This window comes from Xanthomonas graminis pv. graminis (assembly GCF_030168915.1).
GTDB classification, from domain to species: domain Bacteria; phylum Pseudomonadota; class Gammaproteobacteria; order Xanthomonadales; family Xanthomonadaceae; genus Xanthomonas_A; species Xanthomonas_A translucens.
In genome coordinates this window covers 1,142,561-1,199,107 of sequence record NZ_CP076255.1, presented here as the reverse complement: position 1 = coordinate 1,199,107, position 56,547 = coordinate 1,142,561, and the positions used below count along the sequence as shown (strand labels likewise).

Here is a 56,547-nt window from a genome sequence, read left to right as displayed (position 1 = left end):
GGCGATGGCCAGGGCTTGCTCGAAGGTGATGCCCCATGCGTCCTTCGGCCCAGCGAGCAGGGTCGAGGTCGAATCGGGGCGGTCGATCGCCAGCAACTCGACGCAGTCCTCGCTCAGCTCGCGCCAGACGGTCGTAAAAGGCGTCTCCCAGCCGTGCGCGCGGACATGTTCCAGGCGCATTTCCTCGAACATGGCGCGATGGCGCACGACCGGCATCAGCATCGGCCGCGCCTGTTCCAAGGTCTCGATCTGGTTGTCTTCGCCGCCCTCCTCCACGAACGCCGCGGCATAGCTGCGCATCACCTCGCCACGGCGCTGGCGATCGGCCGTGGTGTAATCGTGGTAGGCGTTGTGCAGATTGATGATGCGCCCGCGTGGCGCGACAAGGCGGAATTCGTCCGGCCGGTACACCAGTTCGTCCCGGCAGCCCTGCGCGCGCAACGCCTCCTCGAACAGCTTGGCGAACGCGTCCGGGCTGGGCTTGCGATTGAACAGCTTGTCGAACAGTGCCGTGAGCATCAGCGGTCTTCCTTGTTGGTTGGCGCGGGTGTCCGCGCCTCGGTTTCATGCATCGCGTGCATAGCCTGCCGCTCGCTGTGCGCGGATCGCCAGCACGACCACCGTGTCGGTCACATCCACATAGCGATACGACGCCACGTCACCGCGCGAACCGCGGCCCATCACCAGTTCGCGGCTGTCGCCATGGACCGGGCGGCCGATCAACGGATTGCCTGCCAGCACGTCGAACGCGCTGACGATCTCCTCGGCTCTCTCTTCTGCATGCGCGCGCTCTTGGTCGCGCAAATACGCGGCGATCCGCTCCAGATCCTCGATCACGCCTGGGCCGAGGCGAATGCGCGCCACTTCAGTCTTCCAGCTTGCGCGCCACCGGACGCTTCGCAGGCTTTCCTGCAACCCGGGCTCTGAAGTAGGTGCGCGCCGCGTCCCACGGGATGGTCTCACCCGTCTCCAGGAACTCGGCCCAGCGCTGATCGGCCTGGGCGTGGAAGTCGGCGCGCCGCTCGGCCAGCTCGGCCTTCTCGGCGATGGCTTCCAGGATGAAGTTGTGCGACGTGGTGCCGGCCGCTTCCGCCGCCTTGGCGATGCGGGCCTTGAGCACGTCCGGCAGGCGGATGGTGGTGGTGCTCATGCGGCGCTCCCGGCGATGGGTTCGAGGCAAGGTAGCACATGTGTGGTACAGGCAGCAGGTAGCCGACCGAGTAGGGTTCAGCTCAGCTGACATGCGCGTTTTGCAGATAGATGCGCATGTCGCTCCACGCAATGGCCTTCCCGGACGCGATGATGCAGGCGTAGCGCCGCTCGGCCACCGCGTCGACGTCAGCGCGAGGTTGGGAGTGTCGTCTTGCGTGAGGCATCTTCGTCATGCGGCGATTTTCACTGTGGCCGCAAAAGGAGCATGGCTTGAAGGCGTTCGCGCACAATCCCTGCCCTTCCGGGTTCGGCTACCAAACCGGGCAGCGCATTCGCGAACGCGGGATCGTCCATCAGCGCCGCAAACGCGCTGGCGACCATGTGCCTCAGGTCTTCCGGCGCCATGGCAATTTCATCCACCAGCTCTGCCCGACCGTCGACGACATTGAGCACGTCCTCCAGATCGTGTCTGGAAAGAAAGTCGCCCTGACCCCGCGTAGCGAAGGCATCGAGCTTCGTCGCAACCAACGCAACCGCTGTCACCATCCGTATGGATAAACGCTCATCCAATTCAACTGACTGAGCGGTTTCCACGGCGTAGGCGTACCAACGATTCGAGAAGCCGAGGACCTCGGAATCCACCGGCATCAGATCGAACACCACGCCAGACTCACGATGCACCCAACGACAGACCACGCCGCTTTCCATCTCGCGGGCGAAGCCTTACGTCTGTACGCGCTCTTCGATACGACGGAACCGGGACCAGTCCAGATCCACCACCGCATCGACGTCGTAGGTAGAGCGAACGCTCTCGGCCAATGGATCGGACAGCAACAGGCCAACGACTGCGCCACCGAGGAAGACGACCTGCTCGCGCAATTCGCCTAGCGCATCGGCGATCGCACGTAGATGCGGCAGATTGGGATCGTCAGCTCGCATTACCGAGGCCCAACCGTTGCTTGAGGTGCTTGGCAGCCAATGTGCGCTCGCGCGCACGGCCGATGCGCAAAGCGTCCTGAAGCGCCAACAATTCGTACAAGCCAGGATCGGCCAGCGCAGCGTGCGGCGCATTGGCGGACAACGGCGACACGCCCGGCCCCTTTGCCGTGCCCTCTGCGCTCGGCCACACCGGCGCCTCGCCGGGCGCGCTGGCGATATCCACGGACAGCGGCGGCGCGCCGAACGCCGTGGGGATCCCTCGTCGCACAGGCCCCAAGGTGGCGGGGAACGCATAGCGCACGCCATGTACTGCGAATTCATGCAGCGCCGTACGCACCGCCTCCCATTCGCCGCGCCCTTTCTCAAGCGCCAAGCCGGACGCCGTGCATCGCCTCACGCTACGGTGCACTTGCGAGGCGCTCATCTGCAGCGCTTCGCCCAAGGACGCATACGTCCAGGATCGCCCTGCTTGAGCGACCTGCTTGTACAGCACCACGAGGTCCTGGGGCTTGAGCTCCACAGCGCACCCTTATTCCATATTCCGGAATATGGAATATCTGCCGCATGGCATTGCTTTGCAAGTCTTTTGACCAAAAAAGAAGGCCCCTTGCGGGACCTTCCTGCGGCACTGGTCCCGGCATGCGCCGGGACGCCGGATCACGCGAACGGATCCTGCAGCACCATCGTGTGGTCGCGGTCCGGGCCGGTGGAGACGATCGAGATCGGGCAGCCGGCCAGTTCCTCCAGCGCGCGCAGGTAGGCGCGGGCGGCGGCGGGCAGCTTGTCCCACTCGGTGATGCCGTGGGTGTTCTCGGTCCAGCCAGGGAACTCCAGGTACACGGGCGTGCACTCTTCCCAGCCCTGCGCGTCCAGCGGCGCGTATTCGGTGCGCTTGCCGCGGTATTCGTAGGCGATGCAGATCTTCAGCTTCTCCATGCCGTCGAGCACGTCGAGCTTGGTGATGCACAGGCCGGAGATGCCGTTGATGGCAACGGCGCGCTTGAGCGCGACGATGTCCATCCAGCCGCAGCGGCGCGGGCGGCCGGTGGAGGCGCCGTACTCGGCGCCGCGGTCACGGATGCCCTGGCCCACTTCGTCGTCCAGTTCGGTCGGGAACGGACCGCCGCCGACGCGGGTGGCGTAGGCCTTGGCGATGCCCAGCACGTAGTCGATCGCATCGGCGCCGACGCCGGTGCCGGCCAGCGCACCGCCGACAGTGGTGTTGGAACTGGTGACGTACGGGTAGGTGCCGTGGTCGATGTCCAGCAACGCGCCCTGCGCGCCTTCGAACAGCACGCGCTTGCCCTGCTTGCGCAGCTCGTGGAGGATGCCGGCCACGTCGTACTTCATCGGCTGCACGTAGTCGCCGAAGGCCAGCGCCTCGTCGAAGGTCTTCTGGAAATCGACCGCTTCCACGCCCAGGTACTTGGTCAGGACGAAGTTGTGGTAGTCCAGCGCGGTGCGCAGCAGTTCTTCCAGCTGCGGCGGGTAATGCAGGTCGGCGATGCGGATGCCGCGGCGCGCCACCTTGTCTTCGTAGGCTGGGCCGATGCCGCGGCCGGTGGTGCCGATGGCCTTGCCGCCGGCGGCCTTTTCGCGGGCCTGATCCAGGGCGATGTGGTACGGCATGATCAGCGGCGCGGCCGGGGAGATCTTCAGGCGAGAACGCACTTCCACGCCGGCGTCCTCCAGCTCGCTGATTTCCTTGATCAAGGCGGCCGGGGAGATCACCACGCCATTGCCGATCAGGCACAGCGCGTCTTCGCGCAGGATGCCGGACGGGATCAGGTGCAGCACGGTCTTCTTGCCGTTGATGACCAGGGTGTGGCCGGCGTTGTGGCCGCCCTGGAAGCGCACGACGGCGCCGATTTCCTCGGTGAGCAGATCGACGATCTTGCCTTTGCCTTCATCGCCCCACTGGGCGCCGAGCACGACAACTGACTGACCCATGGCTGGGTAACTCCTGGTTTGCTGCGCGGTCATCGGGGCCGCACGGATGTGGTGGCCATGCACGGGTCTTGCCGGCGCCGGTACGGCCGCTCCATCGGGGAGCGTCCAGGCGGCGGCAGGCCCCTACACGGAAAAAGCCGGTCGAGACGCTCACATGGAGCGGGCCCGGCCGGCTTTTGTGCATTATCCGGGTTTTGGGTGACGCTCACCACCCCCTCGGCCGCTGCGTTCAGCGGCGCGACCGGCGCGCCTGAGCGGCGGCCGCCGCTCAGGCGCGCACCCACCACAGCGCCGCCAGCCCCACCGCCACGGCCATGCCGCCGGACGCACGCAGCTGCGCGGTCGGCGTGGCCAGCATCTGCTGCACCAGCCGCTTCCAGGCCTCCGGCGCGACCAGCAGCACCAGGCCCTCGAAGACGACCATCAGGCACACCGCGGCGATCAGATCGTGCATGGGGGTCTCGGGCAAGGGGGATGGGTTGAGCCGCGCCAGCCTGGAGCGCCTTGGAGCATCTGCAGGAGCGGCTTCAGCCGCAGGCACCTTCGGCAAGTTCCTGTCGCGGCTGAAGCCGCTCCTACAGTGGGGAGCTCGCTCTTACGAGTCCCGAGTCCCGAGTCCCGCCCCCTCAGCGCTCGCTCTTCAGGTACTGCAGGAACGGATCGTTCTTGTCCAGCACGATCACCGCGTTGCCGTCGGCCATGGCGCCGCGATAAGCCTCCAGGCTGCGGTAGAACGCGTAGAACGACGGGTCGGCGGAGCCGGCCTTGCCGTAGATGCTGGCGGCCTGCGCATCGCCTTCGCCGCGCAGCTTCTGCGCGTCGCGCTCGGCCTCGGCGACCAGCACGGTGCTCTCGCGGTCGGCCTGGGCACGGATGGTCAGCGCCTGCTCTTCGCCTTCGGCGCGCAGCTTGCTGGCTTCCTGCTTGCGCTGCGCGCGCATGCGCTCGTACACGTCGGTGATCACCTGGCTGTCGGTCGGCAGGTCGATCTGCTTGATGCGCAGGTCGGTGATCTGCATGCCCAGGGTCTTGCCGGCGGCATTGATCGTGTTCAGCTGCTGCGCGATCAGTTCGCTGCGGTCGCCGGACACCAGTTGCTGCAAGGTGCGCGCATTGATCTGGTTGCGCAGCGAATCGATGATGATCGGCGCCAGGCGCGCGTTGGCCACCTTCTCGTCGCCGCCGGTGGCGCGGTAGAAGGCCCGCACGTCGGAGATGTAGCCGATGGCGAAGAAGTCGACGCTGACATCCTTCTGCTCGGCGGTGAAGTAGCGCGCCGGCGGCGTGTCCAGCACCTGGAAGCGGCGATCGAACACGCGCGAGGTCTCATACGGCAACTTGAAATGCAGGCCTGGCGTGAGGTCGGCACGGGCCACGCGGCCCAGGTTCAGCACCATCGCGGTCTGGTCTTCGCGCACCACGAACACCGAGCTGAACAGCACAATCAGCGCCACGACCGCAACGCCTGCCCACAGGGAAATTCTCATGGCTGCACCTCCTCACGGCCGTTCGGGCGCGGCGTGCGCTCCGGACTGCGGATACTCTCGGCCGGGCCGCCGGACAGCGACGGCATCAGGACCTCCTGCGGCAGCGTCGGCATGCCGCCGCTGGCGGACGGCGCCGGCGCGGCGCTGCTGCTCTTGCCGCCATCGGCCGGCATCGGCACGTAGATCAGCTGGCGGCCGTCGCCGCCGATGACCTTGCGGTTCTCCGACAGCACCTTCTGCACCGTCTCCAGCCACAGCCGCTTGCGGGTGACCTCCGGCGCGCTCTGGTACTGCTGCTGCAGCAGGGTGAAGCGCTCGGCATCGCCCTGCGCGCGGGCGATCGACGCTTCCTTGTAGCCCTCGGCGACGGTACGGGTACGCGCGGCCTGGCCGCGGGCTTCCGGCACCATCTTGGCGGCATAGGCCTGGGCCTCGTTGATCAGCCGTTCCTTGACCTGCTGGGCGCCGTTGACCTCGTCGAACGCCGGCTTCACTTCTTCCGGCGGGCGCGCGTCGGGCAGGGTCAGCCCGGTCACGATCAGGCCGGTGCGGTAGGCGCTGAGCGCGGCCTGCAAGCGGTCGCGCGCGGCGGTGGCCATCGGCCCGCGGTTGTTCAGCACCACGTTGAGGTCGGCGCGGCCGACCTGTTCGCGCACCGCGCTCTGTGCGGCCTGTTCCAGCACCTGGTCGGCGTTGCGCGAGCCGAACACGTACATGCGCGGGTCGTCGATGCGGTACTGCACGTTGAGCGAGACGCTGACGATGTTCTCGTCGCGGGTCAGCACCGGCACCTGGTTGCTGAAGGTCTTGATCTCGGTGGCGTTGACCTTGCGCACCGATTCGATCGGCCACGGCAGCTTGAAGTTCGGGCCCGGCTGCAGGATCCGCGAGAACTGGCCGAAGCGCAGCACCACGCCGCGCTGCTGCTCGCCGATCAGCTGGAAGCTGCTGAACAGCAACAACAGCACCACCGCGGCCAGCACCCAGCGGCCGATGTTGGCGCCGTCGCCGCCGAACAGGTCCTTCAACGGACCGGGCAGCCCGCCCCACTTGCCGCCGCCATTGCCGCCACGAGGCTTCCAGGGATTGCGCCCGTGATTGTCCGAGCCATCTGCGCCCTTGCCGCCGGGTGTATTCCAGGCCATGCATGCTCCAAGAAGGTAGGTGGCGGCGCGTCGGTCCGCGCCGGTCACCGTAAGTGAGTCGCCGATTCTACAAGATGGGGCAGATCCGACGTTTCGAAAGGGCTATCTTGGTGCATTCCTTCGTGCCGACCAAGGTGTTCGCCATGTCGCTCCCCGCCCGCTTCCCCGCTTTCCGCATCCACCAGGACGATGCCGGCTACCGCGCCGCCGTCGAGCCGGTAGGACTGGATGAGCTCAGCCCGGGCGAAGTGGTGATCCGCGGCGCCTGGTCGTCGGTGAACTTCAAGGACGCGCTGGCCGGCACCGGCCAGGGCAAGATCCTGCGCCGTTTCCCGCTGGTGGGCGGCATCGACGTGGCCGGGTACGTGGTCGCCTCCAGCGATCCGGGATTCAAGGAGGGCGATGCGGTGCTGGTCACCGGCTGCGGCCTCAGCGAGACCCGCGACGGCGGCTACAGCCATTACGCGCGGCTGGAGGCCAAATGGGTGGTGCCGCTGCCGGCCGGGCTGAGCCTGCGCGAGAGCATGGTGCTGGGCACCGCCGGCTTCACTGCGGCGCTGGCGCTGCTGCGCCTGCTCGACAACCGGCAGACCCCGGAACACGGCCCGCTGTGCGTGACCGGCGCCACTGGCGGGGTCGGCTCGCTGGCGATCGACCTGTTCAGCCGCGCTGGCTTCGAGGTGCATGCGGTCAGCGGCAAGGCCGACCGCGCCGAGCACCTGAAGGCACTGGGCGCCAGCCAGGTGCTGGGCCGCGACGCGCTGCAGACCAGGCGCCCGCTGGAGTCGGTGCGCTTCGGCGGCGGCCTGGACAACGTCGGCGGCGCGATGCTGACCAGCCTGCTGGCGCAGACGGCGCCGTATGGTAACGTCGCCAGCGCCGGGCTGGCGGCGACCCCGGAGCTGGACATGACGGTGATGCCGTTCATCCTGCGCGGCGTGTCGCTGCTGGGGATCGGCTCGGCCGGCACCGCCCGCGACCTGCGCGACCGGATCTGGCAGCACCTGGGCAGCGACTGGAAACCGCGCCACCTGGACGCGATCTGCACCCGCGAGGTGGAGCTGTCCGGCCTGCCCGCGGTGTTCGCCACGATGCTCGCCGGGCAGTCGTTCGGACGCACCGTGGTGCGGCTGGATCCGGCGGCGTAGACGCCCCCGGAGGGGTGTGATGCGCACCGCTTTCCGGGTGCGCGCCGCTGCCACTACACTCGTGCTTCCAAGGGGGAAACACATGGCACGCATCCTGATCGTCGACGATTCGCCGTCGCAGTTGCTCGGCATCCAGCGCATCGTCGAAAAGCTGGGCCACGAAACGCTCACCGCCACCGACGGCGCGGCCGGCGTGGAAGCGGCCAAGGCGGCGTTGCCGGACCTGGTGCTGATGGACGTGGTGATGCCCAACCTCAACGGCTTCCAGGCCACCCGCACCCTGCGCCGGGAACCGAGCACGCAGCACATCCCGGTGATCCTGGTCACCACCAAGGACCAGGACACCGACCGCATGTGGGGCATGCGCCAGGGCGCCCGCGCCTACATCACCAAGCCGTTTTCCGAGGACGAGCTGTCCGAGGTGATCGAGCGGGTGTTCAGTGGGGAGGATGGGCAGAAGGGGTGAGCGGGACTCGGGACTCGGGACTCGGGACTCGGGACTCGGGACTCGGGACTCGGGACTCGGGACTCGGGACTCGGGACTCGGGACTCGGGACTCGGGACTCGGGACTCGGGACTCGGGACTCGGGACTCGGGACGGCAGGATGATGTCCCAGGGTAAATCGATGTCAAGCGATTTGATGCAAAAAGGGCCGATTTTTTTAAAAAAAAGCGGCTTTTTTTGCAGCTCCGGCGTAGCTGCTTTTCTGTAGGAGGGGCTTTAGCCCCGACGCCTTACCGGTAACGCGTCGGGGCTAAAGCCCCTCCTACAGAAAAGCAGAAATGCGGCGAACTTGCGAAAATCCCGAGTCCCGAGTCCCGAGTCCCGAGTCCCGCCCCTCAGACCACCTCACCGAACGCCTTGGCCAACCCCCGATACGCCTTGCGCTGCGCCTCGGTTTCCGGGGCCGGCGCCAGCACTTCCAGTTCCACGATCTGGTCGCCCGCCGGGGTGCCCGGCAGGCCCCGGCCGCGCAGGCGCAGCTTGCGCCCGGCATCGGACTCCGGCGGGATCTTCAGTTCCACCGCACCGCCCAGGGTCGGCACGCTGATGCTGGTGCCCAGCGCCGCCTGCCACGGCGTCACCGGCAGGGTGTACAGGATGTTGAGCCCGTCCACCTCGAACTGCGGGTGCGCGGCGTATTCGATCTCCAGCAGCAGGTTGCTGCCGCCGTTGCCCTGCCCGCTCAGCCGAATCACCTGGCCGGGGCGCACGCCCTTGGGGACGCGCACGTCCAGCTGGCGGCCATTGATGGTGATGCGCACGCTGTCGCCGCTGTGCACCGCCTCCAGCGGCACCGCCAGCTTGGCGCGGGTGTCGCCGCGCGGCGCCGCGCCCGGGCCGGGACCGGGACCGGCGCCGCCCTGGCGCGCGCGCTGCTGACGCGCGAACAGGCTCTCGAAGAAATCGCTGAAGCCGCCGCCGGCGCCGCCGTTGCCGAACACTTCCTCGAAGTCGTAGCCCTGCGCGCCGCCGTAGTTGGGCGGGGCCTGGAACTCTTCGCCGGGCCGATAGCCCTGCGCGCGCAGCTGGTCGTAGGCGGCGCGCTTGGGCGGATCGCGCAGCGCCTCGTAGGCCTCGTTGATGGCCTTGAACTTGTCCTCGGCGCCGGCCTCCTTGCTGACGTCGGGATGGTATTTGCGCGCCAGCCGCCGGTAGGCGGTCTTGATCTCGGCGTCGCCCGCGCTGGGCTCCACGCCCAGGGTCGCGTAGTAATCCTTGAATTCCATCCATCACCTCAAAAAGAGTCGGCCCGCCGCCTTGCGGCAACGGGCCGGTTGCATGCTGCGCACCATCGCCCGGCCATTCTACTGGCCGGCCGCGAAGGCGCGGCGACGCCGCGGCGTCGCCGGCGCGTGCGTGCGCTTACTGCACGATCGTGGCCCCGGTGTCGACCTGGATCCGGCGCGGCGTGCTCGCCGGGCGCTTGGGGATGCGCACTTCCAGCACGCCATGGTAGCCGGTGGCGGAAATGTTGTCGGGATCGGCGCTGTCCGGCAGCGCGAAGCGGCGGTGGAAGCTGCCGTAGCGGCGCTCGATGCGCGAGAAGCGCTCGCTTTCGGCGGCGGACTCGTTCTTGCGCTCGCCCCTGATCGACAGGATGCCCTTGTCCATCGACACCTCGATCTCGGACGGGTCGATGCCAGGCAGGTCGGCGTACAGCACGAAACGCTCGGCCTCTTCCTTGATGTCCACGCGCGGCACCCACTGCGCGGTGACGACGGCCGACTCGTCGGTGCCGCCATTGGGGTCGAAGAAGCGGTCGAACACCTGCTTGATCTCGTTCTGGAAGGCGGCCTGGGCCGGCAACGGGCGATAACGGACGATGCTCATCTCGTAGTCTCCTGCAACGTGAATGGGATGAACCCTGACGGGTGGTTCGCGGCGCCGGGCCAGGCCCGCCGCCATGCCTGCCAGATAGGAACCGGCGCGCGCTTTTCAAGGGCCTTGACGCTGCCTTCCCATTCCGATTTCTAGACTCGATTCATCCAAGGAGCCCGACATGCCCATCCAGCCCGGCGAACGCATTCCCGAAGTGGTCCTGCAACGCATCCGCGAGGGCGTGGAACAGGTGGACACGCGCAGCCTGTTCGACGGCCGCAACGCAGTGCTGTTCGCGGTACCCGGCGCGTTCACCCCGACCTGTTCGGAGAAGCACCTGCCCGGCTACGTCGAGCACTTCGAGGAATTCCGCAAGCGCGGCATCGAGGTGTACTGCATGGCGGTCAACGACCCGTTCGTGATGCAGGCCTGGGGCACCAGCCAGCTGGTGCCCGATGGCCTGCAGATGCTGTCCGACGGCAACGGCAAACTGGCCAAGGCGCTGGGCCTGGAAATGGACGCCAGCAGCTACGGCATGGGCGTGCGTGCGCGGCGCTTCGCGCTGTACGCCGAGGACGGCGTGGTGCGTGCGCTGTTCGTCGAGGCGCCGGGCGAATTCAAGGTCTCCGCCGCCGACTACGTGCTGCAGCATCTTCCCGACTGATCTCCCTTCACCCATCACACAGGAACCGGCCAGCCATGTCCAACAAGCCAGCCAACGACGCCAAGCCGCTGCAGCACACCGCCGGCCTCACCGATACCGCCACGCTGCGCGCCAACGCGCGCCAGAGCATCGAAGACGGCGCGATCACCAAGAGCTACAGCGCCGACCGCGAGGCGGTGATCAAGCTGCTCAACGATGCGCTCGCCACCGAATACGTGTGCGTGCTGCGTTACTACCGCCACTACTTCATGGCCTCAGGCATGCTCGCCGACGCGATCAAGGGCGAGTTCCTGGAGCACGCGCAGCAGGAGCAGGAGCATGCGCACAAGCTGGCCGAACGCATCGTGCAGCTGGGCGGCGAGCCGGACCTCAATCCCGACACGCTGACCGCGCGTTCGCACGCCGAGTACAAGGAAGGCGAGGACCTGCGCGACATGGTCAAGGAGAACCTGATCGCCGAGCGCATCGCCATCGACAGCTATCGCGAGATGATCAATTTCATCGGCGACAAGGACACCACCACCAAACGCATCCTGGAGCAGATCCTGGCCCAGGAAGAAGAGCATGCCGACGAGTTTTCCGACCTGCTGGAAGGGTGGATCGGGAAGTAGGTTGCGCGATCGCCCGCATGGACATCCAGCGCCCGGCACCTGCCGGGCGCTTTTTTTGTGGCAACCGCGGCGGGGTTCCCCGCTAAAGCCCGCCCCTCCTGTAGGAGCGGCTTCAGCCGCGACATGAACTTACCGAAGGTACCTGTCGCGGCTGAAGCCGCTCCTACAGGAATCATGAAATTCCCCACGGCCGAAGCAATGCTCAATGCAACACCCGGAATCGCACCTGCGTCCAGGCGCCATTGCTGGCCAGTGCAGTCAGGGTATGGTCGCCAGCATCGGCGAAATCGCGCTGGAAGTTGCGGGCGCCCTCGGTGCGCGCGATCCAGCGCCCATCCAGCAACCAGTCCACCGGCGCGGTGGTGCCTAGCGCACGCACCTGCAGCCGCACGCTGAGGCTGCCCGGCGCGCGCGCCAGCGTGGCGCGGTCGTTGAGTCCTTCGATGCGCAGCACGTCGTTGCCGCCGCGGCCGTCGTCGCGGCAGTCCGGCGCCAGGGCGGGCAGTTGTCCGGCCTGGCGCTCGCTGGCGTGCAGCCATGGGGTCAGCAGCGCCGGCCAGCGCGCGAGTTCGCGCTGTACCGGCGTGTGCGGCCGCGCGCAATCGGGCGACAGGCGCAGGCCGCTGCGCGCATCCAACTGCACCGTGTCGCGGCCGGCGCTCCAGAGCCGCGCGTCGCGCTCGGCGAAGGTCGGCGGCACCGCGCCGTCCAGTGCGTAGGCGGAGAAGCGCCGCTGGCACAGCGCGGGCGGGGTCTGTTCGGCGGCGATGCCCAGCGGCCAGCACACGTCCAGCTGCTGCACGTTGCCCGGCATCGGCCGCGGCGCGTTGTCGCCGCGCGCGCGCGGCAGGCTGTCGATGGTCTCGAACATCAGCGGCAGCGCGGTCACCGCGCCGTACTGGCCGGGCAGCGGCGTCCCGTCGGGGCGCCCGACCCACACGCCGACCGTGTAGCGGCGTGTGCTGCCGATCGCCCAGGCGTCGCGATAGCCATAGCTTGTGCCGGTCTTCCACGCCACCCGCGGGCGCGTGCCGACGTCGAAGGTGCCGATGCCGTAGCCGGGGCGCGGATTGGCCTCGAGGATCTCGCGCACGATCCACGCCGCGCCGGGCGACATCAGCCGCCGGTCGATGATCTTGTCGGTGGCGGTGTAGCGCACGTGCCCGGCGATGCCGTCGCGGTTCAGTGCGGCGAAGGCGCCGACCAGCTGTTCCAGCTGCGCGCCGGTGCCGCCGAGGATCAAGGCCAGATTCGGGGTACTGCCGCGCGGAAACTTCAGGCCGATGCCGGCATTGTTCAGGCGTGCGGCGAAACGCGCCGGCCCGACCCGATCGAGCAGGTCCACCGCCGGCACGTTCAGCGACAGGCGCAAGGCGCTGGCGGCGCCGACCGGGCCGTTGAAGGCTTCGTCGAAGTTGCCCGGACGGTAGTCGCCGAAACTCTGCGGCGCATCCACCAGCAGGCTTTCGGAATGGATCAGGCCGTCGTCCAGGGCCATGCCGTACAGGAACGGCTTGAGCGTGGAGCCGGGCGAGCGCCAGGCCTGCACCATGTCCACGTCGCCGAGCCGCTTGCGGTCGCCGAACGTCACCGAGCCGATGTAGGCGCGCGCCTGCAGGTCGCGGTTGTCCACCACCAGCAACGCCGCGGAGGTGCGCTCGGGCAGCTGCGAGAAATACGCGCTGACCCGATCCTCCAGGGTGCGCTGCAGGTCGGCGTCGAGGGTGGAGACGATGTGCGCGGCGCGCGGCGATTGCCGGCGCAGGCGTTCGGCCAGCAGCGCGGCATGCATCGGCGCCTGCAGCGAACGCGCCACCACCGGCTCGATGCGCGCGTCGTCGACCTGCGCACGCGGCCACACCTGCAGTTCGACCATGCGCTCGAGCACCTTGTCGCGCGCGGCGCGCGCGGCTTGCGGATGCCGGTCCGGACGCAGCCGGCTCGGCGCCTGCGGCAGCACCGCCAGCAGCGCCGCTTCGGCCTGCGACAGGCGCGCGGCCGGTTTACCCAGGTAAGCCCAGCTCGCCGCGTCCACGCCCTCGATGGTGCCGCCGTAGGGCGCGCGCTCCAGGTACAGCTGCAGGATCTGGCGCTTGCTCAGGTGCGCTTCCAGCTGCAGTGCGCGCAGCAGCTGCTGCAGCTTGCCCAGCGGCGTGCGCGTGCTGACGTCGTCCGGCATCAGGATCCGCGCCACCTGCATGGTCAGGGTGGAACCGCCGGACACGATGCGGCGCGAAAACAGCCACTGCTTGCCGGCGCGCAGCAGCGCCCACGGATTGACCCCGGGGTGATGCCAGAACCAGCGGTCCTCGTAGTTCAGCAGCGCCTGCAGGTACAGCGGCGACACGCTCTGCGGCGTGGCCGGGTAGCGCCACACGCCGTTGCCGTCGGCAAAGGCGCGCAGCGGGGTGCCGTCGGCGGCCACCACCAGGGTGGAGGTGTCGCGCGATTTCGGCAGCGGCAGCGGGAACGCCAGGTCCAGCAGCAACAGTGTGGCCAGCAGCGCCGCCGTGCCCCAGCGCAGCAGGCGCCACTGCGGCATGCCCCAACGCCATCGGCGCCCATGCAGTCGGCACCGCAACCTGGGCAGCAGGCGCGTCCAGCGCCCGCTGCGCCGCGCGGTGCGCGTGGCGGCGGTCTCGTCCTGCGACATGCATGCTCCCGATCGAAGCGGCTATTTTGCCTGCTGCAGCGGCTGCGTGGCGAAGCGGCGCGCGTCCTTCTTCGAGGCAGCGCGCTTGTGGGAGGGACTGAGATGGCGTCGGTCCATCGGTCGCGACGGGTTTTATCGGTCAGGCCCGTCGCGGCTGAAGCCGCTCCTGCAACACGCTTCGACTGTCGAAGGCCATCCGCACGGCCGATCTGGCGCGTTGCCAAAGAAATTCGGCCGCGTCATGCCTCGTTGCCGTCCGCCGCCAGCGGCAGGCGCAGCGCGGCCACGCTGCCGGCGGCATCCGCGCGCGCCTCAAGGCTCAGGCTACCGCCTTGCGCCTCCAGGATCTGCCGCGACAGTACCAGGCCGATGCCCGAGCCGCCCGGCTTGGTGGTGAAGAACGGCACGAACAGGTTGTCGCTGGGCGGCAGCCCTGCGCCGCCCTCGCGGATCTCGATCAGCGCAGCAGCGCCATCGCGACGGGCGTGCAGGGCCACCGGCGCGGTGCCGCCGGATTCCAGCGCGTGCGGACGATCGGCGACCGATTACGGACAGTTGCGTGGCGAGCCGCGCACGCTCAGCAGCAGCGCGGCGCTGCCCGGCGGATTGAGCATGATCCGGCCCTTGGCCGCGGCCAGCATCTGCATGCAAGCGGCTATTGGGCTCTGCGTGTTGCTGCATCCGCCGCGGTACGCGCGCAGCGGCCGCGCCCGCCTGGCCGCTGCGCCGTCGTTTGGTTGGCCGCTGCAAACCCCGTCGCGACGCGCGGCAGGGGCATGGCAGCCGGCGGACGCCAAATGCAACGCCGTGCCGGCCCCACTGACCCACAAGGCGTGGCAGCGACGATCAGCAGTAGGGCAAGCAGGCACAGCTCGATCTTTGGTTGCTGTTTCCGATGCCTGGCGCCCTTCGCGAAACTACACAGGAATTCTGAATCTCCGGACATCGAGACATGTGACGCACTATCGTCTACGCCTCCCCAAAAAACCTGCCTACGAGACCGGCCATGGGAAACTGCTATTCGGGCACGTCCAGAACGCACAGCGGCAGGTACGCCGCGAACTACTCTCCTTACCCGGAGTACGCCTCTCCGTCGCCTTCGACGGAACATTTGCCGGCGTCGCCTCCGCTGATGGAGCCAGCGGCGTCGGAAGGCCTGGACCGCGCCCCCCGCAAGGTGTCGCACCATCGCCTGGATCGCGAAGGCGAGTGCCTGACCATGGTGTCGGCCGATGCCTATCAGGCGGCGCGACGGCGTAAGCACACTGCGATCAAAGACCGGGAGCCTACGGTGTATCCCTGCATTCTGGTCGGCGATGCCGATGCCGATGCAGCACAACCTGGCACGATCGAGATCAACAGCGCCACCGTTGTGAAAGTGGCGGGCTTCAACTACCTGGTCCGCAACGACGCCAGCATCAGCCACCTCTACAGCACGGGAACAAGCAAGCCCAACACGCCGGTTGTGACCGATGATATGGGTTCGTGCATCGCGGTCGCCTGCGCTGCGGAAAAGATCGACCGCCGCACTGGCGCTTGCCTGCCAGGGGCGAAGGCGCGCGTCTTTCATTTGCTTCCGTTCGCACGGCAGGAGATGGCGCAGGAGGTGATGGCATCGCTGCGGCGCTATGTGGAGAGCACCCAGCAGCAAGACTTGACGCTGCGAGTCGCCATGCATGGCGGCGAACGTGATAACGCCGCTTCGATAGCCACGGCAAAACAGCTGCGCACGCTATTCCAGGAAGCGCGCATCCCGGTGGAATTGGATCAAACCTGCGAAAAACGCACAGACAACACGCCATTGGGCGCCGTCATCCTGGAAGATCATTCAGTGCAGTTCTTCACGCATATCGTGGCCTGATGCGTAGCGCAGTGAGGCAGCTTGCGGGCAACCTTGCGGATGGGCCGAACCACCAAGGTCGCATGAAAAAAGCAGGAAACGCGAGAGCCGAAACCGGCAAGTGGCACCGGCAACACCGCAGGACACTTGCCGGCTAGCGGCTAGCGGCGCCGACGATGCCAGAAGCAACGGCACGGCGACGTCGCGGTCCGCATGGCGTTGCACGACAACACGTACGCATCGCCCCGGCCTGGCGCGATCGCCGTATCCGCAAGCGGAAAACGGCGATCGATACGCACAGGTGTGTGGCGAGCCGCGCGCTCAGCGCTTCTCGAGCGAGGCGCGGTAGCGCAGCAGGGCTTCGGGTTCGTCGGTCTGGAACGCGCTGATCCCGGCGCGGTGCAGACGCCCCCACACCGCATCCGGATCGCGCAACGCATCGGCGTCGCCGCCATAGCCGACCACGAAACCATCCCACAGCGTGTTGACCAGCAGCCGCACGTGCTGCTTGCTGGCCAGCGCGGCTATCGGCGGCAGTTGCTCGGCGCGCATCCGCGGCAGTTCGATCGCGACCGGACGCACCTTGCCGCCGGTCTGGGTGCGTACGGTCTGCAGCAGGTCGTCGCTGCCCGGCGGATTGAGCAGTATCGGGGTGAAGTTCACCTGGTCGAACGGCGGCAGCGACGCCAGCGGCTGGCTGTGCACGCCGACTTCGGTCTTGAGCACCACCTGGCGTTGCATGCCCGCGCGCCGCACTGCGTCGGCCACCTCGGCGTAGATCGGCGCCTTGACGTCGAGATTGAGCATGATCCGGCCCTTGGCCGCGGCCAGCATCTGCTCCAGGGTCACCGGATGCTGGTCGGTGAGCGGCGCATCGGCGCCGCCCTCGTCGTCGCGCAGGCGCAACCGCGACAGCTGCGCCCAGGTCATGTCGGCGACCTTGCCGCTGCCGTCGGTGGTGCGTTCGACGGTGGCGTCGTGGAACATCACCAGGGTGCCATCGGCAGCGCGGCGGATGTCGGTTTCCAGCATGTCCACGCCCAGCGCCACGCAGCGCTCCAGGCCGGACAGCGAGTTCTCCGGCGCGTGGCCGGAGAAACCATGCTCGGGCGCCGGATTGTGGCAGCCGCGATGGGCGACGACGAAGATGCCGCCGGCGGGATCGGCCAGGCGGGCCTGGCTGGCGGCACTGCCGGCGGGGGCTGCAGCGGCGGGACCGGCGAGGGCGCTGCCCAGCAACAGCAGCGGTAACAGGGAAGATTTCATGGCAGTGGCAATCCGGAGGTGCGAAAGGTTCAAAGGGAAGGCGTGAAACGGATGCCGAACCAGTACGTGGTCGGCACCGAGTAGGTGTCCTTCAACAGGTTCTCGCCCGGTCCGGTCACGCTGGTGATGCGGCTATGGGTGACGTTGCTGACCTGGCCGACCACGCTGACCTGCTTGTTGATCGCATAGGTCGCCGACAGATCCAGCTGCGAGCGCGGCGACCAGTACAGGTCCTGCCAGTCGATGTTGCTGACGATGGCGCGCAGCGCCTTGCCCTGGCGGTTGTAGGCAGCGCGCAGTTCCAGCCCGCCGATGGTGTAGAACAGCGAGGCGTTGGCGGTGTAGCCGGGCTGGCCGACCAGGCGATCGACGCTGCGCTCGCGCTGGCTCACGTTCGGCGCGCTGCCGACGCTGTACGGCACGTCCATGCCGCCGTCGAGCAAGGCCAGGTTGGCGCTGGCGCCCAGCCCGGACAGCGCCGGCACGCCGGGCAGCAAGGTATTGAGCACCGCGCTCAGTTCCAGGCCGCGGATATGCGCCTTGGAGGCATTGGCCGGGGTGCTGATCAACACGTTCGAATAGGTGGTGCCGTTGTAGCTGAACTGGTCGGTGCGCGACAGGGTGAAGATCTCGTCCTGGATGCGCTTGTTGAACACCGCCGCGGCCAGCATGCCGTCGAAGTCGTCGGGCAGGCGCCATTCCAGCGACAGGTCCAGGTTGGTCGACACGCGCGGCTTGATGTCTGGATTGCCCACGGTCACGGTCACGCCCTGCGCGTTGGGGTTGCCCATATCGGTGGTGTTGACGAAGCCGATCGAGGTACGCGCGGCGTAGGCGTCGTACGGCGGGCGGCCGAGCGTGCGGCTGGCGCCGGCGCGCAGGTCGAGGCGATCGCTGAGGTGGTAGGTCATGATCGCCGACGGCAACAGGTTGGCGTAGTGCGAATCGGTCGGCGCATCGACGTAGACGTATTTGCCGCTGGCCGTATCCAACTGGCGCTGGCGGCCGATGGTGGACTGGTCGGTGTTGTCGTAGTGCAGGCCGGCCTCCACGTTGAACGCCTCGGCACGGTAGCTGACCAGGCCGTAGGCACCGAAGATATTTTCGGTATGGCTGAAGTTGTCCTGGTTGCTGAAGGCCGACTGGTCGGTGCTGTTGAACGCACTGCGCGGCGTGGACTGCAGCACGCGCCGCGCCTTGGCCGGATCGATGGTGATCAGGTTCAGGCCGAGATAGCGCAGCGGCGCGTTCGACGGCGCCAGCACGTCGGCGATGTTCAACGCCGGCGCGCTCCTGTTGGGCTGGTATTCGTCGCGGTAGATGTTGAACGACGGCTTGTCGGTGGTGTACGACAGGCCGGCGCCGAAGCCCAGGCCGAGGTCTTGCTCGCCCTGATTGAAGCCGTAGTCCAGGCGCCCGGTGAGGATCCGGTCGCGCGCGCTGCGCTTGTAGTCCGGGCGCCAGTACAACAGGCTGTAGTTGTCGTAGTCGTAGTACGCCTGCGGCGCCACCGGGAAGCGCTGGTTCAGCGCCGAGGTGTCGTAGTTGAAGGCGTAGTTGGCGGTGGGATTGACGGTGACGCCGGGGCCCGTCTGGCCGACCGGGACCGGCGCCGGGCGCGACGCGCCGGTGACGTACTTGAACATCTGGATCGGTTCGTCGTAGGTTGCATCCGACCACGATCCGCGCGCGGACAGCACCTGGTGGTCGTCCGGGCGCCACTCCATGCCGGCCTGGCCGAGCTTGGTGCGGGTGGTGGTGACCTGGTTGGAATAGCCGACCTCGATGTCGCCGGCCGGATAGCTGCCGGAGGTCGCGGTCTGGTTGGCGACGCGGTTGCGGTTGCGCGGATCGATCAGCAGTTCGTTGCGCTGCATGTCGTCCTTGAAATAGTAGTAGCCCGCGGTGACGTAGGCCTGCAGGTCGGCGCTGGGGTGCGCTTCGAACTTGCCGGTCAGGCCGTAGCGGTCGCGCTTGTCCATCACGTACCAGTACTTGTCCTGCTGCGGCACTGCCCAGCCGTTGCCGAGGTTGCTGCCGCTCTGCAGCACGCCGTTGCCGTCGTAGAACCCGTAGTGCACCGTGTCGGTGGTCATGTGGGTTTCGGTGTAGCTGCTCAGCGTCTGGTAGTTGCCCGACAGGGTCAGGCCGTACTGCCGGTCGCTGCCGAAGGTGGTGCTGCCGGTGGCGCCGAGGCGGTAGCCGGGATCGTCCTGGTCGCGCGGCTTGCCGACGTCGTTGGCATGGCCCAGCGAGGCTTCGCTGGTGAAGAACGGCTTGCCGCCGTTCTCGAACGCGCTGCGCGTGCGCAGGTTGATCGCGCCGCCCGTGGCGTTGGGATCCAGGTCGGGGGTGAAGGTCTTGACCACCTGCAGTTCGCTGACCATCGAGGCCGGCAGGATGTCCAGGCGCACGCCGCGAGTGATCGAGCCGAGCGTGCCGTTCGGCGTGCCCGGCGAGGCCACGGTCAGGCCGTCGATGGTGACGTTGTTGTAGGACGGGCCGAGGCCGCGCAGCACCGGCGTGGCGGCCTCGTCGCGCGGGTGCTCGTTGTCGGTCGCTGGCAGCACCGACAGGCCAGGAATACGGCGCAGCGCTTCGACGATGGTGGTGTCCGGCAGCGCGCGCACGTCGGTGGAACTGATCACGTCGGTGATGTTGGTCGCCGCGCGCTTGCTCTCCATCGCCGCGGCATTGGCCTTGCGCACGCCGGTGACGACCACGCTGTCCAGGGTCTTGGGCGCGCCGGCATCGCCGGCCGGGGCAGCGCCGGCATCGGTATCGCCGGCGTCCGCCGGGGCAGCAGGTGCCGGCATCGGCTTGGCCGCCTGCTGCGCAAGGGCGGCCTGGCAACTGGCAGCGAGCATGCAGACCAGCAAGGCGCGCTGGTGGCGGGAGTGGCGGCTAGGCAATTGCGTCATTTCATGGTCCCTGGAAAAGCTTCAAAAATGAAATTAATAACTTAAAAGTAGTTAATTTTATCCAGCGGTCCATGACAAACCCATGTCAGTGCGTGGGGGTGTGCGCGACGCCGCGTTCGCTCCAAGTCCGGCATTGACTACCGCCGCGTTTGCAGCAGCGCGGGCGAGAGGGCGATGCGCCGCTGCGCTGCCCAGGCGCGGCGATGGCCGGCGCCGCAGCGAGACGGCCGCTGTCTGGCCATCGAACGGGTGCGGCGGACCGTGCTTCCGCCCAAAACAGACGATAGGGCCGCCAGGGCCCTATCGTTCCATGCATTGCTTGCGGCCGGATCCGCTACGGCCTGTCCTCACTCCGCGAGCAGGCCGACCGGTTGGGCCTGCTCGGGAAGCGATGCCACGCCTTAAGGCTGCACGACGCTGATCGTGCCCGGGGTGCTGCGTCCCACCCCGCGCAGGTCGGGACGGTACATGTCCTCGACCAGCGGCGGCGGCACCGTGTAGGTACCCGGCGTCACCGCACGCACCAGGTAGAACACCTGCGCCTTGCCGCCCTGCGCCAGGCTCAGCGCGGCCACGTAGCGGTCGTCGCGGAACTCCTCGTGCTTGACGTCGGCGGCGTTGGAACGGTCGCTGATCTCGATACCGTCCACCACCACGTCGGCCCACTGCTTGGCATCGCCCAGGTTGAAGTTCTCGATCTCCAGGCCGGCCGGCAGCAGGTCGGTCAGCAGCGCGTCGGGCATGCCCACGTTGGAGGTGATGGTGACGCGCACGATCAGCGCCTCGCCTTCCTTCAGCGGCCGCGGCGTCCACTGCTCGCCGTCGGTGCTGTACCACTCGCGTTCCACCTTCAACGTGCTCTCGTCCACCTCCGGCGCCTTGCGCGGGATGCCGGCGATTTCCAGGCTGGCGTACAGCGGCGCCTCGCCCTGCGGCACGAAGCTGACCCCGCGCGCCAGCTCGGCCTCGCCGAACTGGCGGCCGAACGCCTTGGCCGCGGGGATCGCCTCGTTGCCGTCGCCGATCGCCAGCTGGCCGGACACCAGCTTGCTCTGGTTGGCCAGCAGCGCCTTGCCCATCCGCGCCAGCGCCACCTGCTCCTGGGTGCTCAGCCACAGCCAGCCGCCGCGGCGGCGCGCGTCGATTTCGCGGCCCAGCGCCACCGCGCGCGCGTCGTACTCGGGCTTGGCCAGGCCGCGCTCGTGCAGCAGCGCGATCATCAGCGCGTCGTCGCGGATCACGCTGCCGTAGTCGCCGAAATACTGCGGACGGTCGGCGCTGTCCTTGGCGAAGCCGGCCGCGATCGCCGCTTCGCCGCGCTTCTTGTCGCCCTGCAGCGACAGCGCCACGCCCAGGTGCACCAGCGACAGGCCGGTCAGCGCCTTGCCGCGGTCGTTGTCGTACAGCGCGCGCAACGTGCCCAGCGGGGCGCGGTTGACCCGCGCCAGCACATAGCCCGACCACGCCTGGTTGGCGAACTTCAGGTTCTCGCGGCGGTCCTGGCCGTAGAAGTTGTTGCCGCCGGACAGCAGGTCCTCGCTGAGCCGGTTGAGCGCCTTCTGCAGCACGTTGTCGGGCACCGCGAAGCCGGCGTCCTTGGCGTCGAGCAGGAACTCGGCGATGTACGGGGTCAGGCCCGGATTGACGTAGCCGTCGTCGCCCCACATCGAGAAGTGGCCGCTGGAGATCTGCATCGAGGCCAGCCGGCCGAACGCGCCTTCCATGCGCGCGCGGCGGCTGGCCGCATCCAGGCCCTTGGCGCCGAGCAGCCTGGCGGTGGCGTCGTCGAGCAGCAACGCGGCGTAGCCCTTGCTGGTGGTCTGCTCGGCGCAGCCGTACGGGTAGTCCAGCGCGCCCTGCAGCGCGCTGGCGAACGGGACCGGCGGCAGCGCGCTGACCAGCATGCGCGCGTTGACCGAGCCGGCCATCAGGCCTTCGGCATCGGCCATGCCCAGCGTCACCGGCGCCAACCCGCCGGTAGCGGACGTGTCCAGCACGCGGGTCTGCGCGCGCAGCACCGACGGCCACGCCGCGCGTACCGGCAGATCGTAGCGGCGGTCCACGCTGAAGCCGTTGCCGTCCACCCGCACCCGCACCTTGGCCACGGTGTAGCCCTCCTGCGCCACCAGCGGGAAACTGAGCGTGGCCTTGCCGTCCTTGCCGAGCTTGGCGCTGCGCGCACTCTCGGCGATCGCCAGCGGGCCTTCGCCGTCCACCCGCACCTTGAACTCGCCCGCCTGCCCGGTGAAGTTCTGCACGTCCAGGGTGACCGTGCTGCGGTCGCCCGGCGCCAGCACCCGCGGCATGCTGGCCTCGGCCACGATCGGCGCGCGCACCAGCGTCTCCACGTCGCGATTGCCGTAGCGCTCGTCCGCATACACCAGTGCCGAGACCCGCAGCGTGCCGTTGAAGTCCGGCACCGGCAGTTGCACCCGCGCATTGCCCTTGGCGTCGAGCTTCACCGAGCCGGAGAACAGGTCCACGGTCTGCACCCGCGCGGTCGGGCGCTTGGCCTGCGGCAACGCCGCCAAGGCCATGTCGCCGCCGAAGCGCAGCTTGCCGGTGCCGCCCTCGAAGCTCTCGATCACACGGCCGTAGATGTCGTAGGCGTCCACGCCCAGGCGCCGCTGCGCGAAGAACTGCGCGTTGGCGTCGGGCACCGGGAAGCGGGTGATGTTGAGGATGCCCACGTCCACCGCGGAGATGGTCACGTGCGCCTGCTTGCCGGCCAGTTCCGGCACGCTGACCGTCACCGGCAGCGGCTGCTCCGGGCGCATCTGCTTGGGCGCGACCAGGCCCACCGCCACGCGCCGGCTCTTGCGTTCCATCGGCACGAAGGCCACGCCGACCGCGCGCGCCGGGGTGATCTTGCTCGGCGCCGAACCGCCGCGGAACACCAGCGCGGTGACGTAGACGTCGTGGCGCTCCCAGTCCTTGGTCACCGGGATTTCGAAGCTGCTGCCCGGCTTCACGTCGATGTCCTGCACGTACAGCATCCTGTCGCTCTCGACCATCAGCACGCCGGGTCCGGCGTGCGGCGGGGTCAGGGTGACCTTGAGCGTGTCGCCCGCCTTGTAGCCGGTCTTGTCCAGCGCCAGCTTGACCTTGTCCGGGCGCGCGTCCAGGCCGCGGTTCTCGTCGTTCCAGCTCCAGCCGGCGCGGAACGGATAGCGCGTGGTCAGGCCGGTGGACGGATCGAACACGTCCACGCGGTACTCGCCCCACTCCACCGGGAAATCGAACTTGGCCGCGCCGCTGCCGGCATCGACGGTGATGCTCTGCTTGTTCTCGAAGCGGCGGGTGAAGTCGTAGTCCCAGCGGTTGTCTGTGAACGCCCAGTGGTAGTCGCGCAGCTCGCGCACCAGGGTCACCTTCAACCCCTTGGCCGGCTGCGGCTTGCCCTGCGCATCCACCCGCATCAGCTCGAAGCGCGCGTTGGCGTTGGAATCCGCGCCGTCCTTGTCGTCGAACAGCGGGCGTACCCCGACCAGCGCCGGCGCCGGCCACAGCACGCGCTTGAGCGTGCGGGTGACGGTGCGGCCGCCGGTCTCGTACACGCTGGCCGAGACCAGCGCGGCGATGGTGCTGGTCGGCTTGGCTTCGTCCGGCAACGCCAGGTCCTCGGCGAGCTTGCCGTCGGCGCCGAACGCGGTATCGATCACGTCCTTGGCTTCGCGCGGCAGCTGCAGCGTCGGGTCGCCGAAGAAATAGCCGGGCAGCGCCTCGACCGGATGCTGCTCGACCGCCACCGCCAGCTTGGCGGTGAAGCGGTTGCCGTCGGCCGGCGCGCCGTACAGATAGGCGGCGGTGGCCTGCAGCTTGAACGGCTCGCCCGGCTTGAGCGTCTTCTGCGCGCTGTCCAGGTCCAGCTTCATGCGCTCGGGCAGGAACTCCTCGATGCGCAGGGTCATGCCCTGCACCGCTTCCTTGCTGGACGGGTCGGTGCGGAACTCCACCTGCCAGCGCCCGGTCGGCGCATCGGCGGGAATCAGCTGTTCGAAGCTGAAATAGCCCTGCTCGCCCGGCTGCAGGCGGGTCTCGCGGAAGATCTTGCCGTCGGGCTGCTTCAGCCTCAGGAACACCGGCTGCGCGCCCTTGCCGCTGGTCGCCACCGGCTTGCCGTCGTTGTCGCGCAGCAGCGCCGACACGCGCACCGTCTCGCCGGGGCGGTACAGGTCGCGGCCGGACCAGGCGAACACGTCGAACCAGGCGTTCTCGCGCCCGGCCACCGCGAACTCGCTCAGGTCCAGCGCCGGCTGGTTGAACGGCAGCATCGACAGGTCGGTGCCGCTGCGCGCCACCAGCACCTGGCCGGCGTCGAGCGTGTAGTTCAGCAGCGCGTTGCCGTTGGCGTCGGTCTCGCCTTTCAGGAACAGCTCACCCTGGGCGTCGAGGACGCGCAGTTCCACTTTCTTCAACGGCTCCCCGCTCTGCAGCGAGGCGGTGTGCACGAACAGCTTGTCCTTGTAAGCGCGCGCGTGCAGGCCGATGTCGCTGACGGTGAAGAACGCGGTGTCGTATTCGTTCTCGAACCGGCCCGGGCGCTTCATCACCGCGAAGTACAGGCCCGGCGCCTGCAGCTCCTTGATGTCCTGGATCGGCAGATAGGTCAGCGCGCGCTCGTTCTTGTCGCCGCCGAGCACGAAGCGGTTGACGTAAACCGACTCGGCCAGCTGCGAAATCGGGGTGTGGTCGCTGTAGTCGCTGTCCATCTCCCAGCTGCCGCGGCGGCCGCCGCGCTGGTACTGGGCGAAGAACGCCGGCAGCGCGCCTTCCTCGACCCGCATGAACTCCACGTCCACTTCCGGCACGTTGAGCGACACCACCGGCAGGCCGCGGCTCTCGCGCGCCGGCAGCACGCTGCCCTGCGAGGCGAAGCCGACCGCCGGCTCCAGTTCGCCGGTGTAGACCTTCTGCTTGAGTGGCTTGCCCAGGCGGCTGCCGTCGGCGGCGAGCAGGTCGGCGGAGATCAGCACGGTGTAGTCCTTGGCTGCCTCAACGTACGGATAGCGCAGGGTCTTGCCGTCGTCGGACAGCGACCAGGCGCTCTCGTCGGTGCCGACTTTCTGTTCGAAGCGCAGCAGCTTGTCGAAATCCTGGGTGCCGACCAGCGGCCGCGAGAACTCCAGCGCCAGCGACAGCCCGTCGCGCTTCTGGTCGGGATAGGCGCGGACCAGGCCGAAGCCCTTCATCGCTTCCTTCTGGCCCTTCACCGGCTCGCCGCTGGCATCGGGCAACTGCCCGGATTCGTTACGCTTGCAGCCGCCCAGCGCCAGCGCCAGGCCCAGCAGCAGGAAGGTGCTCAACAGCCCCGCGCGCACGAGGCGCCACTGCCGCTTCGAATCCGTGTGCATACGTTCGCTCCGTGAATGTAGCGCGAGTATAGAACGCGGAGGCGACCGCCGCAGGCGCGGAATCGAGAGTGCGCACCCGGCGTTTGCCGGCGCCTGGCAGGGCGGCCGGGGACGGCGGCGGGCGGGCGCGCCGGACCGTGCAGGCGCCGATGTCTGCGCGCCGGTTGCGGGCGTATGGCGGCGCACACCGCTCGCCCCCACCCCGGCTGACCTGCGATCGTCGTCGCCGAACATCGCCGTGGAAGCCGCCGAAGAGGCAACGGGGTGCAGCCAGGCTGGATGCAGTCGGGACTGAAGTCCCTCCCACAGTGCACCCGGCTGGATGGCCGCGGGTCCCTGTAGGAGCAACTTCAGCCGCGACGCACGGAGCCTGGAATCGCGACGGTTTCGGTAATCGGTCGGGACTGAAGTCCCTCCTACAGTGCACCCGGCTGGATGGCCGCGGGTCCCTGTAGGAGCGGCTTCAGCCGCGACGAGCGAAGCCTGGAACCGCGACGGTTCGGTGATCGGTCGGGACTGAAGTCCCTCCTACAGTGCACCCGGCTGGATGGCCGTAAGTCCCTGTAGGAGCGGCTTCAGCCGCGACGCGCGAAGCCTGGAATCGCGACGGTTTCGGTAATCGGTCGGGACTGAAGTCCCTCCTACAGTGCCCACGGCTGGATGGCCGCAAGTCCCTGTAGGCGGCTTCAGCCGCGACGAGCGAAGCGGCGGACTCGCCGTCGCCTCAATGCAACAAGCGCCGCATGTACAGCGCGATCAGCCGCGGCCGGTCCAGCGCCAAGCAGACCTGGACGTTGGCGCCGCCCCCCGCGGCGTGGCCGTCTGCAGCGGGGTCACCGGCAACGCCGCCAGACGGCACTTCCCGCGTGTACCCCTGGTCGTCGACCGCGATGCGCACTGGCACGGTCGGGCACAGGCCCGGATCCAGCAGCTGCGCCACCGGCACCACGTCGAACAGGGTCGGGGTGGCGCTGGCCCAGGGCTGGTCGGTGTCGCGCCACTGGTAGTAGAGCTGGGTCAGCGCATCGGTCAGCGGATCGCCATGTGCGAACAGCGCCACCCGCTCCGGTTCCTCCAGGGTTACCTGGGTCGCGTCCAGCGGCAGCATCACGATCGGCACGCCGGCGCCGAACACGCGCTGCGCGGCGCCGATGTCGGAGACGATGTTGTACTCGGGCGCCGGCGGGTTCGCCGGCCGGTAGCGCGACTTGCCGTAGCCGGCACGCACAGAGCCGCCCATCAACACCACCTGCCTGAGCTGGGCGAAGCCTTGCGGGTCGCGCTGCAACGCGCGCGCCGCGTCGGTCAGCGGGCCGAGCACCAGCAAGGTGACCTGCCCGGGATGGCGCCGCGCCTGCGCCAGAATGAAATCCGCCGCGTCCGGCGCCTTGTGCGGCAGCGTGCCCTGCGCCGCCCAGCGCGCCTGGCTGAAGGGGATGCTGCTGGTGGTGGCGTGGCCGATCGCCAGCGGAATCGCGCTGCGCCCGGCCTGCTGCAACAGCCGCTGCAACAACTGCGCGCGCAGCGCGGTGTCGCCCCAGGCCGAGGCGATGCCGAGCACCTCCAGTTCCGGGCTGCGCAGCAGCAGCGCCAGCGCGAACGCATCGTCGATGTCGTCGCCGATGTCGGTGGACACCACCACCTTCTGCACAGGCGCTGCGGACAGCAGCGTGTGCTGCGCCGGCGCCGCGGCCACCCCACGCTCCGCTGCCGCTGCAGCAATCGGCGCCATGCCCAGCAGCGCCAACGCCACCCACCGTTTCAGACGACGCATGCGCGCCTCCCATAAAAAGAACCGCCGGCATGATAGCCGGCGGTCGGTGGTGCATCGCAGTGCAAGGCGTCGATCAGAAATTGGCGCGAAACTGCGCGCCGACGATGCGCGGATCGTTGATGAAGCCGGTGAGGTTGTTGAAGTCGATCGCACCGGTGGCGCGGATCTGGTTGGTGCAGTTGCGGCAGAACACCGACACCTCGTACGCGCCGGCGCCCCAGGTGTAGCCGATCTTGGCGCCGCCTTCGAGCAGCGGCTGGCCGACGAATTCGCGCGAGTCGTACAGGAAGAAGTTGATCGCGCTGCGGTAGGACCAGTCGGTGTAGAAGAAGAACTCAGCGTCGTCGCCGACCGGGATGCCGTAGCGCAGCGTGGCGTTGCCCATCCATTTGGCCGCCTGCGGCAGAGCGTTGCCGTCGATGATGGCGTTGCCGGCGGCGTTGAGCGGATCGGTCACGGTGCAGGTGCGGCACACGCCGACCGACAGGGTCGGATCCTCGATGCGGGTCCAGTTGTAGGCGCCGCCGAGGGTGACGCGCAGGTTCTGGGTGAGCAGCGCCTCGAAGTCGAACTCGGCGCCGCGCGCCTTGGATTTGTCGGCGTTGAGCAGGCGCACGTCGTTGGAGGTGCCGCCGACCGCGGTCAACTGCTGGTTCTTCACCCGGAAATCGTAGATGTCCAAGCTGATCCGCGCGCGCTTGTCGAACAGGTCGGACTTGATGCCGATCTCGTACGAGTCCACGGTTTCCGGCGCGGCCACGGTCAGCGGCGCGGTCGCCGACGGCACGCCGAAGCTGGCGCCGCGGAAACCGCGCGCGGCGCGGGCGTAGACGTTGACGGCGTCGTTGATGGTGTAGGTCGCGCTGAGGTCGCCGGTGACCTTGGCATTGTCGGTGCTGCCGGTGGACGGCTCGAGCAGGGTGACGCGGTCCAGCGCCAGCACGTCGAAGGTCTTCTTGTCGTAGGTGTAGCGGATGCCGGCGCGCAGGTCCAGGCGGTCGGTGGCGGCGTAGTTCAGCGAACCGAACGCCGCCCACGAGGTGTTGCGCTGGCGGGTCAGCTGATAGCTGCTCAGGGTGCCGCCGCCGAAGGTGTTGTAGGTGTAGTTCTCGCCTTCCACCGAATCGTGGAAGTAGTACAGGCCAGCCTGCCAGTTCACCGGGCCGGCGTACTGCGATTCGGCGCGCAGCTCCTGCGAGTACTGGTCCAGGTTCTTGATGCCGCCGGCGGTTTCCACCGGGAACGCGATCACCCCGGGGCCGGACGGCGGCGCGAACACCGCGCCGTAGCCGCCGTCGATGTCGCCGCGGCTGTAGTACTTGCCGATGCCTTCGTAGCCGGTGATCGAGTGCAGCACGATGTCGCCCAGGTCCCAGGTCAGGTTGGCGCTGCCGCCGTAGGTCTGCAGTTCCTGGGTGTTGGCGCCGTCGATGGAGACCTTGTCCGGATCGAAGCCGTCCACCAGCTTGTTGCTGCCCGGCTGGAAGATGTTGGCGCGGAACAGCCGCGCGGTGCCGTCCAGATGGCGCGCATGCGCGTTGAACAGCGCGCTGAAGTCCTCGCCCGGCTGGAACAGCAGTTGCACCCGCACGGCCGAATCGGTGTAGCCCTCGAACGAGCGGTTGTCCACGGTGTTGTCGACCCAGTCGTCGCGGCGCTGGCCCAGCGCCGACACGCGCGCGGCCCACGTGTCGCCCATGGCGATGCTCAGGCCGGTTTCCATGGTCATGGTGCCGTAGCTGCCGTAGGACAGGCTGGCGTAGCCGTCGTTGGCGCCGATGCTGGGCTTGACCGAGTTGAACTTGACCACGCCGGCAGGCGTGTTGCGGCCGAACAGCGTGCCCTGCGGGCCGCGCAGCACTTCCAGGCCTTCAAGATCGAAGATCGGGAAGCCCTTCAGGAACGCGTTCTCGGCGACCACGTCGTCATACACCAGCGACACCGGCTGCGAAGCGTAGGTGTTGAAGTCGGTGTTGCCGTAACCGCGGATGTAGAAGCGCGGGAACACGCGGCCGTTGGAGGATTCGACATTGAGGCTGGGCGCCTTGCCGGCCAGCACGCGTACGTCCGAGCCGCTGGTGGCGATCGCATCCAGGTATTCCGGGCGCAGCACGCTGGCCGAGATCGGTACGTCCTTGGAATCTTCCGAACGCCGTTCGGCGGTGACCTTGACCGTGTCCAGGCGGGCGACCCCGTCCGTGCTGTCCGCCTGCTGGGCGGCGGCGGAGAACGAAAGTGCGGAAACGACGGCGACGGCAAGTGCGCTGGTGCGCAGCGACCAACTGGCGGACATGGGAACTCCGGAGTGGAATGGGCAAGAGCGGGTGCGCGCCGCCGGCAAGCGATGTCGCGCCGCAGCATAATTAACACAAAATACACATACTGTGCATGTCCCGGTCACTTGAACGCGTCAAGGCGGCAAGCGCACAATGCATCGCTCCAGGTGTCCCGCATGTGCGCTGCGCAGACGGCCGGCGCATCAAAATCGCACTGTGGATGTCCGCTTAGCCGGCACCACTGCGCCCCCACCCCGCCCCTGTAGGAGCGGCTTCAGCCGCGACAGGACCTGCGGTTGGACCATGTCGCGGCTGAAGCCGCTCCTACAAAAAAACAAGACCGGATTTGCGGCGATGCAGCCATGCCGCCGGCTCAACAAATGTCGCCCGGCACCCGCACCCAGCCGTCCATCAGCACCCGCGCGCTGCGGCTCATGATCGCCTTGGTGACGCTCCACTGGCCGTCCCCCTGCTGTTGCGCTTCGGCGCCGACCCGCAAGGTGCCCGAGGGATGGCCGAAGCGCACCGCCTGGCGCGCACCGCCGCCGGCCGCGCGGTTCACCAGCGTGCCCGGAATCGCCGCGGCAGTGCCGATCGCCACCGCGGCGGTGCCCATCATCGCGTGGTGCAGCTTGCCCATCGACATCGCCCGCACCAGCAGGTCGATGTCGGCGGCGGCGACCGGCTTGCCGCTGGAAGCCACGTAGTCGGCCGGCGGCGCGACGAAGGCCAGCTTCGGCGTGTGCTGCCGCGTCGCCGCGTCTTCCAGCGTGGCGATCAGGCCCATGCGCAGCGCGCCGTACGCGCGGATGCTCTCCAATCTGGCCAGCGCCTGCGCATCGCCGTTGATCGCGTCCTGCAGTTCGGTGCCGCGATAGCCCAGCGCCTGCGCGTCGAGGAAGATGGTCGGGATGCCGGCATTGATCAGCGTCGCCGCGAAGCTGCCCACACCCGGCACGTCCAGCGTATCAACCAGGTTGCCGGTGGGAAACATCGCCCCGTCGGCGCCGTCCTCGTCGGCGGCCGGATCGAGGAAGTCGAGCTGGATCTCGGCCCCGGGAAAGGTCACCCCGTCCAGCTCGAAATCGCCGCTCTCCTGCACCGCGCCACCCGCCATCGGCACCTGCGCGAGGATGGTCTTGCCGATATTGGCCTGCCAGATCCGCACCGTGGCCATGCCGTCGTGCGCAATGCGCGCCGCATCGACCAGGCCGGCGGCGATCGCGAACGGCCCCACCGCCGCCGACAGGTTGCCGCAGTTGCCGCTCCAGTCGACGAACGGGCGGTCGATCGCCACTTGCCCGAACAGATAGTCCACGTCGTGGTCGGCGCGCGCGCTCGGCGCCACGATCACCGTCTTGCTGGTGCTGGACGTGGCCCCGCCCATGCCGTCGATCTGCTTGGCGTAGGGATCGGGGCTGCCGATCACCCGCAGCAGCAGCGCATCGCGCGCCGCGCCCGGCACCTGCGCGGCAGCGGGCAGATCCTGCAGGCGGAAGAACACGCCTTTCGACGTGCCGCCACGCATGTAGGTGGCGGGAATGCGGAGTTGGGGAACGTGCGACATGGAATTTTCCGATAGAGGCGTAAGCGGCGAGTAGCTCAAGGGTTGGCGGGAATCTCGGCCTCGACCAACTGCGCCAGCAGGGTCAGCGACTCCTGCCAGCCGAGATGGCAGAACTCCACGGGGATCTGTGCGGGGATGCCGTCCTGGACGATGTCCAGCTCGGTGCCGCAGGCCACCGTGCGCAGCTTGACCGTCACCATCATCTCGCCGGGCAGGCCCGGGTTGTCGAAGGTGTCGGTGTGGCGGATCAACTCGCCCGGCACCAGTTCCAGATAGGTGCCGCCGAAGGATTCGCTGGTGCCGGCGCCGAAATTGCTGAAGGAGATCCTGAAGCTGCCGCCCACGCGCGCATCCAGGGCATGCACGGTGGCGGTGTGGCCGTGCGGCGGCAGCCATTTGGCCAGCGCCGCCGGTTCCAGGAACGCGCGATAGATGCGCTCGGCCGGCGCGCGCAGGACGCGGTGCAGGCGGACGGTACCGGTGTTGGTCATGGTCGTTTCCTCAGTGGTGGACGACATGCGCAGGATGGCACGCGGTCGATGACATGGACGAACCGATCAGGCCACCTTCGCCTGCTCAAGAAAATCCTGCGCGAAGCGTTGCATCACGCTGCCGTGCGGCTTCGCCGAAGACATTCACATCGATTCCTGCATCCATGCCGGGATATCGCGCTGTGCATGCAGAACGCGCCAGAGATCGACATGCGTCTCGCGTTCGACATAGAAGATCAGATAGGGAAACCCTTTGAGCGGCCAGAAGCGCATGTCCTGCAGTTTCAACAGTGCGGCATGGCGGCTTGAGCCGATCGCTGGATGCCGTGCGATCGTCTTCGTCGCCGATTCGAGCGCATCGGCGAACGCCAGCTCCAGCGCCGGGCCAGCTTGTTCGCCATACCACGCGGCGGCCTCTTCGGCATCGCGCCGCGCCAAGGGACGCCAGTGCGCTGGCTTCACTTGTCGGCAGCCCGATCCTGCGCGCGCTTGCGCATCTTGTCGAAGAAGTCGGGTTCCATCGCCGTAGCCGGCCCGGAGTTCGCTCCGTCCAGCAGCACACCGCGCAGCTTTTCCACGTCGCGCTGCTTGCGGATCAACTCGCGCAGATATTCGCTGCTGGAGCCGTAGGCATGTTCGGCAACCTGTTGGTCGACGAACTGCTTGAGTTCGTCGGGCAAGGAGATGTTCATGGTGGCCATACGAACCCCAATGGCAAAGATTGCCAAAGTCTGCATCGCCCGGCTTGCGGTTGCAAGCCGGTGCCGATGTCACGCCGGGAAGACTTGCGGCACGTCACGCAGCGGAAGCCTCCAGGAAATCCTGCGCAAAGCGCTGCAGCACGCCGCCGGCCTCGTAGATCGCCAGTTCCTCGGCAGTGTCCAGGCGGCAGGTCACCGGCACCTCCACGCGGGTGCCGTCGGCGCGGGCGATGGACAGGGTCAGCGTCGCGCCAGGGGTGCGTGCGCCGAGCACGTCGAAGATCTCGCTGCCGTCGATGCGCAGGGTCTTGCGCGTAGTGCCGGGCTGGAACTCCAGCGGCAGCGCGCCCATGCCGACCAGGTTGGTGCGGTGGATGCGCTCGAAGCCCTCGGCCACGATCGCCTCGACCCCGGCCAGGCGTACGCCCTTGGCCGCCCAGTCGCGCGAGGAGCCCTGCCCATAGTCGGCGCCGGCCACGATCAGCAGCGGCTGCTTGCGCGCCATATAGGTCTCGATCGCCTCCCACATGCGCAGCACCTGCCCTTCCGGCTCCAGCCGGGTCAGCGAACCGCGCTGCGGCTGGCCATCGACCACGGCCATTTCGTTGAGCAGTTGCGGATTGGCGAAGGTGGCGCGTTGCGCGGTGAGGTGATCGCCGCGGTGGGTGGCGTAGGAATTGAAGTCCTCCTCCGGCACGCCCATCCGCGTCAGGTATTCGCCGGCGGCGCTGTCGGCCAGGATCGCGTTGGACGGCGACAGATGGTCGGTGGTGATGTTGTCGCCGAGCACGGCCAGCGCGCGCATGCCGCGCAGCGTGCGTTCGCCGGCCAGCGCGCCTTCCCAGTACGGCGGGCGGCGAATGTAAGTGCTTTGCGGGCGCCATGCGTACAGCGGCGCCACCTGCGCGGCGGCCAGTCCGCTGCGCGCGAACATCGGCTCGTAGACCTGGCGGAACTGTTCGGGCTTGACGCTGGCGGCGACGATCGCATCGATCTCCGCGTCGCTGGGCCACAAGTCCTTCAGCGTCACCGGCTGGCCGTCCTGGTCCACGCCGAGCACATCCTTCTCGATGTCGAAACGGATGGTGCCGGCGATCGCGTACGCCACCACCAGCGGCGGCGAGGCCAGGAACGCCTGCTTGGCGTAGGGATGGATGCGCCCGTCGAAATTGCGGTTGCCCGACAGCACTGCGGTCGCATACAGGTCGCGCTCGATCACTTCGCGCTGAATCGCCGGATCCAACGCGCCGCTCATGCCGTTGCAGGTGGTGCAAGCGAACCCGACGATGCCGAAACCCAACTGTTCCAACTCCGGCAGCAGCCCGGATGCTTCCAGGTACAGCTGCACCGCCTTGGAGCCCGGCGCCAGCGAGGTCTTGACCCATGGCTTGCGCACCAAGCCGCGCGCATTGGCGTTGCGCGCCAGCAGACCGGCGGCGATGACGTTGCGCGGATTGCTGGTGTTGGTGCAGCTGGTGATCGCGGCGATGATCACCGCGCCGTCGGGCATCAGCCCCTGCACCTGTTCGGCCTTGCCGGATGCCAACTTGGCCTGGTCAGCGATGCCGCGCGCGGCCAGGTCGCTGGTCGCCACGCGCTTGTGCGGATTGGACGGGCCGGCCATGTTGCGGGTCACGCTGGACAGGTCGAACGGCAGCACGCGTTCGTACTGCGCCGCGGCCAGGGCGTCGGCCCACAGTCCCGCGGCCTTGGCATAGGTTTCCACCAGCGCGACCTGGGTGTCGTCGCGGCCGGTCAGGCGCAGGTAGTCGATGGTCTGCCGGTCGATCGCGAACATCGCCGCGGTGGCGCCGAACTCCGGGGTCATGTTGGAGATCGTGGCGCGATCGCCCAGGGTCAGCGCCGCTGCGCCTTCGCCATGAAACTCCAGATACGCGCCAACTACTTTCTGCGCACGCAGGAATTCGGTCAGCGCCAGCACCACGTCGGTGGCGGTGATGCCCGGCTGCGGCCGCCCGCGCAGCGCCACGCCGACGATGTCCGGCAGCCGCATCCACGACGCGCGCCCCAGCATCACGCTCTCCGCTTCCAACCCGCCGACGCCGATCGCCAGCACGCCCAGCGCATCCACGTGCGGGGTGTGGCTGTCGGTGCCCACGCAGGTATCCGGAAACGCCACGCCATCGCGCACCTGCACCACCGGCGACATCTTCTCCAGATTGATCTGGTGCATGATCCCGTTGCCCGGCGGAATCACATCGACGTTCTCGAACGCGCGCTTGGTCCAGTCGATGAAGTGGAAGCGGTCGGCGTTGCGGCGGTCTTCCACCGCGCGATTCTTGGCGAACGCGGCCTTGTCGAAGCCGCCGAATTCCACCGCCAGCGAGTGGTCCACGATCAGCTGCGTCGGCACCACCGGATTGACCTGCGCCGGATCCCCGCCGCGCTCGGCGATCGCATCGCGCAGCCCGGCCAGATCCACCAGCGCGGTCTGGCCGAGGATATCGTGACAGACCACGCGCGCCGGGAACCACGGGAAATCCAGATCGCGGCGGCGTTCGATCAGCTGCATCAGCGAGGCATCCAGCGTGGACGGAGCGCAGCGCCGCACCAGATTCTCGGCGAACACCCGCGCGGTGTACGGCAGCGCGGCATAGGCACCGGGCCGAATCGCATCGACCGCAGCGCGCGCGTCGAAGTAATCCAGCGAAGTGCCCGGCAGGGAGGTGCGGTAGTGGCTGTTCATGGCTGGCTACGAATTGGGGAAAATAAAGCGGGGGGATGCTTGGCAGGATTCGGGACTGGGGACTGGGGACTCGGAAAAGCGGCGTCAAGCGTTTCCAGCACAGCGGATGCGCTCAGCCGACTTGGTCGGCGGTACGCTTTTCAAGTCCCGAGTCCCGAGTCCCGAGCCCCGAGTCCCGAAACATCAACCGCGCCGGTCGATCGGCACGAAGGTCCGATCCTCCGGCCCGGTGTAGTTCGCGCTGGGGCGGATGATCTTGCCGTCGATGCGCTGCTCGATGATGTGCGCGCTCCAGCCGGCAGTGCGCGCGATCACGAACAGCGGCGTGAACATCGCGGTCGGCACGCCCATCATGTGGTAGCTGACCGCGCTGAACCAATCCAGGTTCGGGAACATCTTCTTGATCTCCCACATCACCGCTTCCAATCGCTCGGCGATGTCGTACATCTTGCGGCTGCCCTGCGCGTCGGACAGCTCGCGCGCCACGTCCTTGATCACCTGGTTGCGCGGATCGGACACGGTATACACCGGGTGACCGAAGCCGATGATCACTTCCTTGCGCTCGACCCGCGCACGGATATCGGCCTCCGCCTCGTCGGGCGTGTCGTAACGCTTCTGCACTTCGAACGCGACCTCGTTGGCGCCGCCGTGCTTGGGGCCGCGCAGCGCGCCGATGCCGCCGGCGATGGCGCTGTGCATGTCGCTGCCGGTGCCGGCGATCACCCGGCAGGCGAAGGTGGACGCATTGAACTCATGCTCGGCGTACAGGATCAGGCTGGTGTGCATCGCCTGCACCCATTCCTCATGCGGCTTGAAGCCGTGCAGCAGGTGCAGGAAATGGCCGCCGATCGAATCGTCGTCGGTCTCCACCTCGATGCGCTTGCCGTTGTGGCTGTAGTGGTACCAGTACAGCAGCATCGAACCCAGCGAGGCCATCAGCTTGTCGGCGATGTCGCGCGCGCCGGGATGGTTGTGATCGTCCTTCTCCGGCTGCACGCAGCCCAGCACCGACACGCCGGTGCGCATCACGTCCATCGGGTGCGCCGACGGCGGCAGCTGTTCCAGCGCCGCCTTGACCGCGGCCGGCACGCCGCGCAGCGAACGCAGCCTGGCCTTGTAGCCGCGCAACTCGCTGTTGCTGGGCAGCTTGCCGTGCACCAGCAGGTAGGCGATTTCCTCGAACTGGCTGCTGCGCGCCAGGTCCAGGATGTCGTAGCCGCGGTAGTGCAGATCGTTGCCGCTGCGGCCCACCGTGCACAGCGCGGTGTTGCCAGCGGCGGTACCGGACAGGGCTACCGATTTCTTCGGCTTGAAAGGCGTGGCGTTCTGCGGGGCGGTCGTGTCGTTCATTGGAAAATCTCCCGGATGTTCGCGGTCATGTCGTCGCAGCAATCAGCGCACGGAGACGTCCGGCGGCAAGCCGCCAGCGCGCTCGAGCAATTGCTGCAACATGGCGATCTGGCGGTTCTGCAGGTCGACCAGCGTCGCCCAGTCCTGCTCGCGCAGCTGGTTGAGCGTCTCATGCACCTGCAGGATCTCCAGTTCGGATTTGATGTTCACTTCGTAGTCGTTCTGCGCGCGCAGGCGGTCCACCGCGGCCTGGCGGTTCTGGCTCATCATGATCACCGGCGCCTGGATCGCGGCCAGGCATGACAGGCACAGGTTGAGCAGGATGTAGGGATACGGATCGAAGCCGCCGCCCAGCACCACGCTGTTGAGCACGATCCACAACAGCAGGCACACGCCGAAGGAGATGATGAAACTCCAGCTGCCGCCGACTTCGGCCACGCGGTCGGCGATGCGCTCGCCCAGCGAACGGTCGCGATCGGCCTGCTTGACGATGTCGCGCGCCACGTGGCGCTTGGCGATGAAACGCTCCACCACCTCGCGCTCGGCGTCGGGCAGTTTCTCCAGCTCGGTCTGCAGCAACTGCCGCGCGGTCTGGCGGCGGTCGATGCGGCCGTGTGGCGGCGTGGTGCCGGCGTGGATGTTCATGGACGTGCTCGGGCAGGGGAACCGGCGTGGATCATGCGCCCTTGCCGGCGAACAGGGCGTCCAGGCGCTGCTCGAAGGCGTGGTAGCCGATGCGTTCGTACAGCTCCTCGCGGGTCTGCATCGCGTCCACCACGTTGTGCTGGTGGCCGTCGCGGCGGATCGCCGTGTACACCGCCTCGGCGGCCTTGTTGGCGGCGCGGAACGCCGACAGCGGGAACAGCTGGATCGCCACCCCGGCCGATGCCAGTTCCTCGCGGCTGAACAACGGGGTCTTGCCGAATTCGGTGATGTTGGCCAGCACCGGCACCTGCACCGCGTCGACGAAACGGCGGTAGGTATCCAGGTCGTAGGCGGCCTCGGCGAAGATGCCGTCGGCGCCGGCCTCCACGCAGGCGATGGCGCGCGCGATCGCCGCGTCCACGCCGTCCACCTGGATCGCGTCGGTGCGCGCGATCAGGAAGAAATCGGCATCGGTCCTGGCATCGGCCGCGGCCTTGACCCGGTCGGCCATCTCGCCCTGGCTGACGATCTCCTTGCCGGGCCGGTGGCCGCAGCGCTTGGCGCCGACCTGATCCTCGATATGGCAGGCGGCCGCGCCGGCCTTGATCAGCGACTTGATGGTGCGCTCGATGTTGAACGCGCTCGGGCCGAAGCCGGTGTCGATGTCCACCAACAGCGGCAGATCGCAGACATCGGTAATGCGGCGCACGTCGATCAGCACGTCGTCCAGGGTGTTGATGCCCAGGTCCGGCAGGCCCAGCGACCCGGCCGCGACACCGCCGCCGGACAGGTAGATCGCCCGATAGCCGGCGCGCTGCGCCAGCAGCGCATGGTTGGCGTTGATCGCGCCGATCACCTGCAGCGGCGATTCGGCGGCCAACGCGGCACGGAAACGGGCGCCGGCGGAAACGTGCGACATGACGGACTCCTGAGAAGAGCGGCGGCCCGCACAGGACCGTTTCGCGATGCCTCCCAATCTGGCACTCTCGGTCGCGCCGATCAATCTTGATTCAATCAATCAACCTATCAACGGATCGCCATGCCCAGCGCCGCCGACCGCAACCTGATCTCCGCCGCCGAGGCCTGCGCCCTGCTCGGCGTCAGCAGCGCCACGCTGTACGCCTACGTGAGCCGCGGCCTGCTCAGTTCGCGCGCCGGCATCGACCACCGCAGCCGCACCTATCTGCGCGCGGAGGTCGAGCGCCTGGCGCAGCGCAAGCGCGCCGGCCGCGGCGCGGCGCGCGGCGCCGCGCAGAGCCTGGACCGCGGCCTGCCGGTGCTGGAGACGCGGATCTCGCTGATCCGCCCCGACAGCCCCTACTACCGCGGGCGCTCGGCGGTCGCCGCGGTGCGCGCAGGCGCCGGCCTGGAGGACATCGCACGGTTGCTGTGGGAGTGCCAGGACGAGGACCCGTTCGCCGCGGCCGCGGTCGCGCCGTGGCCGCCACGCGTGGCCCCCCTGGCCGGCGACACCACGCTGCCGCCGCTGGAGCGCGCCATGGCCTGCATGCCGCTGCTGGCCCTGGAGCTGCGCCAGCCGCTCAACGCCGCGCCGACGGTACGCCGCGAGATCGCCGCCACCTTGCTGCGGCAGAACGCCGCGCTGCTGGTCGGCACCGCGCCGGACACCCGTCCGGTGCATCGCCTGATCGCCGACCACTGGCGCCCCGGCGATGCCGACTTCGCCGAACTGGTGCGTGCCACCCTGGTGCTGTGCGCCGACCACGAACTCAACGTCTCGGCGTTCGCCGCGCGCGTGGTCGCCTCCACCGGCGCGCCGTTGCATGCCACCGTCAGCGCCGGCCTGGCCGCGCTGTCCGGCCCGCACCATGGCGGCGCCACCGCCCGCGCCCACGCCCTGCTGCGCGATGCGCAGGACGCCGCCGACCCGGCCGCCTTCATCGCCGAACGCTGGCAGCGCGGCGACGACCTGCCCGGCTTCCACCACGCGCTCTATCCGCACGGCGACCCACGCGCAGCCGAAGTGCTACGCCTGCTGCGCGAACGCTGCGGCCAGCATCCGCAGATGCGGCATGTGGAAACGGTGCTCGCCGCGGCGCAGGACTGCAGCGGCCAGGCGCCCAACATCGACGGCATGCTCGCGGCGCTGTGCCTCATCCACGACCTGCCCGCCGCCCACGCCCTGGTCCTGTTCGCCGCCGCCCGGCTGTCCGGCTGGCTCGCGCATGCGCTGGAGCAGCAGGCGCTGGGCAAGCTGATCCGCCCTCGGGCGCGCTATGCCGGGGTGATGCCCGATGGCCCGGCGCCGGGCTGAGCGCGGCGCCTGCGCAGACCCAACCAGGCAGCTTGCAGATGTACCTAAATAAGTACACCATGACACATGGAAACCACACTGGAAGTGCGCTTCTATCGAGCTGCATCGGGCGCTGAGCCGGTGCGGTCCTGGCTCAGGGAAGCAGTGTCGGCCGAGGCCAGAAGAACGATCGGCGGCGACATGAAGACGGTGCAACTGGGCTGGCCCCTCGGCATGCCATTGGTGCGCAAGATGGACCATCGCCTCTGGGAAGTGCGCAGCACGCTCCCCGAGGGCATTGCGCGGATTTTTTTCACGATCGTGAAATCGGACATGGTGCTGTTGCATGGCATCGTCAAAAAATCGGACAAGACCCCGAAGTCCGATCTCGAAACCGCCAAACGGCGCAGAGACGAGGTGATGCAATGAGTCGAAATACCCACATCGGATCCAGCTTCGACGCCTTCCTCGCCGAGGAAGGCATCCTCGAAGAAGCCGCATCCATCGCAGCCAAGCGCGTGATCGCATGGCAAGTCGCCGAAGCCATGAAGGCAGCCAAGCTCAGCAAGACCGCATTGGCCCAGCGCATGAACACCAGTCGCTCGCAGCTGGATCGCGTCCTGGACGCAACAGATACCGGCCTGACCCTCGATACGCTGAGCCGTGCCGCCACGGCCCTGGGTTATCGGATACAGATCGGACTGGTCGTTGCACAGACGAAAAAACCCGGCAAGAAATCGGCGACGGCAAAGCGCAAAGCGCTGGCCGATGCACGCACCTGACAGCGTCGGGAATCCGTAGCGCTCCAGAGCGACGGCAAGCTTGCCGGGCGCTCGATCGCGATTGCGCCGAGTGGCGCAGCCAGCGCATGCGTCCATAGCAAAACCCATGACGGCTAGCAAATAGGAGGCGGCCAATTCAGCGGGCTGCATCGCCAAATTGTCCACAACGGTGTACAAATGTACACCATGGACACCCTCTCCCCGCAGCGCGCCGCCATCCTCGCCTACGTCCACGACTGCGCCGAGCAGGCCGGACGGCCGCCAAGCCTGGCCGAGATCGCCGAACGCTTCGGCTTCGCCTCGCGCAATGCCGCGCGCAAGCACGTGCAGGCGCTGGTCGAGGCCGGGCTGCTGGAGCATGTGCCGCAGCAGGCACGCAGCCTGCGACCGGCGCAGGCGCAGCCGCGCAGCGGGCTGCTGCGGCTGCCGGTGCTGGGCCGGGTCGCCGCCGGTACGCCGATCGGCGCCGATATCGGCCTGGACCAGCAGTTGCGGCTGGACCGCGCGCTGTTCGCGCTGCGTCCGGACTACCTGCTGCGCGTGCAGGGCGATTCGATGATCGACGACGGCATCCTCGACGGCGACCTGGTCGGCGTGCGCCGCAGCGCCGATGCGCGCAACGGCCAGATCGTGGTGGCGCGGCTGGACGGCGAACTCACCATCAAGCGCTACCGGCAAGACCGCGAACGCATCCAGTTGCTGCCGCGCAATCCGGCCTATGCGCCCATCGTGGTGCAGCCGGGGCAGGACTTCGCCATCGAAGGGCAGTACTGCGGGCTGATCCGGCAAGGCTGATGGGTGCCGTCGTCGCCCTCGACCGCCTGCTCGCCGAACGCCGGGTCTGGCGCGGCCAGCCGACCGCGCTGCCGCCCAGCGCGCAGCCTACCGGCCATGCCGCACTCGACGCCGCGCTGCCGGCGCGCGGCTGGCCGGAAATGGCGCTGACCGAACTGCTGCACGCCGCCGACGGCATCGGCGAACTGCAGCTGCTGTGGCCGACGCTGGCGCGGCTGTCGCAGGGCGGCGGCCGCATCGTCCTGGTCGATCCGCCCTACCTGCCCTACCCCGGCGCCTGGGAACAGGCCGGGGTGGCGCTGCCGCAGCTGCAGATCGTGCGTGCCGGTGCGGACGCGGCCTGGGCCGCCGAACAATGCCTGCGCTCGGGCAATTGCGCGGCGGTGCTGTGCTGGCCCGCGCAGGCCAACGACAAGACCCTGCGCCGGCTGCAGGTGGCGGCCGAGACCGGGCGTGCGCTGGGCTTCGCCTACCGGCCGCTGAAGGCCGCGGCCAATCCGTCGCCGGCCGCGCTGCGCATCGCCATCGATGCCGTACCTGCACAGTTGCGGGTGCTCAAGTGCCGTGGCGGGATGCCGCCGGCGCGCGCCATTGCGCTGTCCGCGCTGGCTACGCCGTCGTCGGCCTCGGCTTGAGCGCGCCCACATGCGCTGGGCCTGCATCCTGCTGCCGCAACTGGCGCTCGACACGGTGCTGCGGCGCTGGCCGACGCCGGACCAGCCGCTGGCGCTGCTCGCCGGCCCGCCGCAACGGCGCACGCTGAAGGCGGTCAACGCCGCCGCGCGCGCGCGCGGCCTGCAGCCCGGGCAATCGCTGGCCACCGCGCAGGCGCTGTGCGACCGCTTCGCCACCGCCCTGCACGATGCCGAAGAAAGCCGCCGCTGCCAGCAGTTCCTGGCGGCGTGGGCGTACCGCTTCAGTTCGCTGGTCAGCACCGATTACCCCGGCGCGCTGCTGCTGGAAATCGAAGCCAGCCTGGGTCTATTCGGGCCCTGGCCACGCTTCGAGGCACGCCTGCGCGAGGAACTGACCGCACTGGGCTTCCGCCACCGCATCGTGGTCGCGCCGCATCCGCTGGCCGCGCGCGCGCTGGCCAATGCGCACGACGGCATCGCCCTGCTCGACAACGCCGCGCTGCAGTGCGCGCTGGGCCAATTGCCGATCGCCCGCGCCGGGCTGCAACCGGGCCTGGCCGAGGCCTTCGCGCGGATGGGCCTGCGCACGCTGCAGCAGTTGTTCGCGCTGCCGCGTACGGCGCTGGCGCGGCGCTATCCGCACGCGCTGCTGCAGCACCTGGACGCCCTGCGCGGGCAGGCGCCGCTGCCGCTGCAGTACTACCTGCCGCCGGACCGCTTCGATGCGCGGCTGGAACTGGGCTACGCAGTGGAATCCAGCCAGGCCCTGCTGTTCCCGCTGCGCCGGCTGACTGCCGACCTGGCCGCATTCCTGGCCGGCCGCGACGGCGGCGTGCAGCGCTTCCAGTTGCACCTGGAACACGAAGGCCTGGACGACAGCGTGGTGCCGGTGGGGCTGCTCGCCGCCGAGCGCGATGCGACGATGCTGTTCGAACTGGCCCGCGGCCGCCTGCAGCACGCCAGCGTGCCGGCGCCGGTACAGGCCATGCGCCTGCGCGCCGACGAACTGCCGCCGTTCGTGCCCGCCGCGCGCGAACTGTTCGACGACCGCGCGCAGCAGGCGCTGCCCTGGGAACAGCTGCGCGAACGCCTGCGCGCACGCCTCGGCGACGACGCGGTACACGGCCTGCGCGCGCATGCCGACCATCGCCCCGAACAGGCCTGGCGCGCCGAATCGGGCAAGCCGGCCGCGTCGGGCAAGCCGAGCAAAGCCCCTGCGCCTGCCGCCGCCGCGCTACCGCGTCCCGGCTGGCTGCTGACCCGCCCGATCCCGCTGCGCGAGCGCGACCCCGAACGCCTTGCCGGCCCGGAACGCATCGAAAGCGGCTGGTGGGACGACGGCGACGTGCGCCGCGACTACTACATCGTGCGCACCCGCCAGGGCCAGCGCGCCTGGGTGTTCGCACCGGCCGATGCGCCGGACGCACTGATGCTGCACGGCTGGTTCGCATGAGCCACGCTCCGCCACGCCCGCGGCTGCGCGCCGTACCGGCGCCGGCACAGGCACCGGCCACGCCATCTGTCCCGGCGCGCGACGCCACGTCCACGCGCACGGCATTGCCCGACTACGCCGAACTGCACTGCCTGTCGAACTTCAGCTTCCAGCGCGGCGCCTCGCATGCACAGGAGCTGTTCGAACGCGCCGCACGGCACGGCTACCGCGCGCTAGCGATCACCGACGAATGCACCCTGGCCGGCATCGTGCGCGCCTGGCAGGCGGCCCGCGACACCGGCCTGGCGCTGATCGTCGGCAGCGAGATACAGATCGAACACGGCCCCAAGCTGGTGCTGCTGGCCGAGACCCTGCACGGCTACCAGCAGCTGTGCCGGCTGATCACCGTGGCCCGCCGCCGCGCCGACAAAGGCAGCTACTGCGCGCTGCACGCAGACTTCGACGACGACCTCGACGGCCTGCTGTGCCTGTGGCTGCCGCGCGACGCCGATGGCGACGGCGACGCAAACGACGGCGCCTGGCTGCAGGCACGCTTTCCCGAGCGCCTGTGGCTGGCGGTGGAACTGCTGCGCGGCCCCGACGACGGCGCCCTGCTGCATGCGCGCCTGCAACTGGCGCAGCGCCTGCGCGTGCCGGCGGTGGCCAGCGGCGATGTGCACATGCACGCACGTGGCCGCCGCGCCTTGCAGGACACCCTCACCGCGATCCGCCAGCGCCTGCCGCTGAGCGAGGCCGGCGCGCATCTGTTCGCCAACGGCGAGCGCCACCTGCGTCCGCGCGCGGCCCTGGCCACGCTGTATCCGCCTGCGCTGCTGGCCGAGTCGGTGCGCATCGCCCAGCGCTGCACCTTCGATCTCGGCCAACTGCGCTACCAGTACCCGCACGAACTGGTACCGCCCGCGCAGACCCCGACGCAGTGGCTGCGCACACTCACCGAACAGGGCGCCGCCGCGCGCTGGCCGGAGGGCGTGCCGGAAAAGGCGCGGCGCCTGATCGAACACGAACTGGGCGTGATCGCCCGGCTCGGCTACGAATCGTATTTCCTCACCGTCTACGACCTGGTGCGCTTCGCCAGATCGCGCCAGATCCTGTGCCAGGGCCGCGGCTCGGCGGCGAACTCTGCCGTCTGCTACGCGCTGGGCATCACCGCGATCGACCCGGACCGCATCGGCATGCTGTTCGAACGCTTCATCTCCGAAGAGCGCAAGGAACGGCCCGACATCGACATCGATTTCGAGCACGACCGCCGCGAGGAAGTGATCCAGTACATCTTCAACCACTACGGCCGCGAACGCGCCGCGTTGACCACGGTGGCGATCCAGTACCACGGCCGCAGCGCAGTGCGCGACGTGGCGCGCGCCCTCGGCCTGCCCGGCGACAGCATCGACGCGCTGGCGTCCACGCTTGGCCAGTGGGACGACGAAGTCCCGCCGCACGAACGCCTGCGCGAACGCGGCTTCGATCCCAACACTGCGCTGATGCGCCGGCTGCTGGCGCTGAGCGCCGAGTTGATCGGTTTCCCGCGGCACCTGTCGCAGCACCCCGGCGGCTTCGTGATCTCCGAACATCCGCTGCACACGCTGGTGCCGGTGGAGAACGCGGCGATGGCCGAGCGCACCGTGATCCAGTGGGACAAGGACGACCTGGAACTGGTCGGACTGATGAAGGTGGACGTGCTCGCGCTGGGCATGCTCAGCGCGCTGCGGCGCACCCTGGATCTGCTGCGCGCGCACCGGGGCCAGGACTACAGCCTGGCGACCATTCCCGCCGAAGACCCGGACACCTACGAAATGATCCAGCGCGCCGACACCATCGGCGTATTCCAGATCGAATCGCGCGCGCAGATGGCGATGCTGCCGCGGCTCAAACCCGCAGCGTTCTACGACCTGGTGATCCAGGTGGCGATCGTGCGCCCCGGCCCGATCCAGGGCGGCATGGTGCATCCCTACCTGCGCCGCCGCAGCGGCGAAGAACAACCCGACGACTTGCCCGAAAAATTGAAGGAGGTGTTCAAGCGCACGCTCGGGGTGCCGCTGTTCCAGGAGCAAGTGATGCAGCTGGCGATCGTCGCTGCCGACTACGCACCCGGCGAAGCCGATCAGCTGCGCCGCTCGATGGCCGCCTGGAAGCGCCACGGCGGGCTGGAACCGCACCGCGAGAAACTGACCAAGGGTATGCTGAAAAACGGCTACAGCGCCGAATTCGCCGCGCGCATCTTCGAACAGATCAAGGGCTTCGGCAGCTACGGCTTCCCCGAGAGCCATGCCGCCAGCTTCGCCCTGCTCACCTACGCCAGCTGCTGGCTCAAATGCCATGAACCGGCGGCCTTCACCTGCGCGTTGATCAACAGCTGGCCGATGGGCTTCTACAACCCGGACCAATTGCTGCAGGACGCGCGCCGCCACGGCCTGCAGGTGCGCCCGGTGGACGTGCGCTACAGCGACTGGGATTGCGGCCTGGAAGCCTACAGCGCCGATCCGACCGTACAGCCGGCGATCCGCCTGGGCCTGCGCATGGTCCGCGGCCTGACCGAAGACGCCGCGTTGCGCCTGCAACAGGCACGCGCGCAGGCGCCGTTCCGCGACCTCGCCGACCTGTGCCAGCGCGCCGCGCTCGACGACAAGGCGCGCGACAGCCTGGCCGACGCCGACGCGCTGAAAGCGCTCGCCGGGCACCGCCACCGCGCCCGCTGGGCGGTGGCCGGCGTCGAGGCGCAGCGGCCGTTGTTCGAGACGCTCGCCGCCACGCCGGAACGCCAGGTGGCACTGCCGCTGCCCAGCCTCGGCGAGGACATCCGCGCCGACTACGCGACCATCGGCACCACCCTCGGCAAGCACCCGCTGTCGCTGCTACGCCGGCAACTGCGCGCGCGCCGCTTTCGCCATTCCGGCGAACTGCGCGCCCTGCCGCATGCCAGCGCGGTCGCCATCGCCGGCCTGGTGACGATGCGCCAGCGCCCGCAGACCGCCAGCGGCGTCACCTTCCTCACCCTCGAGGACGAACACGGCCTGGTCAACGTGGTGGTCTGGCGGCGCCTGGCCGACCGCAAGCGCCAGGCCCTGATCGAATCCAGACTGTTGGCCGTGCGCGGCCGCCTGGAAAGCGCCGATGGCGTGCGCCACCTGATTGCCGGCCATCTCGAAGACCTGACCCCGCTGCTGCTCGGGCTGGAGATTCGCAGCCGCGATTTCCATTGAGCGGGCAAGCGCAACCACGCACGACTTGCGCGGCGAACGACAGGTCACGGCGATTGCAACGGCGCCTCCACGGCCTTGCCGCATGCCCGCATCGCCCGTTGCACCGCCTCGGCTTCGTCCAGGCCTTCGCGGTAGATGGCGGCAGCCAGCTCGCGCCTGACCTTGCTCGACCCGATCGAACCGTGGCTGGCGATATCCGACAGCGGCCCGCCCAACTGGCGATATCTGGCTACCAGCTTGGCCGTCGCGGCCATGCTCGCGCAAGCCACCGGCGCCGCCTGCACCGGTGCACCCAACATCAGCAAACACGAAAACCCAAGCGCTGCGAGTGCATTTTTCATCACTGTTCCCAAGCGGAGACGAAGAACCGCTCTCTCCATGCGGCCGCGCAGGATTGAAACGCTGCAACACAGCTGCACGGCACCGCAGCGACCCGCACGGCATCGCCGCACACACGCCAACAGCACCGGCAAACAGGCCACAGCGGCATCAGGCCGCACGTAGCGTCATCCACCCCATGCGGACAACGCCACTGCAAGATAGTCACGGCTAATGCCAGCGCCAGCCGTGCAGTGACGAAACCCCGGAGCGCTGGAGCGAAAAGCAGAATCCACGGAACAAAGCACGGCCGCGACATCGTCGCTGGCTACAGATCGCGCAGGAATGACAACGGCGTGCCGCCGATCTCCAACCACTTGGGAGACCTGACTGCGTCGCTGCAAGGGCCGGATGCTCGCAACCAATTTCTCAGATGAGGCAGAAGCCTCCGACAACGCCGATCGCCAGGCTGCCATGGCAGGTCTCGCAGGACCCCATGCCACCGGCGCAATGCCCGCCGCCGTAGTCGCGCCTGGATGCCGTTCGCCAGACCTGCCGCAACATCGACCATGACGCGGGCGATGCCATGGGCGATCCGTTCGCCGCGCAGCAGAACAATGCTGGCGCGTGAGGCACTTGCCATGCTGCGCGTCGAGAACCCCCCCCCTGCGCCGCCAGCTACTGCTGCCTGCCCAGACCCGCAAGCAACGTCTGCACGCCTTTCCAGCCCCAGTACACCCGATGGCACGCGATCAGGCCGCGCGCATCCAGATCCATGACTTCCACCAGATCGACCTGATCGCCCTCCGGCGTTTCTCGCGGATATTCCCAGATCACCTGGCGGTGGGACGCATGGCAATGGTCGCTGCGATACCAGCGGCCAAGGCCGTTCTCCGGCTGTGCGAAAGACGCCGCGAAGAACGCCCTGATCGCCTCGCGCCCCTGCAGCCTGCCATCTTGCCGCCCTGCGGAGACAACATACGCCAACGGCGTTTCCAGTAGCGCGTCTTGCGCATACAGCGCCATCAGCGCGTCCAGATCCCGTTCGACGACGCTGTGGTGCCATTGCTCGAAGATGCGGCGGGCATCGCCCTCCGATCCATTCGACTGCGCCTGGATTTCGCTCATGCAAGACTCCGATGTAGTGCATCGCAGTCTAGGGACAGGCAGGCGCTGTCGCTTCGATGCGTGTCGAAGCGTTTCGCCAAGGCGCGGTCTATGATGGCCGCGCCTGCCAGGAGTGCACACGATGCCGGTCGAACAGCCCAAGCTTGCCGCGACCGCGTTCCTCATCGCCGATCCCGCCCGCGCCGCCATGTTGATGGCGCTCATCGATGGGCGTGCACTGCCTGCCGGGGAACTCGCCTTCGCCGGCAGCGTCACTGCGCAGACCGCGAGTTCGCACCTGGCGAAACTGCTGGATGGCGGCTTGCTGGCGGTCGAAGCCCAAGGCCGCCACCGCTACTACCGGCTGGCCGGTTCGCACGTGGCGTTCGCACTGGAGAACCTGGCGACCCTCGCCGCACCCACCGCACCGCGATGCCGGAAAGCAGGACACAAGCAGCAATCGCTGCGCCTGGCCCGATGCTGTTACGACCATCTGGCCGGGCGACTGGGCGTGGCGGTGGCCGAAGCGCTGGAACAGCGTGCGCTGATCGCCAGGCACGACGACAAGCGATACGCGGTGACCGCCGAGGGCGCCGCCTGGTTCGCGCGGATGGGCCTGGATGTTGCGCGCGTCGCCCAGAGCAGGCGCGGCATGGCGCGGCAGTGCCTGGACTGGACCGAACGCAAGCACCACCTCGCCGGTCCGCTCGGCGTCGAATTGCTTGCGCTGCTTTGCGCCAAACACTGGCTGCGCCGCAGCGACGGCGCGCGCACGATCCACATCACCGACAGCGGCTGGGCCGGCTTGCATACGGAACTGGGAATCCACCGGCTTGCCGGCGACGAACTCGCGCTGGATCCCTAAGATTCTTCAAAGAGGGAAGCATCCAGCACATAACGGCGCTGGCAATGCTCGCAGAAGAACGCGCGCCGCTGCGCCTTGCCGAGCTGCTTGCGATAGGTTAGCAGATGGCCGTCGCGCGGACAGATGGTCCTGGTATGCACCTGGTACTGCTTCTTCAGCACGAAGGCCTTCTTCCAGTTGTAGAAATCGAAGCTGTATTCGCGCGCCTGCGTCATCAGCTCGGCCAGCTTGCGCGGCGGCAACGCCCCCACTTCGCTTTCCGGATGCACGCGGATGCGATGCAACACCTCGTTCTTGATGATGTTGCCGACCCCGGCGAACACGTCCTGGTCCAGCAACGCATCGGCGGCCAGCGTGCGTGGCCGCAGGCGCAACTTGCGCCGCGCCTGCGCCGCATCCCAGTCCGGGTGCATCACGTCCGCGCGCCAGTCGTAGGCATCGTCCAGCGCGCCTTCGATGAACTTGAGCGAACACGCGTAGAAATTCAGTTCCTCGCCCTTGGCGAACCCCAGGCTCAGCCGCGGCGTCGCCTCCTTGCGCGCATTGATCCGATAGCTGCCGAACAGCAGGAAATGGATGCGCAGGCTGAACCCGTCGAACTCGATCAGGAAGTGCTTGCCCCAGCTGCGCAGCGACAGGATCTTGCGGTTGCGCATCCGCGCCAGCTCCTGCTTGCTGTTGCCGGACACCCGCAACACCTTGCGCCCCGCGAACGCGGCCGCCTCTTCTTTCAGGATGACGATCGAAGGACCTTCAGGCATGCCTGCAGTATCTGGAATGGCCGTGAGCCGATCGTGAGTCGAGCGCTCCACCTATGGACATGACGCTTACTTGGGACTGTTTGGTGCCGCCTCAGAACTCAAATTGACACGCCCCAATCTACATGTACAATTATTTGTACAACTGGAGCCCGACATGGACACCATCACCTATAGCGCTGCACGCGCCGCCCTCGCGGACACCATGGAGCGTGTCGTCAACAACCACGAGCCGGTGATCATCACCCGCAGCCGCGAGCAATCCGTGGTCATGCTGTCGCTGGAGGACTACAAGGCGATGGAGGAAACCGCCTACCTGCTCCGCAGTCCGAAGAGCGCGCAGCGCCTGCTGGAATCCATCGCCCAGCTCGAGGCCGGTCGCGGCAAGGCACGGGATCTGGCCGAGTGACGCTTCAGTTCTCGGACAATGCCTGGGAGGACTACCTCTACTGGCAGCAGACCGACAAGAAGATGCTCAAGCGCATCAACGACCTGATCAAAGCCATCCAACGCGATCCCTTCCAAGGCGTCGGCAAGCCAGAACCGCTGCGCCATGCCTTGGCCGGCTATTGGTCGCGGCGCATCAACGACGAACACCGCATCGTGTACAAGGTCGAGGCGGGCATCCTGCTGATCGCGCAGGTGCGCTACCACTACGTGTAGTCTCGCCGCTGCCAGCGTGCGGGTTCTAGGCCGCCAATAGCGGTTAGCAAAGCAAGTACAGAGCAACAAAAAAGCCGGCACATGGCCGGCTTTTTTCCGTTTCGCGCATCCCTACTGAAAACTGAGGGATCTTTTTTGGTGGGCGGTGCAGGGTTCGAACCTGCGACCCTTGCCGTGTGAAGGCAATGCTCTACCGCTGAGCTAACCGCCCGTGTCGCGAGCCGCACATTATAGGGCTGCTATGGCTGGCGTCAACGGTCCCCGCAGATGCCGCACCCACGCCTCGCGCTACATGGTCTGGGTCGGCTTGTCGGCGTTGAGGGTGCCGGCCAGTTGGGTCTCGATCTTGTTGCGGATGGTCTCGCCTTCGCTGTTGTCCGGCAGTTGCACGCCGATGCCGGCGGTGCGGTTGCCCTGCGCACCCATCGGGGTCACCCAGATCACCTTGCCGGCCACCGGCAGGCGCTCGCTGGAATCGGGCAGGGTCAGCAGCAGGAACACTTCGTCGCCCAGGAAATAGCGCTTGGGCGTGGGCACGAAGATGCCGCCGTTCTTCACGAACGGCATGTACGCGGTGTACAGCGCCGCCTTGTCCTTCACCGCCAGCGACAGGATGCCCTGACGTCCGCTCGTCGCACTCATCGTTGTGCCCCTCTCCGGACCGGGCGATCGCCATCGCGCCAGGCCAACAACAGTTCCGCGATGGCCAGGTCGCCACGGACGGTGGTGCGCAGCAGGTCGCGGGTGCGATTGGCTGCGTCGAACCAGGTGGCCAGCTTGTGCAATCGCGCCGGGTCGGTCAAGCCGGCCTGCGAGGCCTGCGCCAGCGCCAGGTCGGCGGCATGGCCCAGACGCTGCTCGGCGAAGCCGTCGGCGCTCCAGCGCTGCGCCGCTTCGACCGTGCCCAGCTTGCCGGCGGCGACCTGCTCCAGGTCCGCGGCCACCTGCCGGCGCAGTTTCAGGCCGTCCTCGCGCAGCCACTGCGCGGCCAGGCCGGGGTGGCCGCGCGCGGCGGCCAGCGCTTCGCGCGCGGTCTTTTCCGGAAACGCCTGGGCCAGCAGCCAGGCGATCGCCTCGTCGGCCGGCGGCAGCTTGAATTCCAGGCGCTGGCAGCGGCTGCGAATGGTCGCCGGCAGGCGCGCCGGCTGCGCGCTGATCAGCCACAGGTAGCGGCCGGGCTGCGGCTCCTCCAGGGTCTTGAGCAAGGCGTTGCAGGCGGCGCGGTTGATCGCGTCGGCCGGGTCCACCACCACCACCTGGGCGATGCCGTATTGCGGGGTCAGCGACAGCTTCTGCGAGATCTCGCGCACCTGTTCGATGACGATCTCGGTGCGCAGCTTGTCGCCGGTGCGGTTGGGAATGAACGAGATCAGCTGTAGGTCGGGATGGGTGCCGGCGGCGATCAGCTGCGCGCTGCGCAGGTTCGCGGCCGGCTCGCCCTGGCCGAGCACGTGCGCGGCCAGCTTCAGCGCCACCGCGCGCTTGCCCAGGCCGTCGGGGCCGCAGATCAGCAGGCCATGGCCGAGCCGGCCGGCGTCGAGCGCGGCCACGGTCTGCTCGTAGGCGCGCTGCTGCCAGGGTGCGAAAGGCAACTCACTCATGGCGTGCGCTCCTGCTGCACCCAGGCGGCCAGCGCGGCGGCCACGTCCTGCGCCACCGCCTGCGGCGGCTGGCTGGCGTCGATGGTGCGGAAGCGCTGCGGGTCCTGCGCGGCGCGCTGGCGGAAGCCGGCGCGCACACGCTGGAAGAAATCGTCCTGCTCGCTCTCGATCCGGTCCGGCCACAGGTCGCGGCCGCTGGTGCGGGCGCGGCCGATCTGCACGTCCAGGTCCAGCAGCAGGGTCAGGCCCGGCTGCAGGCCGACCGCGCGCCGTTCCAGGTCGGCGATCCAGGCGCGGTCCAGGCCGCGGCCCTCGCCCTGGTAGGCGTAGCTGGAATCGGTGAAGCGGTCGCTGATCACGTAGGCGCCGCGCTGCAGCGCCGGGCGGATCACCTCGCGCACGTGCTGGGCGCGCGCGGCGAACACCAGCAGCAATTCGGTCTCGGCCGCCAGCGGCTCGGCCGGCAGCAGCGCCGGCGCGTTGTTGAGCAGCAGTTCGCGGATGCGTTCGGCCAGCGGGGTGCCGCCGGGTTCGCGGGTCAGCACTACCTCGTGGCCCTGCGCCTGCAGCCAGTCGCGGATCGCGTTGATCGCGGTGGTCTTGCCGGCGCCCTCGCCGCCTTCCAGGCTGACGAAACGATGGTGGCGCAGCACGGCCTCGCTCATGGCGTCACCGCCGCGCCGCTGCGCGCCTGGCGCAAGCGCTGCAGATAGCGCGCCACCGCCGCGCTGTGTTCGGCATAGCTGGCGGAAAACACGTGCGCGCCGCTGCCGTCGCCGACCGCGACGAAGTACAGGCTGTCGCCGGGCGCCGGATTGGTCGCCGCGCGCAGCGCGTCGCGGCCGGGCATGGCGATCGGGGTCGGCGGCAGGCCGCTGCGGGTGTAGGTGTTGTACGGCGTATCGGTTTCCAGGTCGCGCTTGCGGATGTTGCCGTCGTAGGCGCTGCCGATGCCGTAGATCACGGTCGGGTCGGTCTGCAGCTTCATGCCCTGCTGCAGGCGGCGCACGAACACGCCGGCGATCTGCGGGCGCTCGGCGGCCAGGCCGGTTTCCTTCTCCACGATCGAGGCCAGGCTCAGCGCCTGCTCCGGCGATTGCAGCGGCAAGTCGCTGGCACGCGCATCCCAGGCCTCGGCCAGCGCTTTGTCCATCGCCGCATGGGCGCGCTGCAGCACGTCCAGATCGCTGTCCTCGCGCTGGTACAGGTAGGTCTCCGGCAGGAAGCGGCCTTCCGGGTGCTGCCCGGGCTGGCCGAGCCTGGCCATCAGTTCGCTGTCGCTGAGTTCGGTGGCGACGTGGCGCAGCGGCGTGGCCGCGTTCAGCGCCGCGCGCAGCTGGCGGATGTTCCAGCCTTCGACGATGGTGAAGCGGTAGTGGATCACCTGGCCCTTGCGCATGCGCAGCAGCAGGTCGCGCGGGCTCAGCGCCGGCTGCAACGCGTATTCGCCGACCTTGAGCTTGCCGGCGGCGTCGAGCTGGCGCGCCAGCAGTTGCCACTGCAGTCTGCTGCCCTGTTCGACGCCGGCCGCGCGCAGCTTGCGCAGCACGCCACTGAACGAATCGCCGCGTGCCACCGCCACGCTGGGCTGCGCCGCGTGCAGCGGCTGGTCGGCGAAGGCGCGATAGCCCTGCCACCACCACGCGCCGGCCGCGGCGGCCAGCAGCGCAAGCACCAGCACTGTCGCCAGCAGGGTCAGACACCCGCGTTTAGCCCAAGCCACGGCCACCTCGAAGCGAATTCAACGGGGTGCAGGATACCGCGCGGCCGGCATCGGCCGGTATCGGGACCGCGCCGCTCACGGTTCCAGCGCGCGCAGCAGGCCACGCGCCTTGGCCCGGGTCTCGTCGAGTTCGCGCTCGGGCTGCGAATCGACCACGATGCCGGCGCCGGTGCGGAAATGCGCCTGCGCGCCGTCCACTTCGGCGGTGCGGATCAGGATGTTCAGGTCCATGTCGCCGTCGCGGTTGAGCCAGCCGAACGCGCCGGTATAGGCGCCGCGCGGGGTCTGTTCCAGCTCGGCGATGATCTGCATGCAGCGTACCTTGGGGCAACCGGTGATGGTGCCGCCGGGGAAGGTGGCGCGGATCACCTCGCCCGGGCTGACCCCGGCGCGCAGCCGCCCGCGCACGTTGCTGACGATGTGGTGCACGTGGGCGTAGCTCTCCACCGTCATCAGTTCGTCGACCTCGACGCTGCCCGGCGCGCAGACCCGGCCCAGGTCGTTGCGCTCCAGGTCGATCAGCATCACGTGCTCGGCGCGTTCCTTGGGGTGCCCGACCAGTTCGCGAATGCGCGCGGCCTCGTCGTCGCCGGGCGCGCGCGGGCGGGTGCCGGCGATCGGCCGGGTCTCGACCACGTCGCCGCGGACCGACACCAGCCGCTCCGGCGAGGAACTGACCACGGCGCGGCCATGGCTGGCGAACAAGCCGGCGAACGGCGCCGGATTGGCGCGGCGCAGCTGCGCGTACAGCGCGGCCGGGTCCAGCGCGGCGGCGAAGCGCGCCGACCAGCGCCGCGACAGGTTGACCTGGAATACGTCGCCGGCGCGCAGGTAATCGAGGATGCGGCGCACGCCATCGACGAAGCGCTGCGGCGGGTCTTCGTCGATCGCCAGCGGCGCGGTCCAGGCCGGCAGCGGCGCGGCGGCGGACACCGCCTGCAGGTCGGCGAGTGCGGCGTCCAGCAGCACCGCATGCGCGGTTTCCGCCAGCGCCACGCACTCGCCGCTGGCGTGGTCGCGCAGCAATGCGGCCGGGCAGCGCAACGCGAGCGCTGTCGGCGTCGTCGCCTGTACCTGCGGCAACTGCAGCACCGGCTCAACCTGCGCCGCCAGCTCGTAATCCAGCAGCAGCGCCCAGCCGCCGCGGAACGGCCAGCGCGGTTCGTCGCGTGCGCAGCGTTCGGCCTGCCAGTGCGCGTCCAGCGCGGCCAGGAAATCGCCTTCGACCACGGCACCGCGCAGCTCGCGGGTGACGCCAGCGCGGTCCAGGCACAGGCCCTCGCCGCTGGCGATCAGCAACAGATCCCAGCGGCCCTGCGCGGTACCCGACGCCGCCGATTCCAGCAGCAACGGATAACGTTGCGGCGCCAGACGGTGCAGCGCCAGCAGATCGGTGTCGGCCGGCAGAGGAACGGTACGCAGCATCGGGAATCCGGCGGAAAGGATGGGAGGTGATGCGACGCCGCCACGGGGGACACAGGCGCAACCTCGGACGCGCCGGTTTCCGCGGTACAGGCGCTTTTTCGCATCAGAAAAAGTCGCGCCAAAACCAGCTCGCGATTCAAATCAGCAAGTAGGCTCTACGAGTCCCGAGTCCCGAGTCCCGAGTCCCGACCGGATCCCGGGTCCCCGGTCCCAACTCTGCCAACCTCAAAGCCGCCTGAACACCAACGTCCCATTGGTCCCACCGAAGCCGAACCCATTGGACATCGCCACGTCGATCTTCTTCTCGCGCGCCACGTTCGGCACGTAGTCCAGATCGCAGCCTTCGCCGGGTTCTTCCAGGTTGATCGTCGGCGGGATGATGCCGGTGTGCAGCGCCATCACCGAGAAGATCGCCTCGGCGCCGCCGGCCGCGCCGAGCAGGTGTCCGGTCATCGACTTGGTCGAGCTGACCATGGTCGTGTAAGCGTGGTCGCCGAGCGCGCGCTTCATCGCCAGGGTCTCGGCCAGGTCGCCCAGCGGCGTGGAGGTGCCGTGCGCGTTGAGGTAATCGATCTGCTCGGGGTTGAGCTTGGCGTCCTTGATCGCGGCCAGCATGCTGCGCGCGGCGCCTTCGCCGTCCTCGCTCGGGGCGGTCATGTGGAACGCGTCGGAACTGGCGCCGAAGCCGACCAGCTCGGCATAGATGCGCGCGCTGCGCGCCTTGGCGTGTTCGTATTCTTCCAGCACCAGCACGCCGGCGCCGTCGCCGAGCACGAAGCCGTCGCGGCCCTTGTCCCACGGCCGCGAGGCGGCGACGGGATCGTCGTTGCGGGTGGACATGGCCTTCATCGCGCAGAAACCGCCGACCGAGGTCGGCGAGGAACCGCGCTCGGCGCCGCCGGCCAGCATCACGTCGGCATCGCCGTGCTGGATCATGCGCAGCGCGGTGCCGATCGAATGGTTGGAGGTGGCGCAGGCCGACACCGCCGAAAAGGTCGGACCCTTCAGGCCCTTGATCAGGCTCACCTGCCCCGGCAGCATGTTGATGATGGTGCTGGGAACGTAGAACGGCGAGATCTTGCGCGCGCCGCCCTCGTGGAATTTGATGGTCTGCTCCTCGATGCCGAGCAGGCCGCCGATGCCGGAACCGAGGATCGCGCCGATGCGTTCGGCGTTGCTGTCGTCGATCACCAGGCCCGAATCGTCCAGCGCCATGAACGAGGCGCCGACGCCGTAGTGGATGAACGAATCCATCTTCTTGACGTCTTTGGCGGACATAAACTTGGTCGGATCGAAATCCTTGATCTCGCCGGCGATCTTGGTGGTGAACTGCGACGCATCGATCTGGGTGATCGGGCCGATGCCGGAACGCCCGTTGACGATTCCATCCCAACTGCTGGCCAGGTCATTGCCCAACGGCGATACCAGGCCCATGCCGGTTACGACGACGCGACGGCTCATTGCGAAATCTCCTCACTGCGGATGCGCGCGGCTTTGATGCCTTAAAAACACAGGGCCGCAAGCGCGGCCCCATGGGATTGTCACGCGGATCGGGGCCACGCAGGCGCCGATCGCGATCGAACGAGGTATCAGCTCTTGACGTGCGACTTGACGTAGTCGATGGCCTGCTGCACCGAGGTGATCTTCTCGGCTTCTTCGTCCGGAATCTCGCACTCGAATTCTTCTTCCAGGGCCATCACCAGCTCGACGGTGTCAAGCGAGTCGGCACCGAGGTCATCGACGAACGATGCGCTGTTGGTCACTTCTTCTTCCTTGACGCCGAGTTGTTCGACGACGATTTTCTTGACGCGTTCTTCGATGGTGCTCATTGGGATATCGCTCCAGATGGAGTAGTGGTGGTTCGAATACGCCATCGGGCTGCGATGGCTGCGTTGGATAGTGTAGTGGAAACCGCCCGGCGCTTGCATCGCTGTACAAACGCCTGCCGATCAGCCACTTAGGCGCAGTCCTTGCGCCGCAGGCTTACGGCATGTACATCCCGCCGTT

Annotated in this window: 51 protein-coding genes, 1 tRNA gene and 2 pseudogenes (2 of these 54 only partly in view); 15 read left to right on the top strand and 39 right to left on the bottom strand. The window is 68.3% G+C overall.

All coding sequences use genetic code 11. The features are described 5' to 3' along the window. The 10 genes and pseudogenes from KHF85_RS05300 to hflK all read right to left on the bottom strand — a co-directional run. Positions 1-519, bottom strand: partial view of a DUF1444 domain-containing protein gene (locus tag KHF85_RS05300; protein ID WP_284568776.1) — the beginning only. The gene continues 708 nt to the left of window position 1, outside the view; the window shows 519 of its 1,227 coding nt (coding positions 1-519); it begins with the start codon at positions 517-519; the stop codon falls past the left edge of the window. A gap of 45 nt (positions 520-564) precedes the next feature. Beyond that, positions 565-864 (bottom strand): type II toxin-antitoxin system RelE/ParE family toxin, encoded by a 300-nt coding sequence (locus KHF85_RS05295; protein WP_284568775.1) that lies wholly within the window; start codon positions 862-864, stop codon positions 565-567. Between the two features lies 1 nt (position 865). Next, the gene (locus KHF85_RS05290) at positions 866-1,150 is read right to left on the bottom strand and encodes a type II toxin -antitoxin system TacA 1-like antitoxin (RefSeq protein WP_284568774.1); all 285 of its coding nucleotides are present in this window, start codon (positions 1,148-1,150) and stop codon (positions 866-868) included. Positions 1,151-1,232: 82 nt separating this feature from the next. Then, positions 1,233-1,385, bottom strand: a complete 153-nt coding sequence (locus tag KHF85_RS05285) for a hypothetical protein (RefSeq protein ID WP_284568773.1) — start codon at positions 1,383-1,385, stop codon at positions 1,233-1,235. Positions 1,386-1,395: 10 nt separating this feature from the next. Further along, positions 1,396-2,091: pseudogene (locus KHF85_RS20475) on the bottom strand (hypothetical protein). Beyond that, positions 2,081-2,611: a MarR family transcriptional regulator gene (locus KHF85_RS05275; RefSeq protein WP_284568772.1), complete on the bottom strand. Its 531-nt coding sequence runs from the start codon at positions 2,609-2,611 to the stop codon at positions 2,081-2,083. Before KHF85_RS05275 ends, KHF85_RS20475 begins: the two are co-directional and overlap by 11 nt. Positions 2,612-2,748: 137 nt before the next feature. Then, positions 2,749-4,041: an adenylosuccinate synthase gene (locus KHF85_RS05270; RefSeq protein ID WP_053835425.1), complete on the bottom strand. Its 1,293-nt coding sequence runs from the start codon at positions 4,039-4,041 to the stop codon at positions 2,749-2,751. A gap of 268 nt (positions 4,042-4,309) precedes the next feature. Then, positions 4,310-4,495 carry a DUF2065 domain-containing protein gene (locus KHF85_RS05265; protein WP_284568771.1) on the bottom strand — a complete coding sequence of 62 codons (186 nt, stop codon included), beginning with the start codon at positions 4,493-4,495 and terminating at the stop codon, positions 4,310-4,312. A 172-nt stretch (positions 4,496-4,667) separates the two neighbouring features. Next, positions 4,668-5,528 carry a protease modulator HflC gene (gene hflC / locus KHF85_RS05260; RefSeq protein WP_284568770.1) on the bottom strand — a complete coding sequence of 287 codons (861 nt, stop codon included), beginning with the start codon at positions 5,526-5,528 and terminating at the stop codon, positions 4,668-4,670. Continuing rightward, entirely contained in the window at positions 5,525-6,673 is a 1,149-nt protein-coding gene (gene hflK / locus KHF85_RS05255; RefSeq protein ID WP_284568769.1) for an FtsH protease activity modulator HflK, read from the bottom strand. The genes hflC and hflK overlap by 4 nt, the downstream gene beginning before the upstream one ends. Positions 6,674-6,816: 143 nt before the next feature. On the opposite strand from hflK, the gene KHF85_RS05250 reads away from it, so the two are divergent. Both KHF85_RS05250 and pilH read left to right on the top strand, forming a co-directional pair. Beyond that, positions 6,817-7,821, top strand: coding sequence for an acrylyl-CoA reductase family protein (locus KHF85_RS05250; protein WP_284568768.1), 1,005 nt, complete (start codon positions 6,817-6,819; stop codon positions 7,819-7,821). Positions 7,822-7,903: 82 nt separating this feature from the next. Further along, positions 7,904-8,287 (top strand): twitching motility response regulator PilH, encoded by a 384-nt coding sequence (pilH, locus tag KHF85_RS05245; protein ID WP_003467543.1) that lies wholly within the window; start codon positions 7,904-7,906, stop codon positions 8,285-8,287. Between the two features lie 374 nt (positions 8,288-8,661). On the opposite strand, the gene KHF85_RS05240 is transcribed toward pilH, so the two are convergent. Then, positions 8,662-9,552 carry a DnaJ C-terminal domain-containing protein gene (locus tag KHF85_RS05240; protein WP_284568767.1) on the bottom strand — a complete coding sequence of 297 codons (891 nt, stop codon included), beginning with the start codon at positions 9,550-9,552 and terminating at the stop codon, positions 8,662-8,664. 136 nt (positions 9,553-9,688) lie between these two features. Continuing rightward, positions 9,689-10,156, bottom strand: coding sequence for an Hsp20/alpha crystallin family protein (locus tag KHF85_RS05235; RefSeq protein WP_284568766.1), 468 nt, complete (start codon positions 10,154-10,156; stop codon positions 9,689-9,691). 169 nt (positions 10,157-10,325) lie between these two features. Here KHF85_RS05235 and KHF85_RS05230 point away from each other — a divergent pair, with 169 nt between their 5' ends. Then, complete coding sequence (locus KHF85_RS05230; protein WP_284568765.1) at positions 10,326-10,808, top strand: peroxiredoxin; 483 nt, start codon at positions 10,326-10,328, stop codon at positions 10,806-10,808. 35 nt (positions 10,809-10,843) lie between these two features. Then, entirely contained in the window at positions 10,844-11,419 is a 576-nt protein-coding gene (locus KHF85_RS05225; RefSeq protein WP_053835419.1) for a ferritin-like domain-containing protein, read from the top strand. 202 nt (positions 11,420-11,621) lie between these two features. Here the strand turns inward: KHF85_RS05225 and pbpC are convergent, their stop codons facing one another. Next, a complete protein-coding gene (gene pbpC / locus KHF85_RS05220) occupies positions 11,622-14,072 on the bottom strand; it encodes a penicillin-binding protein 1C (protein WP_284568764.1) in 2,451 nt (816 codons plus the stop codon). A gap of 239 nt (positions 14,073-14,311) precedes the next feature. Further along, positions 14,312-14,599, bottom strand: a pseudogene (locus KHF85_RS05215) (ATP-binding protein); the annotation flags it as partial. Between the two features lie 479 nt (positions 14,600-15,078). Here KHF85_RS05215 and xopAF point away from each other — a divergent pair. Beyond that, a complete protein-coding gene (gene xopAF / locus KHF85_RS05210; RefSeq protein ID WP_284568763.1) occupies positions 15,079-15,933 on the top strand; it encodes a XopAF/AvrXv3 family type III secretion system effector in 855 nt (284 codons plus the stop codon). Positions 15,934-16,233: 300 nt separating this feature from the next. Here xopAF and KHF85_RS05205 read toward each other — a convergent pair whose 3' ends face one another. The 13 genes from KHF85_RS05205 to prpB form a co-directional block, all read right to left on the bottom strand. After that, positions 16,234-17,178, bottom strand: coding sequence for a glycerophosphodiester phosphodiesterase family protein (locus KHF85_RS05205; protein WP_284568762.1), 945 nt, complete (start codon positions 17,176-17,178; stop codon positions 16,234-16,236). A gap of 29 nt (positions 17,179-17,207) precedes the next feature. Then, a complete protein-coding gene (locus KHF85_RS05200) occupies positions 17,208-20,099 on the bottom strand; it encodes a TonB-dependent receptor (RefSeq protein WP_284568761.1) in 2,892 nt (963 codons plus the stop codon). A 401-nt stretch (positions 20,100-20,500) separates the two neighbouring features. Beyond that, a complete protein-coding gene (locus KHF85_RS05195) occupies positions 20,501-25,453 on the bottom strand; it encodes an alpha-2-macroglobulin family protein (protein WP_284568760.1) in 4,953 nt (1,650 codons plus the stop codon). Between the two features lie 724 nt (positions 25,454-26,177). Further along, a complete protein-coding gene (locus KHF85_RS05190; RefSeq protein WP_284568759.1) occupies positions 26,178-27,227 on the bottom strand; it encodes a nucleoside hydrolase in 1,050 nt (349 codons plus the stop codon). Positions 27,228-27,300: 73 nt separating this feature from the next. Beyond that, entirely contained in the window at positions 27,301-29,520 is a 2,220-nt protein-coding gene (locus tag KHF85_RS05185; RefSeq protein ID WP_284568758.1) for a TonB-dependent receptor, read from the bottom strand. Positions 29,521-29,876: 356 nt separating this feature from the next. After that, on the bottom strand, positions 29,877-31,070 hold the full coding sequence (prpF, locus tag KHF85_RS05180) for a 2-methylaconitate cis-trans isomerase PrpF (protein ID WP_284568757.1): 1,194 nt from the start codon (positions 31,068-31,070) through the stop codon (positions 29,877-29,879). Positions 31,071-31,105: 35 nt separating this feature from the next. Continuing rightward, positions 31,106-31,588 (bottom strand): SRPBCC family protein, encoded by a 483-nt coding sequence (locus KHF85_RS05175; protein ID WP_409976659.1) that lies wholly within the window; start codon positions 31,586-31,588, stop codon positions 31,106-31,108. A 117-nt stretch (positions 31,589-31,705) separates the two neighbouring features. Beyond that, entirely contained in the window at positions 31,706-32,023 is a 318-nt protein-coding gene (locus KHF85_RS05170; protein ID WP_284568755.1) for a type II toxin-antitoxin system RelE/ParE family toxin, read from the bottom strand. Continuing rightward, on the bottom strand, positions 32,020-32,262 hold the full coding sequence (locus KHF85_RS05165) for a type II toxin-antitoxin system ParD family antitoxin (RefSeq protein WP_284568754.1): 243 nt from the start codon (positions 32,260-32,262) through the stop codon (positions 32,020-32,022). Before KHF85_RS05165 ends, KHF85_RS05170 begins: the two co-directional genes overlap by 4 nt. A gap of 94 nt (positions 32,263-32,356) precedes the next feature. Further along, on the bottom strand, positions 32,357-34,969 hold the full coding sequence (gene acnD / locus KHF85_RS05160; RefSeq protein WP_284568753.1) for a Fe/S-dependent 2-methylisocitrate dehydratase AcnD: 2,613 nt from the start codon (positions 34,967-34,969) through the stop codon (positions 32,357-32,359). Positions 34,970-35,152: 183 nt separating this feature from the next. After that, positions 35,153-36,319 carry a bifunctional 2-methylcitrate synthase/citrate synthase gene (prpC, locus tag KHF85_RS05155; RefSeq protein WP_284568752.1) on the bottom strand — a complete coding sequence of 389 codons (1,167 nt, stop codon included), beginning with the start codon at positions 36,317-36,319 and terminating at the stop codon, positions 35,153-35,155. Positions 36,320-36,361: 42 nt separating this feature from the next. Further along, positions 36,362-36,964, bottom strand: coding sequence for a DUF1003 domain-containing protein (locus KHF85_RS05150; RefSeq protein ID WP_064537980.1), 603 nt, complete (start codon positions 36,962-36,964; stop codon positions 36,362-36,364). Between the two features lie 31 nt (positions 36,965-36,995). Next, positions 36,996-37,883, bottom strand: a complete 888-nt coding sequence (gene prpB, locus KHF85_RS05145) for a methylisocitrate lyase (protein ID WP_284568751.1) — start codon at positions 37,881-37,883, stop codon at positions 36,996-36,998. Positions 37,884-38,003: 120 nt separating this feature from the next. Here prpB and KHF85_RS05140 point away from each other — a divergent pair, with 120 nt between their 5' ends. The 7 genes from KHF85_RS05140 (at position 38,004) to KHF85_RS05110 (ending at position 46,080) form a co-directional block, all read left to right on the top strand. Then, positions 38,004-39,239: a citrate synthase family protein gene (locus KHF85_RS05140; RefSeq protein ID WP_284568750.1), complete on the top strand. Its 1,236-nt coding sequence runs from the start codon at positions 38,004-38,006 to the stop codon at positions 39,237-39,239. A gap of 66 nt (positions 39,240-39,305) precedes the next feature. Continuing rightward, positions 39,306-39,647 carry a type II toxin-antitoxin system RelE/ParE family toxin gene (locus KHF85_RS05135; RefSeq protein WP_284568749.1) on the top strand — a complete coding sequence of 114 codons (342 nt, stop codon included), beginning with the start codon at positions 39,306-39,308 and terminating at the stop codon, positions 39,645-39,647. Then, positions 39,644-40,000 carry an XRE family transcriptional regulator gene (locus KHF85_RS05130; protein WP_284568748.1) on the top strand — a complete coding sequence of 119 codons (357 nt, stop codon included), beginning with the start codon at positions 39,644-39,646 and terminating at the stop codon, positions 39,998-40,000. The genes KHF85_RS05135 and KHF85_RS05130 overlap by 4 nt, the downstream gene beginning before the upstream one ends. A gap of 186 nt (positions 40,001-40,186) precedes the next feature. Next, positions 40,187-40,795, top strand: coding sequence for a transcriptional repressor LexA (gene lexA / locus KHF85_RS05125; protein ID WP_284568747.1), 609 nt, complete (start codon positions 40,187-40,189; stop codon positions 40,793-40,795). Further along, positions 40,795-41,430, top strand: a complete 636-nt coding sequence (gene imuA / locus KHF85_RS05120) for a translesion DNA synthesis-associated protein ImuA (protein ID WP_284568746.1) — start codon at positions 40,795-40,797, stop codon at positions 41,428-41,430. The genes lexA and imuA overlap by 1 nt, the downstream gene beginning before the upstream one ends. A gap of 10 nt (positions 41,431-41,440) precedes the next feature. Then, positions 41,441-42,883 (top strand): Y-family DNA polymerase, encoded by a 1,443-nt coding sequence (locus KHF85_RS05115; RefSeq protein WP_284568745.1) that lies wholly within the window; start codon positions 41,441-41,443, stop codon positions 42,881-42,883. Next, complete coding sequence (locus KHF85_RS05110) at positions 42,880-46,080, top strand: error-prone DNA polymerase (RefSeq protein ID WP_284568744.1); 3,201 nt, start codon at positions 42,880-42,882, stop codon at positions 46,078-46,080. The genes KHF85_RS05115 and KHF85_RS05110 overlap by 4 nt, the downstream gene beginning before the upstream one ends. 44 nt (positions 46,081-46,124) lie before the next feature. On the opposite strand, the gene KHF85_RS05105 is transcribed toward KHF85_RS05110, so the two are convergent. Both KHF85_RS05105 and KHF85_RS05100 read right to left on the bottom strand, forming a co-directional pair. Continuing rightward, entirely contained in the window at positions 46,125-46,334 is a 210-nt protein-coding gene (locus tag KHF85_RS05105) for a hypothetical protein (RefSeq protein ID WP_284568743.1), read from the bottom strand. A gap of 742 nt (positions 46,335-47,076) precedes the next feature. Continuing rightward, positions 47,077-47,526: a nuclear transport factor 2 family protein gene (locus tag KHF85_RS05100; RefSeq protein ID WP_284568742.1), complete on the bottom strand. Its 450-nt coding sequence runs from the start codon at positions 47,524-47,526 to the stop codon at positions 47,077-47,079. 121 nt (positions 47,527-47,647) lie between these two features. Between KHF85_RS05100 and KHF85_RS05095 the strand changes: the two genes are divergently transcribed. After that, on the top strand, positions 47,648-48,370 hold the full coding sequence (locus KHF85_RS05095; protein WP_284568741.1) for an ArsR/SmtB family transcription factor: 723 nt from the start codon (positions 47,648-47,650) through the stop codon (positions 48,368-48,370). On the opposite strand, the gene KHF85_RS05090 is transcribed toward KHF85_RS05095, so the two are convergent. Further along, positions 48,367-49,131 carry a DNA-formamidopyrimidine glycosylase family protein gene (locus KHF85_RS05090; protein ID WP_284568740.1) on the bottom strand — a complete coding sequence of 255 codons (765 nt, stop codon included), beginning with the start codon at positions 49,129-49,131 and terminating at the stop codon, positions 48,367-48,369. The genes KHF85_RS05095 and KHF85_RS05090 overlap by 4 nt on opposite strands. Before the next feature lie 154 nt (positions 49,132-49,285). On the opposite strand from KHF85_RS05090, the gene KHF85_RS05085 reads away from it, so the two are divergent. Next, entirely contained in the window at positions 49,286-49,537 is a 252-nt protein-coding gene (locus KHF85_RS05085; RefSeq protein ID WP_003468816.1) for a type II toxin-antitoxin system Phd/YefM family antitoxin, read from the top strand. Beyond that, a complete protein-coding gene (locus KHF85_RS05080; protein ID WP_284568739.1) occupies positions 49,534-49,791 on the top strand; it encodes a Txe/YoeB family addiction module toxin in 258 nt (85 codons plus the stop codon). The genes KHF85_RS05085 and KHF85_RS05080 overlap by 4 nt, the downstream gene beginning before the upstream one ends. Positions 49,792-49,927: 136 nt before the next feature. Here the strand turns inward: KHF85_RS05080 and KHF85_RS05075 are convergent. From KHF85_RS05075 to fabG, 9 genes are all read right to left on the bottom strand, one after another. After that, positions 49,928-50,002: transfer RNA gene (locus KHF85_RS05075), tRNA-Val, on the bottom strand. A 77-nt stretch (positions 50,003-50,079) separates the two neighbouring features. Continuing rightward, on the bottom strand, positions 50,080-50,433 hold the full coding sequence (locus tag KHF85_RS05070) for a PilZ domain-containing protein (protein ID WP_003479797.1): 354 nt from the start codon (positions 50,431-50,433) through the stop codon (positions 50,080-50,082). Then, the gene (locus KHF85_RS05065; protein WP_284568738.1) at positions 50,430-51,392 is read right to left on the bottom strand and encodes a DNA polymerase III subunit delta'; all 963 of its coding nucleotides are present in this window, start codon (positions 51,390-51,392) and stop codon (positions 50,430-50,432) included. Before KHF85_RS05065 ends, KHF85_RS05070 begins: the two co-directional genes overlap by 4 nt. Then, positions 51,389-52,057 (bottom strand): dTMP kinase, encoded by a 669-nt coding sequence (gene tmk, locus KHF85_RS05060; RefSeq protein WP_284568737.1) that lies wholly within the window; start codon positions 52,055-52,057, stop codon positions 51,389-51,391. Before tmk ends, KHF85_RS05065 begins: the two co-directional genes overlap by 4 nt. Next, positions 52,054-53,115 (bottom strand): endolytic transglycosylase MltG, encoded by a 1,062-nt coding sequence (gene mltG, locus KHF85_RS05055; RefSeq protein WP_409976658.1) that lies wholly within the window; start codon positions 53,113-53,115, stop codon positions 52,054-52,056. The genes tmk and mltG overlap by 4 nt, the downstream gene beginning before the upstream one ends. A 75-nt stretch (positions 53,116-53,190) precedes the next feature. After that, positions 53,191-54,540, bottom strand: a complete 1,350-nt coding sequence (locus KHF85_RS05050) for an aminodeoxychorismate synthase component I (RefSeq protein ID WP_284568735.1) — start codon at positions 54,538-54,540, stop codon at positions 53,191-53,193. Positions 54,541-54,765: 225 nt separating this feature from the next. Beyond that, positions 54,766-56,001 (bottom strand): beta-ketoacyl-ACP synthase II, encoded by a 1,236-nt coding sequence (gene fabF / locus KHF85_RS05045; protein WP_284568734.1) that lies wholly within the window; start codon positions 55,999-56,001, stop codon positions 54,766-54,768. Positions 56,002-56,129: 128 nt separating this feature from the next. Next, positions 56,130-56,369, bottom strand: coding sequence for an acyl carrier protein (gene acpP / locus KHF85_RS05040; protein WP_003468806.1), 240 nt, complete (start codon positions 56,367-56,369; stop codon positions 56,130-56,132). Positions 56,370-56,523: 154 nt separating this feature from the next. Next, on the bottom strand, positions 56,524-56,547 hold the end of the coding sequence (gene fabG / locus KHF85_RS05035) for a 3-oxoacyl-ACP reductase FabG (RefSeq protein ID WP_237649434.1). The gene runs 720 nt beyond the window's last position; 24 of the gene's 744 nt are visible here — the last part of the coding sequence; its start codon lies off the right edge, out of view — the gene reads right to left on this strand; its stop codon occupies positions 56,524-56,526.

Coding starts and splice junctions, on each gene's coding strand:
- fabF (WP_284568734.1), bottom strand. CDS start 56,001: ATGAGCCGTCGCGTCGTCGTAACCGGCATGGGCCTGGTATCGCCGTTG.
- KHF85_RS05240 (WP_284568767.1), bottom strand. CDS start 9,552: ATGGAATTCAAGGATTACTACGCGACCCTGGGCGTGGAGCCCAGCGCG.
- KHF85_RS05135 (WP_284568749.1), top strand. CDS start 39,306: ATGGAAACCACACTGGAAGTGCGCTTCTATCGAGCTGCATCGGGCGCT.
- KHF85_RS05185 (WP_284568758.1), bottom strand. CDS start 29,520: ATGTCCGCCAGTTGGTCGCTGCGCACCAGCGCACTTGCCGTCGCCGTC.
- hflC (WP_284568770.1), bottom strand. CDS start 5,528: ATGAGAATTTCCCTGTGGGCAGGCGTTGCGGTCGTGGCGCTGATTGTG.
- KHF85_RS05085 (WP_003468816.1), top strand. CDS start 49,286: ATGGACACCATCACCTATAGCGCTGCACGCGCCGCCCTCGCGGACACC.
- KHF85_RS05150 (WP_064537980.1), bottom strand. CDS start 36,964: ATGAACATCCACGCCGGCACCACGCCGCCACACGGCCGCATCGACCGC.
- acpP (WP_003468806.1), bottom strand. CDS start 56,369: ATGAGCACCATCGAAGAACGCGTCAAGAAAATCGTCGTCGAACAACTC.
- KHF85_RS05165 (WP_284568754.1), bottom strand. CDS start 32,262: ATGGCCACCATGAACATCTCCTTGCCCGACGAACTCAAGCAGTTCGTC.
- KHF85_RS05290 (WP_284568774.1), bottom strand. CDS start 1,150: ATGAGCACCACCACCATCCGCCTGCCGGACGTGCTCAAGGCCCGCATC.
- KHF85_RS05070 (WP_003479797.1), bottom strand. CDS start 50,433: ATGAGTGCGACGAGCGGACGTCAGGGCATCCTGTCGCTGGCGGTGAAG.
- KHF85_RS05065 (WP_284568738.1), bottom strand. CDS start 51,392: ATGAGTGAGTTGCCTTTCGCACCCTGGCAGCAGCGCGCCTACGAGCAG.
- prpF (WP_284568757.1), bottom strand. CDS start 31,070: ATGTCGCACGTTCCCCAACTCCGCATTCCCGCCACCTACATGCGTGGC.
- acnD (WP_284568753.1), bottom strand. CDS start 34,969: ATGAACAGCCACTACCGCACCTCCCTGCCGGGCACTTCGCTGGATTAC.
- KHF85_RS05205 (WP_284568762.1), bottom strand. CDS start 17,178: ATGAAATCTTCCCTGTTACCGCTGCTGTTGCTGGGCAGCGCCCTCGCC.
- KHF85_RS05195 (WP_284568760.1), bottom strand. CDS start 25,453: ATGCACACGGATTCGAAGCGGCAGTGGCGCCTCGTGCGCGCGGGGCTG.
- KHF85_RS05105 (WP_284568743.1), bottom strand. CDS start 46,334: ATGGCCGCGACGGCCAAGCTGGTAGCCAGATATCGCCAGTTGGGCGGG.
- KHF85_RS05115 (WP_284568745.1), top strand. CDS start 41,441: ATGCGCTGGGCCTGCATCCTGCTGCCGCAACTGGCGCTCGACACGGTG.
- KHF85_RS05265 (WP_284568771.1), bottom strand. CDS start 4,495: ATGCACGATCTGATCGCCGCGGTGTGCCTGATGGTCGTCTTCGAGGGC.
- xopAF (WP_284568763.1), top strand. CDS start 15,079: ATGGGAAACTGCTATTCGGGCACGTCCAGAACGCACAGCGGCAGGTAC.
- KHF85_RS05140 (WP_284568750.1), top strand. CDS start 38,004: ATGCCCAGCGCCGCCGACCGCAACCTGATCTCCGCCGCCGAGGCCTGC.
- pbpC (WP_284568764.1), bottom strand. CDS start 14,072: ATGTCGCAGGACGAGACCGCCGCCACGCGCACCGCGCGGCGCAGCGGG.
- KHF85_RS05090 (WP_284568740.1), bottom strand. CDS start 49,131: ATGCCTGAAGGTCCTTCGATCGTCATCCTGAAAGAAGAGGCGGCCGCG.
- KHF85_RS05285 (WP_284568773.1), bottom strand. CDS start 1,385: ATGACGAAGATGCCTCACGCAAGACGACACTCCCAACCTCGCGCTGAC.
- prpB (WP_284568751.1), bottom strand. CDS start 37,883: ATGTCGCACGTTTCCGCCGGCGCCCGTTTCCGTGCCGCGTTGGCCGCC.
- tmk (WP_284568737.1), bottom strand. CDS start 52,057: ATGAGCGAGGCCGTGCTGCGCCACCATCGTTTCGTCAGCCTGGAAGGC.
- KHF85_RS05110 (WP_284568744.1), top strand. CDS start 42,880: ATGAGCCACGCTCCGCCACGCCCGCGGCTGCGCGCCGTACCGGCGCCG.
- imuA (WP_284568746.1), top strand. CDS start 40,795: ATGGGTGCCGTCGTCGCCCTCGACCGCCTGCTCGCCGAACGCCGGGTC.
- KHF85_RS05050 (WP_284568735.1), bottom strand. CDS start 54,540: ATGCTGCGTACCGTTCCTCTGCCGGCCGACACCGATCTGCTGGCGCTG.
- KHF85_RS05175 (WP_409976659.1), bottom strand. CDS start 31,588: ATGTCGTCCACCACTGAGGAAACGACCATGACCAACACCGGTACCGTC.
- prpC (WP_284568752.1), bottom strand. CDS start 36,319: ATGAACGACACGACCGCCCCGCAGAACGCCACGCCTTTCAAGCCGAAG.
- KHF85_RS05225 (WP_053835419.1), top strand. CDS start 10,844: ATGTCCAACAAGCCAGCCAACGACGCCAAGCCGCTGCAGCACACCGCC.
- hflK (WP_284568769.1), bottom strand. CDS start 6,673: ATGGCCTGGAATACACCCGGCGGCAAGGGCGCAGATGGCTCGGACAAT.
- KHF85_RS05235 (WP_284568766.1), bottom strand. CDS start 10,156: ATGAGCATCGTCCGTTATCGCCCGTTGCCGGCCCAGGCCGCCTTCCAG.
- KHF85_RS05100 (WP_284568742.1), bottom strand. CDS start 47,526: ATGAGCGAAATCCAGGCGCAGTCGAATGGATCGGAGGGCGATGCCCGC.
- KHF85_RS05190 (WP_284568759.1), bottom strand. CDS start 27,227: ATGCGTCGTCTGAAACGGTGGGTGGCGTTGGCGCTGCTGGGCATGGCG.
- KHF85_RS05130 (WP_284568748.1), top strand. CDS start 39,644: ATGAGTCGAAATACCCACATCGGATCCAGCTTCGACGCCTTCCTCGCC.
- KHF85_RS05230 (WP_284568765.1), top strand. CDS start 10,326: ATGCCCATCCAGCCCGGCGAACGCATTCCCGAAGTGGTCCTGCAACGC.
- KHF85_RS05200 (WP_284568761.1), bottom strand. CDS start 20,099: ATGACGCAATTGCCTAGCCGCCACTCCCGCCACCAGCGCGCCTTGCTG.
- lexA (WP_284568747.1), top strand. CDS start 40,187: ATGGACACCCTCTCCCCGCAGCGCGCCGCCATCCTCGCCTACGTCCAC.
- pilH (WP_003467543.1), top strand. CDS start 7,904: ATGGCACGCATCCTGATCGTCGACGATTCGCCGTCGCAGTTGCTCGGC.
- KHF85_RS05095 (WP_284568741.1), top strand. CDS start 47,648: ATGCCGGTCGAACAGCCCAAGCTTGCCGCGACCGCGTTCCTCATCGCC.
- KHF85_RS05270 (WP_053835425.1), bottom strand. CDS start 4,041: ATGGGTCAGTCAGTTGTCGTGCTCGGCGCCCAGTGGGGCGATGAAGGC.
- KHF85_RS05250 (WP_284568768.1), top strand. CDS start 6,817: ATGTCGCTCCCCGCCCGCTTCCCCGCTTTCCGCATCCACCAGGACGAT.